Annotated in this window: 47 protein-coding genes and 1 pseudogene (1 of these 48 cut by a window edge); 29 read left to right on the plus strand and 19 right to left on the minus strand. The window is 65.5% G+C overall.

The annotated features are described in order from the left end of the window. Positions 1 to 1,119, minus strand: partial view of a molybdopterin molybdotransferase MoeA gene (locus DKK67_RS01710; protein WP_111493788.1) — the 5' portion only. Its footprint begins 96 nt before the window's first position; 1,119 of the gene's 1,215 nt are visible here — the first part of the coding sequence; it begins with the start codon at positions 1,117 to 1,119; the stop codon falls past the left edge of the window. After that, entirely contained in the window at positions 1,106 to 1,681 is a 576-nt protein-coding gene (gene moaB, locus DKK67_RS01715; protein ID WP_111493790.1) for a molybdenum cofactor biosynthesis protein B, read from the minus strand. The genes DKK67_RS01710 and moaB overlap by 14 nt, the downstream gene beginning before the upstream one ends. A 309-nt stretch (positions 1,682 to 1,990) precedes the next feature. Here moaB and rho point away from each other — a divergent pair, with 309 nt between their 5' ends. The 3 genes from rho (at position 1,991) to DKK67_RS01730 (ending at position 5,835) form a co-directional block, all read left to right on the plus strand. Beyond that, positions 1,991 to 3,253, plus strand: a complete 1,263-nt coding sequence (gene rho / locus DKK67_RS01720) for a transcription termination factor Rho (protein WP_111493792.1) — start codon at positions 1,991 to 1,993, stop codon at positions 3,251 to 3,253. Between the two features lie 103 nt (positions 3,254 to 3,356). Continuing rightward, positions 3,357 to 4,835, plus strand: coding sequence for a 4-hydroxy-3-polyprenylbenzoate decarboxylase (ubiD, locus tag DKK67_RS01725; protein ID WP_111493794.1), 1,479 nt, complete (start codon positions 3,357 to 3,359; stop codon positions 4,833 to 4,835). Then, positions 4,792 to 5,835: a 2Fe-2S iron-sulfur cluster-binding protein gene (locus tag DKK67_RS01730; RefSeq protein WP_228160485.1), complete on the plus strand. Its 1,044-nt coding sequence runs from the start codon at positions 4,792 to 4,794 to the stop codon at positions 5,833 to 5,835. The genes ubiD and DKK67_RS01730 overlap by 44 nt, the downstream gene beginning before the upstream one ends. A 666-nt stretch (positions 5,836 to 6,501) precedes the next feature. Here DKK67_RS01730 and DKK67_RS01735 read toward each other — a convergent pair. The 6 genes from DKK67_RS01735 to DKK67_RS01760 all read right to left on the minus strand — a co-directional run bounded on the left by DKK67_RS01735 (position 6,502) and on the right by DKK67_RS01760 (position 12,541). Beyond that, positions 6,502 to 7,737 carry a heme biosynthesis HemY N-terminal domain-containing protein gene (locus tag DKK67_RS01735; protein WP_111493798.1) on the minus strand — a complete coding sequence of 412 codons (1,236 nt, stop codon included), beginning with the start codon at positions 7,735 to 7,737 and terminating at the stop codon, positions 6,502 to 6,504. Beyond that, on the minus strand, positions 7,734 to 8,855 hold the full coding sequence (locus DKK67_RS01740; RefSeq protein ID WP_111493800.1) for a uroporphyrinogen-III C-methyltransferase: 1,122 nt from the start codon (positions 8,853 to 8,855) through the stop codon (positions 7,734 to 7,736). The genes DKK67_RS01735 and DKK67_RS01740 overlap by 4 nt, the downstream gene beginning before the upstream one ends. Positions 8,856 to 8,904: 49 nt before the next feature. After that, positions 8,905 to 9,681, minus strand: a complete 777-nt coding sequence (locus DKK67_RS01745; RefSeq protein WP_111493802.1) for a uroporphyrinogen-III synthase — start codon at positions 9,679 to 9,681, stop codon at positions 8,905 to 8,907. Beyond that, positions 9,662 to 10,615, minus strand: coding sequence for a hydroxymethylbilane synthase (hemC, locus tag DKK67_RS01750; protein WP_111493804.1), 954 nt, complete (start codon positions 10,613 to 10,615; stop codon positions 9,662 to 9,664). The genes DKK67_RS01745 and hemC overlap by 20 nt, the downstream gene beginning before the upstream one ends. Positions 10,616 to 10,699: 84 nt before the next feature. Further along, positions 10,700 to 11,434 (minus strand): LytR/AlgR family response regulator transcription factor, encoded by a 735-nt coding sequence (locus DKK67_RS01755; protein WP_111493806.1) that lies wholly within the window; start codon positions 11,432 to 11,434, stop codon positions 10,700 to 10,702. A gap of 21 nt (positions 11,435 to 11,455) precedes the next feature. Further along, positions 11,456 to 12,541: a sensor histidine kinase gene (locus DKK67_RS01760; protein WP_204355706.1), complete on the minus strand. Its 1,086-nt coding sequence runs from the start codon at positions 12,539 to 12,541 to the stop codon at positions 11,456 to 11,458. Between the two features lie 162 nt (positions 12,542 to 12,703). Here DKK67_RS01760 and argH point away from each other — a divergent pair, with 162 nt between their 5' ends. Then, entirely contained in the window at positions 12,704 to 14,101 is a 1,398-nt protein-coding gene (gene argH / locus DKK67_RS01765) for an argininosuccinate lyase (RefSeq protein ID WP_111493808.1), read from the plus strand. Between the two features lie 78 nt (positions 14,102 to 14,179). Here the strand turns inward: argH and DKK67_RS01770 are convergent, their stop codons facing one another. Beyond that, positions 14,180 to 16,624 (minus strand): EAL domain-containing protein, encoded by a 2,445-nt coding sequence (locus DKK67_RS01770; RefSeq protein ID WP_111493810.1) that lies wholly within the window; start codon positions 16,622 to 16,624, stop codon positions 14,180 to 14,182. Between the two features lie 178 nt (positions 16,625 to 16,802). Between DKK67_RS01770 and DKK67_RS01775 the strand changes: the two genes are divergently transcribed. The 7 genes and pseudogenes from DKK67_RS01775 (at position 16,803) to DKK67_RS01805 (ending at position 25,729) form a co-directional block, all read left to right on the plus strand. Beyond that, entirely contained in the window at positions 16,803 to 19,691 is a 2,889-nt protein-coding gene (locus tag DKK67_RS01775; protein ID WP_228160486.1) for a class I adenylate cyclase, read from the plus strand. A 52-nt stretch (positions 19,692 to 19,743) separates the two neighbouring features. After that, positions 19,744 to 19,839: pseudogene (lptM, locus tag DKK67_RS21920) on the plus strand (LPS translocon maturation chaperone LptM); the annotation flags it as partial. A 163-nt stretch (positions 19,840 to 20,002) separates the two neighbouring features. Beyond that, positions 20,003 to 21,259 carry a diaminopimelate decarboxylase gene (gene lysA / locus DKK67_RS01785; RefSeq protein WP_111493816.1) on the plus strand — a complete coding sequence of 419 codons (1,257 nt, stop codon included), beginning with the start codon at positions 20,003 to 20,005 and terminating at the stop codon, positions 21,257 to 21,259. Further along, complete coding sequence (gene dapF / locus DKK67_RS01790; RefSeq protein WP_111493818.1) at positions 21,259 to 22,179, plus strand: diaminopimelate epimerase; 921 nt, start codon at positions 21,259 to 21,261, stop codon at positions 22,177 to 22,179. Before lysA ends, dapF begins: the two co-directional genes overlap by 1 nt. Positions 22,180 to 22,257: 78 nt before the next feature. Then, positions 22,258 to 23,016: a DUF484 family protein gene (locus DKK67_RS01795; protein ID WP_111493820.1), complete on the plus strand. Its 759-nt coding sequence runs from the start codon at positions 22,258 to 22,260 to the stop codon at positions 23,014 to 23,016. A gap of 21 nt (positions 23,017 to 23,037) precedes the next feature. Further along, positions 23,038 to 23,964: a tyrosine recombinase XerC gene (gene xerC, locus DKK67_RS01800; protein WP_111493822.1), complete on the plus strand. Its 927-nt coding sequence runs from the start codon at positions 23,038 to 23,040 to the stop codon at positions 23,962 to 23,964. 166 nt (positions 23,965 to 24,130) lie between these two features. Continuing rightward, positions 24,131 to 25,729, plus strand: a complete 1,599-nt coding sequence (locus DKK67_RS01805; RefSeq protein WP_111493824.1) for a GGDEF domain-containing protein — start codon at positions 24,131 to 24,133, stop codon at positions 25,727 to 25,729. On the opposite strand, the gene DKK67_RS01810 is transcribed toward DKK67_RS01805, so the two are convergent. Then, positions 25,723 to 25,956: a DUF2789 domain-containing protein gene (locus DKK67_RS01810; RefSeq protein ID WP_111493826.1), complete on the minus strand. Its 234-nt coding sequence runs from the start codon at positions 25,954 to 25,956 to the stop codon at positions 25,723 to 25,725. The two genes, DKK67_RS01805 and DKK67_RS01810, sit on opposite strands and share 7 nt — an antisense overlap. 115 nt (positions 25,957 to 26,071) lie before the next feature. Between DKK67_RS01810 and DKK67_RS01815 the strand changes: the two genes are divergently transcribed. Then, positions 26,072 to 29,281: a transporter substrate-binding domain-containing protein gene (locus DKK67_RS01815; protein WP_322873899.1), complete on the plus strand. Its 3,210-nt coding sequence runs from the start codon at positions 26,072 to 26,074 to the stop codon at positions 29,279 to 29,281. Between the two features lie 42 nt (positions 29,282 to 29,323). Here the strand turns inward: DKK67_RS01815 and DKK67_RS01820 are convergent, their stop codons facing one another. Together DKK67_RS01820 and DKK67_RS01825 are read right to left on the minus strand one after the other, a co-directional pair. Beyond that, positions 29,324 to 29,707: a hypothetical protein gene (locus tag DKK67_RS01820; protein WP_228160487.1), complete on the minus strand. Its 384-nt coding sequence runs from the start codon at positions 29,705 to 29,707 to the stop codon at positions 29,324 to 29,326. A 110-nt stretch (positions 29,708 to 29,817) separates the two neighbouring features. Beyond that, positions 29,818 to 30,579, minus strand: coding sequence for a hypothetical protein (locus tag DKK67_RS01825; protein ID WP_111493828.1), 762 nt, complete (start codon positions 30,577 to 30,579; stop codon positions 29,818 to 29,820). 187 nt (positions 30,580 to 30,766) lie between these two features. Between DKK67_RS01825 and DKK67_RS01830 the strand changes: the two genes are divergently transcribed. Then, positions 30,767 to 31,402: a hypothetical protein gene (locus DKK67_RS01830; protein ID WP_111493830.1), complete on the plus strand. Its 636-nt coding sequence runs from the start codon at positions 30,767 to 30,769 to the stop codon at positions 31,400 to 31,402. A 101-nt stretch (positions 31,403 to 31,503) separates the two neighbouring features. Further along, positions 31,504 to 33,729: a patatin-like phospholipase family protein gene (locus DKK67_RS01835; RefSeq protein WP_228160488.1), complete on the plus strand. Its 2,226-nt coding sequence runs from the start codon at positions 31,504 to 31,506 to the stop codon at positions 33,727 to 33,729. A gap of 21 nt (positions 33,730 to 33,750) precedes the next feature. Here DKK67_RS01835 and DKK67_RS01840 read toward each other — a convergent pair whose 3' ends face one another. From DKK67_RS01840 to DKK67_RS01855, 4 genes are all read right to left on the minus strand, one after another. After that, positions 33,751 to 34,176 (minus strand): hypothetical protein, encoded by a 426-nt coding sequence (locus DKK67_RS01840; protein ID WP_111493832.1) that lies wholly within the window; start codon positions 34,174 to 34,176, stop codon positions 33,751 to 33,753. Beyond that, positions 34,163 to 34,849, minus strand: coding sequence for a GntR family transcriptional regulator (locus tag DKK67_RS01845; RefSeq protein WP_111493834.1), 687 nt, complete (start codon positions 34,847 to 34,849; stop codon positions 34,163 to 34,165). Before DKK67_RS01845 ends, DKK67_RS01840 begins: the two co-directional genes overlap by 14 nt. A 128-nt stretch (positions 34,850 to 34,977) precedes the next feature. Continuing rightward, a complete protein-coding gene (gene cls / locus DKK67_RS01850; RefSeq protein ID WP_111493836.1) occupies positions 34,978 to 36,408 on the minus strand; it encodes a cardiolipin synthase in 1,431 nt (476 codons plus the stop codon). 263 nt (positions 36,409 to 36,671) lie between these two features. Further along, positions 36,672 to 37,715 (minus strand): AraC family transcriptional regulator, encoded by a 1,044-nt coding sequence (locus tag DKK67_RS01855; RefSeq protein ID WP_111493838.1) that lies wholly within the window; start codon positions 37,713 to 37,715, stop codon positions 36,672 to 36,674. 686 nt (positions 37,716 to 38,401) lie between these two features. Between DKK67_RS01855 and DKK67_RS01860 the strand changes: the two genes are divergently transcribed. The 11 genes from DKK67_RS01860 to DKK67_RS01910 all read left to right on the plus strand — a co-directional run bounded on the left by DKK67_RS01860 (position 38,402) and on the right by DKK67_RS01910 (position 49,207). After that, a complete protein-coding gene (locus DKK67_RS01860; RefSeq protein WP_162628829.1) occupies positions 38,402 to 38,905 on the plus strand; it encodes a GspH/FimT family pseudopilin in 504 nt (167 codons plus the stop codon). Beyond that, positions 38,902 to 39,357, plus strand: coding sequence for a type IV pilus modification protein PilV (gene pilV, locus DKK67_RS01865; RefSeq protein WP_111493842.1), 456 nt, complete (start codon positions 38,902 to 38,904; stop codon positions 39,355 to 39,357). Before DKK67_RS01860 ends, pilV begins: the two co-directional genes overlap by 4 nt. 1 nt (position 39,358) lies before the next feature. Further along, entirely contained in the window at positions 39,359 to 40,405 is a 1,047-nt protein-coding gene (locus DKK67_RS01870) for a prepilin-type N-terminal cleavage/methylation domain-containing protein (protein ID WP_162628716.1), read from the plus strand. Further along, entirely contained in the window at positions 40,402 to 41,004 is a 603-nt protein-coding gene (locus DKK67_RS01875; protein WP_111493846.1) for a pilus assembly PilX family protein, read from the plus strand. The genes DKK67_RS01870 and DKK67_RS01875 overlap by 4 nt, the downstream gene beginning before the upstream one ends. Before the next feature lie 34 nt (positions 41,005 to 41,038). Continuing rightward, on the plus strand, positions 41,039 to 44,380 hold the full coding sequence (locus tag DKK67_RS01880; RefSeq protein WP_162628717.1) for a pilus assembly protein: 3,342 nt from the start codon (positions 41,039 to 41,041) through the stop codon (positions 44,378 to 44,380). Then, positions 44,377 to 44,799 (plus strand): type IV pilin protein, encoded by a 423-nt coding sequence (locus tag DKK67_RS01885; RefSeq protein WP_111493850.1) that lies wholly within the window; start codon positions 44,377 to 44,379, stop codon positions 44,797 to 44,799. Before DKK67_RS01880 ends, DKK67_RS01885 begins: the two co-directional genes overlap by 4 nt. A 141-nt stretch (positions 44,800 to 44,940) precedes the next feature. Then, positions 44,941 to 45,624: a DUF1722 domain-containing protein gene (locus tag DKK67_RS01890; protein ID WP_162628718.1), complete on the plus strand. Its 684-nt coding sequence runs from the start codon at positions 44,941 to 44,943 to the stop codon at positions 45,622 to 45,624. Between the two features lie 10 nt (positions 45,625 to 45,634). Continuing rightward, positions 45,635 to 46,420, plus strand: coding sequence for an alpha/beta fold hydrolase (locus DKK67_RS01895; RefSeq protein ID WP_111493854.1), 786 nt, complete (start codon positions 45,635 to 45,637; stop codon positions 46,418 to 46,420). 118 nt (positions 46,421 to 46,538) lie between these two features. Next, positions 46,539 to 47,615, plus strand: a complete 1,077-nt coding sequence (locus tag DKK67_RS01900) for an SMP-30/gluconolactonase/LRE family protein (RefSeq protein WP_111493856.1) — start codon at positions 46,539 to 46,541, stop codon at positions 47,613 to 47,615. A gap of 14 nt (positions 47,616 to 47,629) precedes the next feature. Next, positions 47,630 to 48,103: an acyl-CoA thioesterase gene (locus DKK67_RS01905; RefSeq protein ID WP_204355707.1), complete on the plus strand. Its 474-nt coding sequence runs from the start codon at positions 47,630 to 47,632 to the stop codon at positions 48,101 to 48,103. Positions 48,104 to 48,253: 150 nt separating this feature from the next. Further along, positions 48,254 to 49,207 carry an NADP-dependent oxidoreductase gene (locus DKK67_RS01910; RefSeq protein ID WP_111493858.1) on the plus strand — a complete coding sequence of 318 codons (954 nt, stop codon included), beginning with the start codon at positions 48,254 to 48,256 and terminating at the stop codon, positions 49,205 to 49,207. Here DKK67_RS01910 and DKK67_RS01915 read toward each other — a convergent pair. The 3 genes from DKK67_RS01915 to DKK67_RS01925 all read right to left on the minus strand — a co-directional run bounded on the left by DKK67_RS01915 (position 49,195) and on the right by DKK67_RS01925 (position 52,500). Continuing rightward, positions 49,195 to 51,060, minus strand: a complete 1,866-nt coding sequence (locus DKK67_RS01915; protein ID WP_111493860.1) for a cation:proton antiporter — start codon at positions 51,058 to 51,060, stop codon at positions 49,195 to 49,197. The two genes, DKK67_RS01910 and DKK67_RS01915, sit on opposite strands and share 13 nt — an antisense overlap. A gap of 89 nt (positions 51,061 to 51,149) precedes the next feature. After that, a complete protein-coding gene (tcdA, locus tag DKK67_RS01920) occupies positions 51,150 to 51,950 on the minus strand; it encodes a tRNA cyclic N6-threonylcarbamoyladenosine(37) synthase TcdA (RefSeq protein ID WP_111493863.1) in 801 nt (266 codons plus the stop codon). A 118-nt stretch (positions 51,951 to 52,068) separates the two neighbouring features. After that, positions 52,069 to 52,500, minus strand: coding sequence for an RrF2 family transcriptional regulator (locus DKK67_RS01925; protein ID WP_111493865.1), 432 nt, complete (start codon positions 52,498 to 52,500; stop codon positions 52,069 to 52,071). 145 nt (positions 52,501 to 52,645) lie between these two features. Between DKK67_RS01925 and hmpA the strand changes: the two genes are divergently transcribed. From hmpA to DKK67_RS01945, 4 genes are all read left to right on the plus strand, one after another. Then, positions 52,646 to 53,866, plus strand: coding sequence for an NO-inducible flavohemoprotein (hmpA, locus tag DKK67_RS01930; protein WP_111493867.1), 1,221 nt, complete (start codon positions 52,646 to 52,648; stop codon positions 53,864 to 53,866). Between the two features lie 287 nt (positions 53,867 to 54,153). Continuing rightward, entirely contained in the window at positions 54,154 to 55,179 is a 1,026-nt protein-coding gene (locus DKK67_RS01935) for a branched-chain amino acid aminotransferase (protein WP_111493869.1), read from the plus strand. Between the two features lie 316 nt (positions 55,180 to 55,495). Then, positions 55,496 to 56,080, plus strand: coding sequence for a DUF6436 domain-containing protein (locus DKK67_RS01940; RefSeq protein WP_111493871.1), 585 nt, complete (start codon positions 55,496 to 55,498; stop codon positions 56,078 to 56,080). Between the two features lie 24 nt (positions 56,081 to 56,104). Continuing rightward, complete coding sequence (locus DKK67_RS01945) at positions 56,105 to 57,670, plus strand: methyl-accepting chemotaxis protein (RefSeq protein WP_111493873.1); 1,566 nt, start codon at positions 56,105 to 56,107, stop codon at positions 57,668 to 57,670. The last annotated feature ends 1 nt before the right edge of the window (position 57,671 follow it).

A 57,671-nucleotide genomic window follows, 5' to 3' on the forward strand; every position in this document is an offset into this window, starting at 1 on the left:
GGCTGAGCTTAGCATGCCCGAACTCTGGTTGGGGTAGGCTTCGATCCGGGTTTGGCCGTCCCGCTCCACGCGCCGGGCCCGCACGAACTCGCGCCGGGGCGATGCCCTGTCGACGCTGAAGCCGGCAGGCAGCGCGAGGGCGGCGGCCGGGGTGTCGGATCGGCCCTGCAAGCGGCGGATAAACGGAGCGGCGATGATCAGGAAGGTCACCAGCACCGCAGCCGGGTTGCCGGGCAGTCCCAGCATGGGCGTGGTGCCGATCCGTCCGAAGGCCAGGGGCTTGCCGGGTTTCACGGCCAGGCGCCACAGGCTGACGTCGCCCAGGGCTTCCATCGCGCCGCGCACGTGATCTTCTTCCCCCACCGAGACGCCGCCGCTGGACAGGATCAGGTCGGACTGGGTCGCGGCCTGTTCCAGCGCGGTCCGGGTCGCCTCGCGGGTGTCGGCCACGTCGCCCAGATCGACGACCTCGCAATGCAGGGATTCCAAGAGGGCACGCAGCGCAAACCGGTTGGTGTTATAGATCTTGCCGGGTGGTAGTGGCTGCCCCGGCGGCACCAGTTCGTCGCCGGTGGTGAGGATGGCCACGCGCACTGGGCGCCGCACCGAAATTTCGGCGATGCCCAGCGAGGCCAGCAGGCCCAATTCCTGGGGCCGCAGCCTGGTGCCGGCGGCCAGGGCCATGCTGCCGGCACGCAGATCCTGGCCCCGGGGGCGGATGTTCTGCCCCGGCGACAGTGCGTGATCGGTCCGCAATCCGGCATCGTCGACGCTGGCGTGTTCCTGCATCAGCACCGCCTCGGCCCCATCCGGCACCGAGGCGCCGGTAAAAATCCGGGCTACAGTGCCGGGTTCGAGCGGCTGCGGCGCCACCCCGGCGGGAATCCGCTGGCTGACCGGCAGCGGCTGGTTGGCCAGGTCGGCGAGCCGGATGGCGTAGCCGTCCACCGCGCTGTTGTCCGCCGGTGGTACGTCGGCCGGCACGGAGATGTCGTTGGCCAGGATCTGACCTCCGGCGTCTTCCAGGCGTCGCACCTGCTTTTCGGCGACCGCATGAGCTTGGGGCAGCAGGTGCGCCAGGGCGTCGTCCAGGCGGGTCAGGCCGTCAGTCGGTCCCATGGTTGCTCCCGGTGTCGAGGGCGTCGTCGAGCCGGTGCAGCGGGCGTTCCGGTTTGCGGTTGACCAGCGCCGAGAAATTGCACGGCCGGTGGCGGCTGTCGAGCTGCTGCCTGAGGATGCCTTCCCAGCCCAGGGTGCAGGCGCCGGTGGAGCCGGGCAGGCAGAACACGACGGTGTGGTTGGACAGGCCGCCCAGTGCCCGGGACTGGATGGTAGAGGAGCCGATGTCGTCGGCGGAGAGGCGCCGGAATTCTTCACCGAATCCGTCGATGAGCTTATCGAACAGGGGCGCAACCGCTTCCGGCGTGCTGTCCCGCTCGTGGAATCCTGTGCCACCGGTGATCAGCACCACGTGGATGCGGCTGTCGGCCACCCAGCGTGCGACCAGGGCCCGGATCAGGTAGATGTCGTCCGGCAGCAGGCGACGTTCGACCACGTGGTGGCCGGCGGCGTTGGCCTGGTCGGTGAGGTACTGGCCGGAAGTGTCCTCAGCGGGGCCACGGCTGTCGGAGATGGTCAGCACGGCGATGTTCAGAGGCACGAAGGTGTCGGAGTTTGCCATAGGTCAAGGATTTCCACTTCGATTGCAGGGATGGAAGGAATGACTTGCTACTGTTTGAAAAACGCGCTATACCCTTAAGTCGTGCCAATCAGTATCCTGTTGTCACCGCAAATTTGGAAGGGGTGGTAATGGCCTGACTTGTTGCTATAATGGCCGGCACGTTTACTCGCTTCCAAAGAAAAAGCCGTTCAGGCGCCCGCCTCACGGTTTCTGTCCCGATACTTAAAAGCATCACGTTACGCTCAGGGGAATTCCCCCCCTGTCTTCGCAAACCTGATTGATATTCCATTCCAAGTCGTCAAATAAAATATGAACCTTACTGATCTGAAGCAGAAACCCGTTCCCGAGCTGCTGGATATTGCCCAGGAAATGGGACTGGATAACCTGGCCCGTTCTCGTAAGCAGGACGTCATTTTCTCGATCCTGAAGAAGCACGCCAAAAGCGGCGAGGACATCTACGGGGACGGCGTGCTGGAGATTCTCCAGGACGGTTTCGGCTTCCTCCGTTCCGCCGATGCGTCTTACCTCGCCGGCCCGGACGACATCTACGTGTCGCCGAGCCAGATCCGGCGCTTTAACCTGCGCACCGGCGACACCATTGCCGGCAAGATCCGGCCGCCGAAAGATGGCGAGCGTTACTTTGCGCTGTTGAAGGTCAACGAGATCAACTTCGACAAGCCGGACAACGCCCGCAACAAGATTCTGTTCGAGAACCTCACGCCGCTGTTCCCGGACGAGCGCCTGATGCTGGAAGCCGGTAACGGCAGCACCGAGGACCTCTCATCCCGGGTCCTGGACCTGGTGGCTCCGATCGGTAAAGGCCAGCGTGGCCTGATCGTATCCCCGCCGAAAGCGGGTAAGACGCTGTTGATGCAGGGCATCGCCCAGTCCATCACCCGGAACAACCCGGAATGCCACGTGATGGTTCTGCTCATCGACGAGCGTCCTGAGGAAGTCACCGAAATGCAGCGCACTGTGCGCGGCGAAGTGATTGCCTCCACCTTCGACGAGCCGCCGGCACGTCACGTGCAGGTCGCCGAGATGGTGATCGAAAAGGCCAAGCGTCTGGTCGAGCACAAGAAGGACGTAGTGATCCTGCTCGACTCCATCACCCGTCTGGCGCGTGCCTACAACACCGTGATCCCGTCCTCCGGCAAGGTGCTGACCGGTGGTGTCGACGCCCACGCCCTGGAGAAGCCCAAGCGTTTCTTCGGTGCCGCGCGGAACGTCGAGGAAGGCGGCAGCCTGACCATCCTGGCCACCGCGCTGGTCAACACCGGTTCCAAGATGGACGAGGTCATCTACGAAGAGTTCAAGGGTACCGGCAACATGGAAGTCCACCTGGACCGCCGCATTGCCGAGAAGCGTACCTACCCGGCCATCAACATCCGCAGCTCCGGCACCCGCCGCGAGGATCTGCTGATGAGCGAGGCCGACATCCAGCGGATCTGGATCCTGCGCAAGCTGCTGCACTCCATGGACGACGACACCGCGTCCCTCGAGTTCCTGCTCGACAAGCTGCGCGATACCAAGACCAACGACGAATTCTTCCAGTCCATGAAGAAGCGCTGATCGCGCCCGGCCCACCCGCAACCTTCGGTCGCGGGTGGGCCATCCATCCTGCTTTCCCGTACACTGCTCCATCCCTTTGGACGTTCAGGCTCAGGACAGCGTCATGAAATACGACGATCTGCGCGATTTCATTCGCCAACTGGAAGCGATTGGCGAGCTCAAGCGCATCAAGACCGAAGTCGATCCCTACCTGGAGATGACCGAAATCTGCGACCGCACCCTGCGTGCGGGCGGCCCGGCACTGTTGTTCGAGAACCCCAAGGGCTCGGACATTCCCGTGCTGGCCAACCTGTTCGGCACCCCCAAACGGGTCGCCCTGGGCATGGGCCAGGAGGACGTGGCCAGCCTGCGTGAAGTGGGCAAGCTGCTGGCGTTCCTCAAGGAGCCGGATCCGCCCAAGGGCTTCAAGGACGCCTGGGAAAAGCTGCCGATCTTCAAGCAGGTCATGCAGATGGGGCCAAAAGTGCGCCGCTCTGCGCCCTGCCAGGACGTGGTGATCGACAAAGACCACGTCGACCTCTACAAACTGCCCATCCAGCATTGCTGGCCGGAGGACGCCGGGCCCCTGGTAACCTGGCCGCTGGTCATTACCCGCGGGCCGCATAAAGAACGTCAGAACCTGGGGATTTATCGGCAGCAACTGATCGGTCGCAACCGGCTGATCATGCGCTGGCTCAGCCATCGCGGCGGAGCACTGGATTTCCAGGAGTGGCAAAAGGCGCACCCCGGCGAGCCGTTCCCGGTCGCGGTGGCGCTGGGCGCGGACCCCGCCACCATCCTCGGGGCCGTGACGCCGGTGCCGGACAGTCTGTCCGAGTATGCCTTCGCCGGTCTGTTGCGGGGCAGTCGCACCGAACTGGTCCAGGCGGGGCTGTCGGAGCTGCAGGTGCCGGCCAGCGCCGAGATCGTGCTCGAGGGCTACATTTACCCGGACGACATGGCTCCGGAAGGGCCGTTTGGCGATCACACCGGCTACTACAACGAGGTGGAGCATTTCCCGGTGTTTACCGTGGAGCGCATCACCCACCGCAAGGATCCGATCTACCACAGCACCTACACCGGGCGTCCGCCCGACGAACCGGCGGTGTTGGGGCTGGCGCTGAACGAAGTGTTCGTGCCCATCCTGCAGAAGCAGTTCCCGGAAATCGTGGATTTCTACCTGCCGCCGGAAGGCTGTTCCTACCGCATGGCGGTGGTGACCATGCGCAAGCAGTATGCCGGCCATGCCAAACGTGTGATGATGGGCGTATGGTCGTTCCTGCGGCAGTTCATGTACACCAAGTTCGTGATCGTCACCGACGACGACGTCAACGCCCGGGACTGGAACGACGTCATCTGGGCGATTACCACCCGAATGGACCCGGCGCGGGACACCACCCTGGTGGAAAACACACCGATCGACTACCTGGATTTCGCCTCGCCGGTGGCCGGCCTGGGCTCCAAGATGGGGCTGGATGCCACCAGCAAGTGGCCGGGCGAAACCGACCGGGAATGGGGCCGGGCCATCGCCATGGACGCCGCCGTCAAGGAGCGGGTGGATGCCATCTGGTCCGAGCTGGGCATTGATGAGTCCGCATCGTGATGACCCCGTGCGGGTCAGGATTGACCCCGCCGGACTCGAATTCACCGCGTCGCCCAGGGACGATCTGCTGACCGCGGCCCGCCGGGCAGGCATTGCCATTCGCTGGTCCTGCCGCAACGGAGTCTGCGAACTCTGTGAAGCCCGGCTCAAGGCGGGACGGGTGCTCAACACCCGGACCGATCAAGAGATAGAACCGCCCGCGACCCTGATGCTGTGTCGAAGCCAGCCGCGCGGGCCGGTGGAATTGGAGATTGAGGAGGTTATGGCCGCAGGTTCCCAAACGCCGCAGCAGATGCAGGCAACGGTCTCGGACATCAAGACGCTCAGCCACGACGTATACCGCGTGACGCTGACCTTACCCCGTCGGCGTGAGCTGGCATTTCATGCGGGCCAGTACCTGTCCGTGCGCCTGCCGGATGCGTCGCCGTCCTACTTCTCCATTGCCAGCAGCCCGTCCCGTGGCGACATCGAGCTGCACGTCCAGGCCGCGACGGACTGGGCTTCCGCCCAGCGCGTCATGGACACGTTCCACACCGATGGTCAGGTGACGCTGGAGCTGCCCCACGGCAAGGCGTGCCTGGCGTCGGCCCCGCAACAGCCGCTGGTGCTGGTGGCGGCCGGTACCGGCTTTGCGCAGATGAAAAGCATCGTCGACTACCTGCGGGAAACCGGCCTCCAGCAGCCAGTGCATCTGTACTGGGGTGTGCGGCGCCACGAGGACATGTACCTGCGTTCGCTGGCCTATCAATGGGCGGAGGACTGGGCGCCGTTCTCCTTCTTCCCGGTGGTGGGCGACGACGCCGACAACGACTGGAGCGGCCACCACGACCAACTGGTGCGGGCGGTCCTGGCCGGTGGCTATGACTGGTCCGGCGTGAGTGTCCTGGCCAGTGGGTCGCCGCCGATGGTCTACACGCTGATGGACGCGCTGGTCGAGGCGGGACTACCGGAATCGGCGTTCCTGTCGGACGTGCTGGAATACGCGCCGCGGGGACAATAGGGCGGACGCCTGCGGGACATTACCAGCTGGCAAAACCAATGCAGCGGGCGCTTCTGAACCGGAGGAACTGGCAGCCTCCTGGGCTATCTGCAAGCCAGGCGAGATACCGGCTGTCCTTCGGCCAGCTCCGAAACTGAAGTTTCGGCTACACGGGCGGGGGGCTTCGGGCCTTGGCATGAGGCTGATAGGCGGCACGGGCAATGTGGCCGGCGCGTCTGAACCGGAGGAGCTGGTGGCCTCCTGGGCTATCTGCAAACCCGGCGAGATACCGGCTGTCCTCCGGCCAGCTCCGAAACTGAAGTTTCGGCTACACGGGCGGGGGCTTCGGGCCTTGGCGTGAGGCTGATAGGCGGCACGGGCAATGTGGCCGGCGCTTCTGAACCGGAGGAACTGGTGGCCTCCTGGGCTACCTACAAACCCGGCGAGATACCGGCTGTCCTCCGGCCAGCTCCGAAACAGAAGTTTCGGCTACACGGGCGAGGGGCTTCGGGCCTTGGCGTGAGGCTGAGGGGCGGGCACACGCAATGTAGCCGGCGCTTTAGCGTCGGAGGAGCCGACAGGCTCCTCATGTGCGACCTACCGATTCCAGTATCTGCGCCGACGGCCCTTCGCCCTTCTTCAGAAGATAAACTTCAGCTGTACTTCGGACACGAACCTGAGGTCGTCTCAGGCCTTCGGCATGGGCAGTTCCGGCAGACCGTTGTCCCTCAACAGGCTCTGCATCAGCATCTGACTGCTTTCCGCTTCGTGACCCATGTGGGCATTCAATCGGGCCAGTTCGGCCAGGGTTTCCGGGCTGCGCTTCAGGCGCAGGCTGGTTTCGAAGTACTCCCGCGCTTTCCCCCACAGCTCATTACGCAGGCTCAACCGACCCAGTGCCAACAGCAGTTCGGGATTGTTGGGGCGGTCCTGCAGCCAGCGCTCGGCAACGAGTAGCTGTTCGTCCGGTTTTTCGCCGGCGATGCGGCCGTAGAGGTTGGCCAGGTCGTCGCTCCAGTGGTTGCGCAGCACCTTGCGCAACAGGGTTTCCGCCTGGGGCTCGTCGCCCAGCTCGGCCAGGTGGCGGGCGTACTCGTGGATGGTGTACGAATCCCGGCGCATGGAGCCGGGCAGTTCGTCCCACAGGGCAACCAGAGGCGTCAGGTCACGCTCTGCGAACGCCTGCCGGCGAATGTCATCCGCGGCCTGTTGCAGCAGGTTGTGCCAGGTGGTCCGTTCCAGTTCCTGCAGTTCGTCCTTGTCCACCAGATCGCGCTTGCGCAGCTCGGGAATCAGGCGGGCCAGTTCGCGCCAGTCTTCCAGGCCTTCGTAGACCCGCCGCATCAGTTTGAGGATGAACGGATGATGCGGGGCCTGCTTGCGCAGACGCACCAGCGTCGCCAGCCCCTGCTCCAGGCGGTTGCCCGCCAGCTGCAGTTGCGCCTGGGTGATGCCCACCGCCAGGTCGGACCCCGGGGTGCTTTCAAAGGCCTTGCGCAGCAGGTCTTCCACCGCTTCGTGATCGCCGCACTCGAAGGCGCACTGGGCGGCGGCCAGGTAGTTGATCAGCGGCGTGTCAGCACGGTCCGCCGAGCTTTCCAGCAGCTTGCGCCCGCGCGGCCAGTTGCCCTCGGCCAGGGCCAGCAGACCCTGGGTGGTGCGGCGGCGTGCGCGGCGTTCGCTGCTGCGGGTGAGCCAGCCGCTGACCACGCCCTTGCCGCTGTGCAGGCGCCGGAAGAACGCCAGCACCAGTTGCAGGGCGACGGTCACCAGCAGGATCAGCAGGACGCCCACCCAGAAATTGGTTTCGATCAGGTAGTTGCCCAGGCTGATGCGGATGTAGCCGCTGTCGTACTGCAGCCCCAGGCTCAGGCCGGCGCCGATCAACAGCGCCAGCAGGAACAGGAGAAAGAGTTTCCTCATGACGCGTCGCCTGCCTTATCCCCGTCCGGGGCGTTGTCGTCGGCGGGCGGTGCGTCGCCGCTGAGGCGACCTTCCAGGCGGGCCTTGAGCAGGCGCAGGGACTGGCTGATGTCCGGCAGTTCCGGGTTGATGTCGCGCGATGCCAGCTCGGCCAGGTTGTCGCGCAGGGCGCGTACCGGGCCGTGACTGCCGTCGTACCAGGTGTTGAGCCAGTCGGCGGACTTGCCCAGGGACTTTTCGTACAGGGCCTGGTTGCCGCGCAGGACAGCCAGTTGTGCCTCTTCCAGCATCAGGCGCATGTTGAGTCGGGCGTAGACGCTCTGGTCGGGGGAGAGCAGGGGCTTGACCGGCTCGTCCAGCCGGCGCACGGAAATCGCCTCGCTCAGGGTGGCGCGGATGGCCGACCAGCCCTTGGCGAAGACATCCTGGTCGCCGCCGGATTCGGGGGCGGCTGCGGCGTTGGCGTTGTACTGTTCGACGGCATCCTGGGCCAGTGCGCGGTCGGTCAGGTTGCCGATGCTGTCGATGGCCGCTTCCAGCTGCAGGTAAAGGCCGGTGCGGTCCACCTTCTCGATGCCCTGCAGGGCCAGGATTTCCCGCGCCACCTGCTTGCGCACCGGGTAGCTGCCGGGATCGTCGGTCTGTTCCAGCACGTCGTCCGCGGCTTTCAGTGCGGACATGGCACCTTCAAAGTCTTTCTCGATCTGCAGACGCTGGTTGGCAATGCGCAGCAGGTACTCGGCTTCCGCCAGCAGCCAGTCGGTGCGGGTGCGATTGCCGGCTTCGAGCAGGGCCTGGGCGTTGTGGTCGATCTGGCGCTGCATCTCGCGGGTCAGGTCTCCCTGCTCGCCGAGTTCGGACTGCAGGGACTGGATGCGCTCGCGCAGTTGGCCGCCGCTCTGGCTGTAGTCGCGGTCGAGGCGTTCGGTGGTGCTGTCCAGGTAGTCGATGGACTGGTTCAGGGCCTGTTGCTGTTGCCACAGGTGCCAGCTCCAGAGCCCCAGGGCAATGACCGCCAGCAACGCGATGACGGCGACCACCCACAAGGGCCAGAGGCGCCGCGGAGGCTGTTGCGGAGACGCGACGGGCGCAGGCAGGTTGTTGGTTGTCTCAGTCACAGGCGTCCTTACTCGTTGATTGGAATTCCCGTTGTTCCGGGCCGCGGGATCAGTCCAGCCGCCCCAGGCAGTGGATCAGGCCTTCGGCGGTCAGCTGCTCCGGAACGTGCACGCGCTCAAAACCCTGTTCCCGCGCGGTGTCCGCCACCCGGGCCACGGGGACAAGCAGGTTGCGACGCATCAGGTTGTCATCGTTATTCTTACCCAGCGCGATCAGATTGTTCAATGTTTCTCCGGACAGGACCACGATGGCATCCGGATCAAAGGTCTGCAGCGCCTCGCGCAGGGTCTCGCTGTCGTAGTCGGGGCAGACCCGCTCATAGAGCACCATGTTGTCGACCCGGGCGCCGCGCTCGCGGAGCGTCTCGCCCAGCAGTTCGCGTCCGCCGCGTCCCTTGGCGATCAGTACTTTGTCGCCAGCCGGTCGCGCCAGGTTGGCCAGGGCCAGCAGGTGCTCGCTGCTGTAGCCGGTGGCGGGGATGCGTACCCGCAAACCGGCGGCCCGCAACACATCGGCCGTCCCCTGACCCACTCCATACCAGTTTAGTCCGACTGGCCACTGTGGCCACCAGTCCTCGGCGTAGCGCAGGAATTCGCGGGCCGCGCCGGGGCTGACGGCGATCACGTGCTGGTACAGGTCGAGCGACTGGATCAGGGTGCGGCGTTCCGGCGTGTCCGGCAGGGCGCGGCGCTCCAGCAGCGGCAGGCAATAGGTTCGGGCGCCCGCCGCCTGAAGTTCTCGCGCCAGTCGTTCGCCTTCTGGCTCGGGGCGGCCGATCAGGATGCGGCGACCGGCCAGCGGCGCGTCACTCGACCCGGTAGCCATAGATCTCGGCCAGGATCTTGTCGGCGCCCTTGGCCAGCAGCTCCTCGCCCAGCTCGCGGCCCAGGCGTTCGCCTTCGGCGCGCGGGGCACGACCTTCCACCCGGTGGATGGTCTGGCCGTCGACGGAGCCCACCAGTCCGCGTAACCACAGGGTGTCGTCGCCTTCCAGCAGGGCGTAGGCGGCGATAGGCACCTGACAGCCGCCCTCCAGGCGCCGGTTGAGGGCGCGTTCGGCGCGCACCCGGTCGGCGGAATCGGCGTGGTTGAGCGGTTGCAGCAGGTCGATCAGTTCCTGGTCGTCGGTGCGGCATTCGATGCCCAGCGCGCCCTGGCCCACGGCGGGCAGGGAAATCGTGTCCGGCAGGCAGTAGCGGATGCGGTCGTGAAAGCCCAGACGCTTGAGACCCGAGCTGGCCAGCACGATGGCGTCGTAGTCGCCGTTATCCAGCTTGGACAGCCGGGTGTTGACGTTGCCGCGCAGGGTGCGGACTTTCAGGTCCGGCCGGTAGGCGCGCAGCTGGGATTCCCGGCGCATGCTGGCGGTGCCCACCAGGGCGCCCTCGGGCAGGGCATCGACGTTGTCGTAGTGGTTGCTGACGAAGGCGTCGGTGGGATCGTCCCGCTCGCAGATGGCAACCAGTCCCAGGCCGTCCGGGAAGGTCATGGGCACGTCCTTCATGGAGTGCACGGCCAGGTCGGCGCGGCCATCGAGCATGGCTTCTTCCAGCTCCTTCACGAACAGGCCCTTGCCACCGATCTTGGCCAGGGGCACGTCCAGGATCTTGTCGCCCTGGGTCTTGATGCCCAACAGCTCAACGGTGATGTGGGCATGCAGTCGCTCCAGTTCCGCCTTGATGAACTCGGCCTGCCAGAGGGCCAGGGCACTGTTGCGTGTGGCGATGCGAAGGGTGCGCGGTGTTGTGGATCGAGTCATGAATGCTGCTTTCGGCTGTTCGGTCAGTGGAGCCGTTAGCCTACCGTTTATGACGTCAAATGTCCCGGCCCCGATGGCGTGGTATCACTTGCCCAGCAGGGCCTCGCGAACGGAACTGGCGTGCCGGCGGCTGACCGGCAGGCGCTGCTCGGAGTCGTTGAGCTGGATCAGGTGCTGGCCGTCCGGGGTGCGTTTCATGGCGGCGATGTGGCGTCGCCCCACTAGGGTGTTGCGATGGATGCGCAGCAGGCTGTCGGGGTAGGTCTGTTCCAGCTCTTTCAAGGTGTAGTCGGTCACGGTCTCGCCGCGGCCATGGTGCAGGGTGACGCATTTCTGGTCGGCCTGGCAGTAGCGGATGCCGCCAATGTCGATCAGCTCGGTGCCGCGGTGGGTGCGCACGGCGAGTTGTCCCGGGTGTTGCTCGGCGGTGGCCTGCAGTGCCTGGAGCTGGACCCGGTTGACCCGTCCCGCCCGGGCCAGCGCGTCGGCCAGGTTCTCGCGGCGTACCGGTTTGAGCAGGTAGGCCACCGCCTGCACCTCGAAGGCGTTGATGGCGTACTGGTCGTAGGCGGTGCAGAAGATGATGGCCGGCGGGCTGGCCAGGGCATTGACCTGCTCGGCCACGGCCAGGCCGTCGAGCCCCGGCATGCGGATGTCGAGCAGCAGGATATCCGGTTCGCACTCGGCGATCCGCGCCAGTACCTCGTCACCGTCGCTGGCTTCGCCACACACGGCATAGGTGGGCAGTTCTTTGACAAGCCGCTGCAGCCGTTCCCGGGCCAGCGGCTCATCGTCGGCAATGAGTACGTGTTGCGTCATGACCGGTTCGTCGTCCCTTGATTACTGCGAGTTATCGCCATCCGTGGCTATGGTACGCCAGGGCAGGCGCAGGGTCACCGTGTAGCGCCCGGCATGGACGCTGTGCTTGAGCAGGGCCTCGCCGTCGAACACCGTTTCCAGCCGTGCGCGGATGTTGGCCAGCGCCACCCGGTTGCCGCGATGCCCCGCCTGGTCGGCGTTGTAGGGGCGCTCTGGATTATGCACCTCGACGTAGACAAAGTGCCGCTTGCGATAGGTGTGGATGCGGATCTCGCCGCCTTCCGGGCGCGGCTGGATGCCATGGTAGATGGCGTTCTCCACCAGCGGCTGCAGGGTCAGCGGCGGGATCGCCTGGCTGGCCAGATCGCCATCGAGATCCCAGTCGACGCTGAGTCGCTCGCCCAGGCGCAACTGCTCGATGGCGAGGTAGCGCTGGCACAGGGTCAGCTCCTCGCCCAGGGTGATCAGCCGGTCCTGGGTGCGCAGGCTGGCGCGGAACAGTTCCGACAGGTCCAGCACGGCGTCCTCGGCCTGGGTCGGGCGGCTGGCGATCAGGCTGGCGATGGTGTTCATGCTGTTGAACAGGAAGTGGGGGTGGATGCGGGCCTGCAGGGCGGTCATGCGCGACTGCATCTCCGCCTGCTTCTGCTGGCGCCACTGGTGCTGCAGGTAGAAGTAACGCAGCACCATCAGCGTGATGATCAGCGCCGCCAGCAGATTGCGGGCGATCAGGTGGGCCGGCAGGGCCTGGGCCTCGACCAGCAGGATACGATCGGCGATCAGGGTGAAGGTGAGGACGTCGAGCATCACCACGGCGGTAATGATGATCACCACCTTTGCCGTGGAGAACCGTTTCAGCCAGCCGCGCAGGCTGCATACCAGGGCGGCGCTGGTGAGCACGGTCCACTGTACGAACAGGGACACCAGGCCGAAATAGTGCCAGTCGATCAGGCCGCTGCGGGCGTGCAGGATCGACAGCAGCAGGACGATCAGCTCACTGGTCAGCAGCAACAGGAAAACCGCCCGCACCCGGCACAGGTCGGGCACAAAGAAATCCGCGTTGGGCAGCGTGGGGTTGCCCTCGATTCTGGGTCTGGCGGGGAGCATTCTGGTCCTGTCTTATGGGTTGACCACCGGGCCCTGGCGGTCGGTTATGGTGCTCGTTTGTACAGAGGCGCCATCGGGAGTGGTACAATCCCCGGCCTGTTCCGAGGCCGCGGTGGCTACCCCGACCTCGCCGCGATATCCAGCTAGCAGGAAAGATAGACCATGACTGACCAGAACACGTCCTCCGAAAAGCCCTGGGGCGGTCGCTTCAGTGAGCCCACCGATGCCTTCGTGGAGCGCTTTACCGCCTCCGTGGCGTTCGATCAGCGCCTCTATCATCATGATATTACGGGGTCCATTGCCCACGCCACCATGCTGGCGAAAGTGGGGGTGCTGACCGACGACGAGCGCGACCAGATCATCGACGGGCTCAAGGCGGTCAAGGCCGAGATCGAGGCGGGCGAGTTCCAGTGGTCGGTGAGTCTGGAAGACGTGCACATGAACGTCGAGAAGGCCCTGACCGATCGGATCGGCATCACCGGCAAGAAACTCCACACCGGCCGCAGCCGCAACGACCAGGTGGCCACCGACATCCGCCTCTACCTGCGCGACGAGATCGATGTGATCCACGAAGAGCTGGTGCGCCTGCGTCAGGGCCTGCTGGACCTGGCCGAGCGTGAGGCCGATACCATCATGCCGGGCTTCACCCACCTGCAGACCGCCCAGCCGGTCACCTTCGGCCATCACCTGCTGGCCTGGTACGAAATGCTGGCGCGGGACACCGAGCGTCTGCTGGACTGCCGCAAGCGCGTCAACATCATGCCCCTGGGCGCCGCGGCCCTGGCCGGAACGACCTATCCGATCGACCGGGCCTATACGGCCGAACTGCTGGGCTTCGAGCGGCCGACCGAGAACTCCCTGGACTCGGTCAGCGACCGCGACTTCGCCATCGAGTTCGGCAGCTTCGCCGCGCTGCTGATGACGCACCTGTCCCGCTTCAGCGAGGAGCTGGTGCTGTGGACCTCCGCCCAGTTCGATTTCATCGACCTGCCGGACCGTTTCTGCACCGGCTCGTCGATCATGCCGCAGAAGAAGAACCCGGACGTGCCCGAGCTGGTGCGCGGCAAGACCGGCCGGGTCAACGGTCACCTGATCAGCCTGCTGACCCTGATGAAAGGTCAGCCGCTGGCCTACAACAAGGACAACCAGGAAGACAAGGAGCCGCTGTTCGATACGGTCGACACGGTCAAGGGCTGCCTCAAGGCCTACGCGGACATGGTTCCGGCCATTGAAGCCAAGGCCGACAACATGCGCGTTGCCGCCAAGCGCGGTTTCTCCACCGCCACCGATCTGGCCGATTACCTGGTCAAGAAGGGCGTGGCCTTCCGCGATGCCCACGAGATCGTTGGCAAGGCCGTGGCGTTCGGCATCGCCGAGGAACGCGACCTGTCGGACATGACCCTGGAGGAGCTGGCCCAGTTCTCCGACGTGATCGGCCAGGACGTGTTCGATGTGCTGACCCTGGAAGGCTCGGTCCAGGCCCGCGATCACCTGGGCGGCACCGCGCCGAAGCAGGTGCGTGCGGCCGTGGCGCGTGCGCGCAAGGCGATGGGTATATAGCCCAGGCCGTCGCTGCAGGCGGAACACCTTGGCTGCCCTAGCGGCTGATGCGTCTGCCATACGGGCCGGGTTCGTCTGCTAGTTTGCCCCGATCGTGCCGGTGCTCAGCTCCACTGGCACCGGCGCCAGTTCGGCCAGCGGCTGCGGTCCCGAAAGGCGGAAGCCCTGTCCGAAATGGATGCCCAGGCGCCGTACCTGGCGCAGGGTGTCGTCGTCCTCGATGAACGGAGCGACGGTTTTCTTGCCGGCGGTTTCCGCGATCCGGTGCAGGGCTTCCACCATCACCTGCTGCACCGGGTCCGCCGCCAGTTCCCGCATCAACCCGTGATCGAGCTTGATCAGGTCCACCGGTAGCCGCGCCGCGAGGCTGAAGCTTTCCACCGACGCGCCGGCACCGTCCAAAGCCACCTGACAGCCCAGCTTGTGCAGGGTGTCGCAGAAGACCGCGGCTTCGTCGGGGTACTGGGTGGCGTCGCCTTCCCGGATCTCGAAACAGAAGCGCCCGGGCGGCAGGTTCAGGCGTGACAGCTCATCCTCCAGGAAGGTGGCAAATTCCTCGTCCAGCAGGCTCGCCAGCGACAGGTTGAAGCTGCACAGCTTCAGGCGCGGCTCCAGCAACGGGTGCCGGCGCAGCCAGTCGAGCGTCTTGTGAATCACCCGCCGGTCGATGTCGCGCACCAGGTCGAAGCGCTCCGCCACCGGCAGGAAATCGTTGGGCAGCCAGAATCCCTGTTCGTCGCCGAGTTCCAGCCGGGCCAGGATTTCCACGTGGTCGCCCCAGGTGACCTGGCTGACCGGCCGCATCCGTTGGAACATCAGGGCAATGCGATCCTCCCGCACGCAGCGTTTGAGATCCTCCAGCCGCGCCTGGGCCTCGCTCTCCAGCAGTGCGTGGCCCGGATCGCGGTACACGTGGATGCGGTCCCGGCCGGCGTCCTTGGCGGTCTGGCACAGGTCGGCGGCCAGCGCCAGCAGCGTTTCCGCCTGATCCGGGCCGTAGCCGCCGCCAAAGGGGACCAACCCGCCGCTGGCGGTGGTCTGCAGACGCTCGCCTTCCCAGTCGAACACGAACGCGCCGATGTGGCCGGTGAGGGTATTGGCCACCCGGCGCGCCTCGGCTTCCGGGCAACGGTCCAGCAGCAGGGCGAACTTGTCGGCGGAGACCCGCGCCAGGGCGTCGCGCTGGCGAACGCGGGAGCCCAGCATGGTGGCCAGTTCCCGCAGGTAACGGTCGCAGGCGCCGGCCCCGGCGCGATCGTTGAAGCGCGTGACGTGGTCCAGGTCGAGGAAAAACAGGGCGTGGCCGCCGCTGGCGCCGTCCTGGTCGATGGCCCGCTGCAGCCGGCGCAGCAGTTCGCGGCGGTTGAGCAGGCCGGTCATGGGATCGTGCTGGCTCAGGTAGTTGAGGTGGTCGCGGGTGCGCAGCCGGTGGCTGATGTCCCGGGCGATCTGCACCGCGCCCAGCACCTGGCCGCGAGTATCCAGCAGGCGTCGGAAGCGGATCTCGTAGACCGGCAGGTCACGTTCCTGCTGGGCCAGCGGCATCTCCACCGTAAAGGTCTTGCGTTGCAGCGCTTTCTCCCAGAGGCGCTGGTTCAGGCGGCGTTCGTTGGGGTGGGCCGCCAGAACCTCGCACAGGCTGTCGCCCACCTGGGGGCGATCGCCGAAGGTTCGTTCGAACTGGTCCAGCCAAGGGCGGTTGCAGGCGAGGATGTTCAGCGTCGGTCCCAGCGCCAGGACGAGGTCATCGGTGGCGTCCATCATGCCATGGAGGATCTGTTCCACCTCGGTACGCGCAGCGCGCTGGTGCAGGCGCTCGGACAGGTCCACCAGGGTGCCGGCCACGGCCGTAACCCGGTCGCCGGTCAGGATGGGCCGCCCACTGAGGCGGACCGGCCGCAGACGTTGGTTGGCCGTGAGGAGGGTCAGCTCAAGGCTGAAAGGGCGGGCGTGACGCAGGCAGCGGCGAAACAGGGCCTGTACGCGGGGCTGGAACTGCTGGCAATAGAACAGGGCGTGTTCGATCGAAATATCGCAACCCGGACGCAGTTCCAGCAGGCGGTAGAGGCCGTCGGACCAGTGCACGGCGTCGCTGGCGGCGTCCAGGTACCACAGGCCCAGTTGCCCCGTTTCTTCGGTGACCTGGACCAGATGGGGATCCAGCGGCGCGGTTCCCCAGGGCTGGACGCGGGCGCTGCTGACCGCGGGCGTGACCGGGCCCTTTGGACGGAGGGCGATGCGGGCGGTGAAGAAATAGCCGTCGCCATGGCGCAGGGTCACCGGCGTCGACTCGGCGCGCCGGAGGCGGTCGCGGTGAGCGGGGGCCAGCGGGTTGTCCTCGCGGGACGCGGCCAGCCGGGCCAGGGGGGTGTTGCGCAGTTGCCGGGCCGAATAGCCGAGCACGGCTTCCGCCTGGCCGTCGGCCTGCACGATCAGGCCGTCGTCATTCACCTGCAATCGGGTCTGCTGCGTCGGGCACGCCGTCCCATCCCGGCGCAGCCGACTGACGAGAAAATCCTTCACAGTGCGGTCCGGTATGTCGTCGGACTGGTCACTCGTTTGTAACCAGTCATAGTATTTGGATTATTTTTGGTTAGTGTGGTTTGAAAGGCGACATAGATCCTTTCGATAATACGAAGTTGAGACCCAGTCCACAGAAATGGACTTTTCTGTCACAACCGTACGAGGAACGCCCGACCCCGTGAGCCTTGCTAACGCCATCCAGCTGGATTTCGACGACGGCATCGACCGCAAGACGCTCAAACGGCTGTGTGAACGTTTCCTCCGGATCAACGCCGCCCGGCGGTTGCGGGCGCGGGAGGCGCTGGCATCGAGGCAGCAGGTGGTGCTCGACCTCCTGCCGCTGATCTTCCATCTCAACCATCCATCCCTGCCCGGTTACCTGGACCAGCACTGCCCCTTCGGCCTGGCCCATTACGCGCCCGGCGACGACGAACTCGCGGCCGCCCAGCGGCTCGCGCGCACCTTCCGCATGCGTTCGGCGGGCCGGCGGCGGCCGGATATCCAGGCCCTGTTCGTGATGGGCAGCCCCGGCACCCTGGGTCATTCGGTGGCCAGCGACCTGGACGTGTGGCTGTGCCACCGCCCGGACCTCGACGCGGCCGGCATCCGCAGCCTGGAACAGAAAGCCGAAGCGGTCTCGCGCTGGGCGGACAGCCTGGGACTGGAATTGCACGTGTTCGTGTTCGCCGCCGAGGATTTCCGCCAGGGCCGCCAGCGGGTTGAGGTCAACGGCGAAAACTGCGGCAGTGCCCAGCACTATCTGCTGTTGGACGAGTTCTACCGCACCGGCATCCACCTGGGAGGCTGCTACCCGCTGTGGTGGCTGATTCCGGCCGAGCGGGAGGCGGACTACGACCGGCTGGCGGACCAGTTGCGTGACTTCCGCTTCATCCGTGCCGATCAGTACATCGACTTCGGCGCGGTGCCGGAGGTACCGGAGGCCGAATTCCTGGGGGCCGGCGTGTGGCAGTTGTACAAGGGCATCGATTCACCCTGGAAGTCCCTGCTCAAACTGCTGCTGATCGAATGTTACGCCCGGGACCGGGACGGGGGGCTGCTGTCACTGGCGTTCAAGGCGCAGGTCTACGCCGGCACCACGGACCCGGACGCGCTCGATCCCTATCTGATGCTGTACCAGCGCCTGGACCGCTGGCTGATCGGGCTGGAGGCGCCGGAGCGGCTGCGCCTGGTGCGCCAGAGCCTCTACCTCAAGACCGGCGTGCCCCTGTCGCGCCTGGAGCAGCGCAGCGCGACCTGGCAGTCGGCGCTGTTACAGACGCTGGTGGAACAGTGGGGCTGGGATCGCAAACAGGTGCGCAACCTGGACGATCGCCAGCTGTGGCGCGCCGGGGATGTGCAGGTGCTGCGTCGCCAGATCGTCTCCGAACTGACCCACAGCTACCGTTTCCTGTCGCGGCTGGCGCGCACCCACGCGGTGAAGGCGGCGATTCGCCCGCAGGATATGGGGCTGCTGGGGCGCAAACTCTACGCCGCGTTCCAGCGCAAGGCGGGCAAGGTGGAGCTGATCAATCCCAACCTGGCGCCGAGCCTGGCGGAAGAGAATCTGTCCTTCCATCACCAGTCGACCCAGGTCGAGGGGCGCGCGCCGGGGCAGGGCTGGCTGCTCTACCGCGATCTGGAAAACCCGTTGGATGCGGTCTGGCAACCGGTGATCCGGCGTGCCTCCAGCCTGGTGGAGCTGCTGGTCTGGAGTCACTGCAACGGTCTGCTGACCCGCGCCACCCGCCTGAATCTGCGTGCCGGCGACAGTGCCCTGGATCTGGGCGGGCTGCGCGGCATGATCGAGGATCTGCAGGCGAACCTGCCGGTGCCCGACGCGCCGGCTACGCGCGAAGCCCTGCTGCAGGACAGCCGGCCGCTCAGCATCCTGCTGTTCGTCAATGTCGCGGTGGACCCGCAGGCGCCGTTGACCGAGCGTGGCTTGCACAAGTTGAGCGGGCGTCACGACTCCCTCGGCTTCAGCGGCGGCCGCGAAAACCTGGTGCTCACCCTGGATCAGGTGATGCTCAACAGCTGGCACGAAGTCAGCGTGCACCGTTACGAGGTGGGCGACACCCTGATCCAGTGCCTGAAGAACATCCTGGCGGCGCGGGTGGCGGCACCCGGTCAGCCGCCGCAACTGACCGTCTGCTGTCACGATGCCGGCCACGGGCCTTCCATCCAGCGGCGCCTGCAGACCCTGTTCGAAGACGTCCAGCAGACCTTCTTCGCCGGCCGGCGCGGCCCCCACCCGCTGCGCTACGTGATCGAGATCGAGCGGCGCTACTTCGTGCTGCAGTTCCACAACGGCGAGCCCGGATTCGTGGCGCTGGCGTCCCGCGCCGAGCTGTTGAGTCATCTGCAGCGGCCCCAGTCGGCGTATTTGCCGATCCTGGTGGACCGTCACGCGCTGGAGGACGACCCGGCCCTGGCGCTGGTGTGCCGGGCCAGCCAGCCGGACAACATCCAGGTGTTCTTCCAGGTGGGCGAGGAACGCGCCTGGGTCTGGGTGGTGGACGAACACGGTTCCCTGAGCCACTGGCAGCAGCCGTTCACCAGCCGGCGCCACCTGTTGGCCCCGGTGATGCGGTTCCTGTCCAACGTGTCGGAGCGGCGCCAGCTGCGGCGAGCCCTGGCCGATGCCGCCGGCGATCTGGAAGTGACCTGCTCCGAGGTGCTGCAACGGGCCGGGCAGTGGGTGCTCGAACGCCGTTTCGGCGCCACCGACGAGCTGCCGCTGGACGGCTTCGAGTTGCATGCTGTGGGTGTCCAGGAAGGCGACCAGCCGGTGCGTTTCGATATTTTCTGCGAGGAGCAGGAGTTCAGCGTGCTGGAGTACGGCGACCAACTGATTCCCGCGGTGGCCCATTACGTCCGATCCCGGCGCCGCGACGGCAGCGATTACCCGATCTACCTGACCGACCTGAACCTGCCCCACGACCTGGATCCGCAGATGTACCAGCACGATCTGCAGACCAGTCAGTACCTGGAATACCGCATGGCGCTGGAGCGTGACCTGAACCGGGCGCTGGGCCAGGGCATGCGGCGCGCGCTGATCTCGCGATAGACCGGTGCAGCCGTTATACTGGCCCGATCACTTCAAGCGGAGCGAATGCAAGATGATCGGGCGCCTTCTCCCCATCGCCATCCTGGCTCTTTTGTTGTCCGGTTGCGGACAGAAAGGCCCCCTGTACCTGCCTGCGGAGCCCGAGACGGCCCCGGCCGCGGTTGGCACCGACACACCGGCCGACAACCGGCAGGACGAGAACGCCCCGTTCGAGCCGACGGACGCCGAATAGCTCCCGCCACCGGTGCCGGCCCGCATCGACCGCGGGCCACGCGCCGGGATCGCGATCAGACACTGACACAGGACAGCGCATGGATTATTTCAACTACCGCGACGGCACCTTGTACGCCGAGGATGTTCCGGTATCCCGCATCGCCGAGCAGTTCGGCACGCCGGCCTACGTGTATTCCCGGGCCACGCTGGAGCGCCACTTCCGCGCCTACGACGACGCCCTGGCGGGCCGGCCGCACCTGATCTGCTATGCGGTGAAGGCCAACAGCAACCTGGCGGTGCTCAACGTGCTGGCCCGTCTCGGCGCCGGTTTCGACATCGTGTCGGTCGGTGAGCTGGAGCGGGTGCTGCGCGCCGGCGGCGATCCCGGCAAGGTGGTGTTTTCCGGCGTCGGCAAACAGCCGGCTGAAATGCGCCGGGCGCTGGAAGTGGGCGTGCGCTGTTTCAACGTCGAGTCCGAGACCGAGCTGGACCGTCTGAACGCCGTTGCGGCGGAACTGGGCAAAGTCGCGCCGGTGTCCCTGCGCGTGAACCCGGACGTGGACGCGGGCACGCATCCGTACATTTCCACCGGCCTGAAAGAGAACAAGTTCGGCATCGACATCGCCGAGGCGCGCCGCATCTACGGTCAGGCGGCGGCCCTGTCCAACCTGGATGTGGTGGGCGTGGATTGCCACATCGGCTCCCAGTTGACCACGGTCGAGCCGTTCATGGACGCCCTGGACCGGGTGCTGGCGTTGATCGATCAGTTGGCGGAAGACGGCATCACCATCCGGCACCTGGACATGGGCGGCGGTCTGGGCGTGACCTACGAGGACGAGACTCCGCCGTCGCCGAGCGAGTATATGGAACACGTGCAGCAGCGCCTGGGCGATCGGACGCTGGAAATCGTGCTGGAACCGGGTCGTTCCATCGCCGCCAACGCCGGCATCCTGCTGACGCGGGTCGAGTTCCTCAAGTGCACCGATCATCGCAATTTCGCCATCATCGACGCCGCCATGAACGACCTGATCCGGCCGGCCCTGTACAGCGCCTGGCAGGCGATCATCCCGGTCACCCCGCGTGAGGATGTGGCCGAACAGGCCTGGGACCTGGTGGGCCCGGTGTGTGAAACCGGCGACTTCCTGGGCAAGGAGCGCTCCCTGGCGCTGACCGCCGGCGATCTGCTGGCGGTGCGGTCGGCGGGCGCCTACGGTTTCGTGATGAGTTCCAACTACAACTCGCGCAACCGCCCGCCGGAGTTGATGGTGGACGGTGATCAGGTCCATGTGATCCGCCAGCGGGAAACCCTGGAAGACCAGATGCGTCTCGAATCCTGCCTGCCCGAGCCAACGTGATGACGGACTCACGACGCCGCAGCGCGACCCTTCAGTTCACCAAGATGCACGGTCTGGGCAACGACTTCATGGTGGTCGATGCCATCAGTCAGCCGTTCCGCCTGCGTCCGGAAGCGATCAGCAAGCTGGCCGATCGCAACTTCGGGGTGGGGTTTGACCAGCTTCTGCTGGTGGAACCGCCCGGACTGCCGGACGTGGATTTCCGCTACCGCATCTTCAACGCCGACGGCTCCGAGGTGGAACAGTGCGGCAACGGCGCCCGCTGCTTCGCCCGCTTCGTGCGCGACCAGCGCCTGACCAACAAAAAGGTCATCCGCGTGCAGACCGCCGGCGGCGTGATCGAACTGCGCACCGGCAAGGACGGCTGGGTCACCGTCAACATGGGCGTGCCGGAGCTGGACCCGCCGCAGGTGCCGTTCGAGGCACCCGAGCGGGCCGACACCTACACCCTGGATGTGGACGGCGAGACCGTGGAGCTGAGCGTGGTGTCCATGGGCAATCCCCACGCCGTGCTGCTGGTGGACGATGTGGACACCGCGCCGGTGGAGCGCCTGGGGCCGTTGCTGGAGTCCCACCCGGCGTTTCCGCGCAAGGCCAACATCGGCTTCCTGCAGGTCGTCGATCGGCGCAACGCCCGGCTGCGTGTATTCGAGCGCGGTTCCGGCGAGACGCTGGCCTGCGGCAGCGGTGCCTGTGCCGCCATGGTGGCCGGTCGGCTGCGCGGTCTGCTGGACGAGAAAGTCCGCATGGAGCTGCGCGGCGGCCCGCTCAGCCTCGAATGGCAGGGCGAAGGGGCCCCTGTTATGATGGAGGGACCGACCGCCCGCGTCTTTGAAGGCCAGGTGAGAGTGCCCGGCGAGGCGCCCCGCCGTTCCCGTTCCGGACGTTCGTCCGGGCGCAGTCGCCAGAAAAAGCGCTAGTGCCGGTGCCCGTCTGGAGCGGGCATCGATAAAAAGAATCGCCCGTATCAGAGGCGATCGTGACAGGAGGTTTCCGGGATGACAGATGAGGCTGCGAGCAAGCCGGCCCAGACAGTGACCGAGCAGGACGTCGTCGCGTACCTGCAGGCCAATCCAGATTTCTTTATCCACCAGGACGAACTGCTGCGCAGCCTGAAACTGCCCCACGACAGCGGCCGTGCGATTTCCCTGGTGGAGCGTCAGGTTCACCTGTTCCGCGAACAGCGTGACATGCTGCGCCACGAGCTGGGCGAGCTGATCGAGATCGCCCGCCAGAACGACCGCCTGTTCGAGAAGAGCAAGCGCCTGCTGACCCAGGTGATCGAGGCGCGTTCACTCAACGAGATGGCGTCGGTGATCGACGACAGCATCCGCGGCGACTTCGCCCTGGACGCGGCGTCGCTGATCCTGTTCGACGACCGCGACCAGACCCAGGCCGACGGTGCCGACGGCGCGCTGATCCGTGTGACGCGGGCGGCGGCCGACGCCCAACTGGGCTCCCTGCTGGACGGGCAGCGTGCGGTGTGCGGTCAGTTCCGTATCGAGCAGCGGGCGTTCCTGTTCCCCCAGCGGGATAATCCCATCGCCTCTGTTGCCCTGGTGCCTTTGCGTCACGGCGAGCTGCTCGGTCTGTTCGCCATTGGCAGCCAGCAGGTGGGCTATTTCGACGAAAGCATGGGCTCGCTGTTCCTGACCTACATCAGCGACACCCTCAGCCGGCTGCTGCCGCCATTGATGGCCCGGCACAGCGCCAAACCGGCCCTCGCCGACGCGGAGAAAGTGGTCGGGTCCCGCTGACGCGGCACCCGATCCCGGATCATGCTGTCTGAAGCCCTGGCGCCGTCGCTGGCGCGATTCCTCGAGCACCTGCGTTCCGAACGACGCCAGTCGCCCCACACCTTCAGCAATTACCAGCGTGACCTGGAGCGCCTGGGCCTGCGGCTGCAGGAGCAGGGCATGAGCCACTGGCGTGACCTGGATGTCCACGGGCTGCGCCGCCACGTGGCCCAGTTGAGTCGCGAAGGGCTGGGCGGGCGCAGCATCGCCCGTCACCTGTCCGCCACCCGCCGTTTCTACGAATTCCTTCTGCGCGAGCGTGAAGTGAGCGACAACCCGGCGCTGGACGTGCGCGCGCCCAAGGCCGGTCGCAAGCTGCCACGCGTGGCCGACGTGGACCAGCTTGGCCACCTGCTCGACGCCGATCCCGACGACCCGCTGGAAGTCCGCGATCGCGCCATGTTCGAGCTGATTTATTCCTCCGGCCTGCGACTGGCGGAGCTGGTGGGGCTGGACCTGGCCAGCCTGGACCGGGCTGCCGGCGAAGTGCGGGTCCTGGGCAAGGGCGGCAAGACACGGTTGCTGCCGGTGGGGCGCCAGGCCCTGGCGGCGGTCGACGCCTGGCTGGCGGTGCGTGCCGGCCTGGCCCCGGACGGCGAGACGGCCCTGTTCCTGAGCCGACAGGGCAAACGCCTCAGCGCACGCAGCGTGCAGTCCCGGCTCAATCGCTGGGGGCAGCACAAAGGGGCCGACCAGCGCCTGCACCCGCACCTGTTGCGCCACTCGTTCGCCAGCCACCTGCTGGAGTCCAGCGGCGACCTGCGCGCTGTGCAGGAACTGCTGGGCCACGCCGATATCGCCACCACCCAGGTCTACACCCATCTGGATTTCCAGCACCTGGCGCGGGTCTATGATCGCAGTCATCCCCGGGCGCGCCGGCGCAAGGCGGGCGATACCGAACCGTCGTAGTTCCCAGGGGCTATCACGTTCCCGGGGTACTATCGCGCATACCGGTGCTAACCTTTAGGTTTCCAAAGTACTAGAAGCATGCCATGCCTGCGACTACGCTATAGGGCATTGGGAAAGGACGTTCGCACACGATGAGCCATCAGCCCCCGTTTCCGGGACAGCAATCATGACGATGTCGGAAATTCGCCCCAAGGATTGGCAGGAGGAGCGCTTCACCCTTCAGCGGCTCCTGGTCCGCACCAGCCTGTTCGCGTCGGGGCAGGACGCCGCGGCGGACGAACTGCTGGAGGAACTGCGCCGCATCCTCAAACACGAGACCTGCGACCTGGCGACCCTGCGACAGCTGCAGAGCCGCTTTGACCAGGCCCTCGAAGCCCTCGACGAGCGGCGTTTCCGTTCCGAACGCAACCTGAGACTGGCGCTGGAGCGCATCCTGGAGGCCCTTGGCGAGCTGGAGCGGAACAGCCGCAAAGGGCTGCGCACGCTGGAGAAACAGGTCGACGACCTGGCCGATCGCGGCGATGAACTGGTGCAATGGCTGACGACCCTGGCGGATCTGCTGGAGCAAAGCCAGGGGCAGCCGGAGCGCCCGCCGACTCGTGGCTGGCGCCGCTGGTTCGGTTTGCACGAGCGTGAGCCGGCGAGCGAAGCTGAGGCGCCGCCCGCGGCGGAGATCGCGATACCCACAACGACACCCGATGACAGTGGAGACGCGCGGCTCAACATCGCCCGTCGGGTGGGCGATCTGCTGGGGCACGTCCTCAACCAGGTGAGTCTGGATGCGCCGGCCCACGCCCGCGCCATGCACCTGAGACAGCGCCTGGAGATGGGCAGCGACTGGGATGAGCTGCGCGACGTCCTCAACGAGATCGTGGACCTGATCATCGCCGCGGTGAGTCGCGGTCGGCTGGAGTTCGAGAGTTTCCTGCGCCGGCTGGACGAGCGCCTGGCGGCCCTCAAGCTGAATTGCAAGGCCCAGGTCGACGCCCGGCTCGACCAGCGCAACGCTGCCGAAGCCCTGGACAGCGAAGTGAGTCAGCAGCTGCAGGACATCGAGCAGGCCATCGGCACTGCCCACAGCCTGGACGAGCTGAAGGCGTCCGTGTCGGCCAACATCCAGGCGCTATCCACCTCGTTCCGCACCTATCGGGAAGACGAATGCCGCCGTGAGGCCATGCTGGAGAAAGAGCTGGCGGCCATGCAGGAAAAGGTGGCGGGACTGGAAGCCTATTCCGAGCAGGTGCAGGAGAAACTGCGCGCCGAGCGTGCCCGTTCCCTGACCGACATGCTGACCCAGTTGCCCAACCGGGAGGCCTGGCAGGAACGGCTGCAGTTCGAGTTCGACCGCTGGCAGCGCTATCACCAGCCGGTGGTGATGGCGGTGCTGGACATCGACCTGTTCAAGCGCGTCAATGACTCCTATGGCCACAAGGCGGGCGACCGGGTCATCCAGCTGGTCGCCAAGACCCTGTGCGACCGGTTGCGCTCCACCGACTTCGTGGCCCGTTACGGCGGCGAGGAATTTGTAATCCTGTTACCCGAAACGACTATGGAAGCGGCGTTCAAGGTGATCGATAATCTGCGCGAGCATGTGGCGCAGTTGCCGTTCCATTTCCAGGATCAGCCGGTGACCATCACCGTCTCGGCGGGGCTGGTGGCGTTCGGCGACGCGGCCACGGCGGACGATCTGTTCGACACCGCGGACAAAGCGCTCTATCAGGCCAAGCGGGACGGTCGTAACCGGGTCGCCCACCTGGGTCAGTGACGCAGCAGGGCGTCGAGCTCGTCGATCACTTCCGCCCAGTCGGAATCCTCGTCAATGCCTTCATGCAGAAAGCTGGCCTGGGACGCGTTCCAGCACGGAGCTTCGGCCAGGACCATGTCCGGCGGCAGTGGTGCGTGCCGGCTGATGAAGGCCTCGATGCTGGCGGCATCGGCCGGCAGGCCCAGTTGTTCGAACAGCGTCGACAGGGAGTGCTGACTGGTATCCATGATGCTAAAGTCCTCGAGGCAGGAGTCCTCTGCGTTGAGGCCGCTCGGTCAACTTGAGAACCCGTTTGAATCACGTCCTGTCAATCAATCTAGCCAAACACCCGAGGATAGCCAAGTGAAGCGCGGTCTGGCTCTAGCCACCCTGTTTGTCCTGTTCCAGCTGATCGCGTTGCCGCTGGCCGCCGAGCCGCGTATGCCATCACCGCGTCCGATGCTGGGGGCGGACGACCTGGCCTGGGTGGCGCAGCAGGGTAACCTGCGTATCGGCATTGCCGGGCAGCGCAAACCCCTGGCGTACCTGGCCCAGGACGGGGAAATGGTGGGCACCCATCCCGGCTTTGCGCGGCTGGTGGGCGAGAAACTGGGCGTGGACGTCACCCTGGTGCCCGGCAACGCCGTCACCCTTGAATCGCGCCTGCGCGAGGGCGAGCTGGATGCGGTGATCATGACCGTGCAGCATCCGGCCAGTGCCCCCAACCTGCGTTTCACGGACAGCTTCATGTCGCTCAATTATGGCCTGTTCGCCAACGCCGATGACGCTTCGGTGCAACGCCTGTCCGATCTGGAGCACAAGCGGGTGGCGCTGATCGCCGGTGATTCCCATCAATACTCCCTGCTGGATCCGGTGCAGTCGTTCCAGCCGATCCCGGTGCGTTCGGTGAGCGAGGCGGTCAACAGCATCCTGGCGGGCGAGGCCGATGCCTTCTTCGCGCCCATGCCGGTGATTTCCGACTACCTGCGCGCCGGGCTGATCGACCAGCTTTCGCTGGTCACCGTGCTCAACAATCAGCCGGCGGAAGTGGCCTTTGCCGTGGCCTCGGACAACCCACGGTTGCAGCGCATCCTCGATGCCGGCGTGGAATCCATCAGTGGCAACGAGAGCCGTGCGGTGCAGGGCAAGTGGATCGCCTTCGAGCTGCCCGGCGTGGACGCCGAGAATCAGGTCACCGTCACGCCGCAGGAACAGGCCTGGCTCAAGCGCCATCCTGACCTGCGCGTGGCCTACCGCACCGACTGGCCGCCGTTCGAATTCGCCGAGGACGGCCGCCCCACCGGCCTGGTGCCGGATCTGGTGGGCCAGCTGGCCGACGGTCTCGACGTGCGCTTCGCCACACGCACCCTGGACGACTGGTCGAAGGCCGAGGCGATGCTGGAAGATGGCGAGATCGACATCCTGCCGGCCCTGCCACGCACGCCCCGGCGCGAGAAACTGTTCCTGTTCACCCGCGCCTACCTGAGCCTGCCCATCGCCATGGTCATCCGCGACGACGGCCGCTTCATCGGTGACCTGCGTGAGCTGCGTGACGAGCGGGTGGGCGTGGTGCGCCAGCAGGCCAGCCACGAATACCTGCTGATCAACCATCCCGAGCTCAACCTGTACCCGGTGGATAACCTGGAGGAAGGCCTGCTGGCGCTGTCCAACGGCGACCTGGACGTCATGGTCACGCACATCCCCGGGGTCAGCTACACGGTGGCGCACCTGGGCCTGTCCAACCTGCGCATCACCAGCATCACGCCTTACCAGTACGAACTGCGCCTGGCGGTACGGCGCGACGAACCGGAACTGTTGCGCATCCTCAACAAGGGCCTGGGGGCGATCGAGAAGAAAGACTACGACACCATCTACAACCGCTGGATCCACCTGGATATCGAGCAGGACATCGACTACACGGTGGTGCGCCGGGTGGTGCTGATTGCCGTGGTGGTGGTGCTGATCTTCCTCTACTGGAACCGCAAACTGTCGCGCGAGGTGGACGAGCGGATTCGCTCTGAGGACGCCCTGCGCCGCAGCGAGGACGAGCTGCGCGCCGCCAAACTGGAAGCCGAGCAGCTGGCGCGGGAAGCGGAGTCGGCCAACCGCGCCAAGAGCGAGTTCCTGGCCAACATGTCCCACGAGATTCGCACGCCGATGAACGCGGTGATGGGCTACTCGGAGCTGCTGGAAAGCGGCGTCACCGATCCCCGCCAGCGTGGCTACATCGAATCGATCAAGGCCGGCAGTCGCAGCCTGCTGACGCTGATCAACGACATCCTCGACCTGTCGCGGATCGAGGCCGGCAAGATGCGGCTGGAATTCGGGCCGCTGGACCTCAAGCGGTTGCTGGAGGACGTGCGGCGCATCTTCGAGATGCGCGCCAAGGCCCGCGGCCTGACCCTGAGCGTGACCCTGGCCGAGGACATGCCGCGCGCCATGGTGCTGGACGAGACCCGCCTGCGCCAGGTGTTGTTCAATCTGGTGGGCAACGCCATCAAGTTCACCCACGAGGGCGAGGTCAGCCTCCGGGCCCATACTGAGCGTTGCCACAGCGACGATTCCGGCGACGAGTGCCAATTGGTGATCGAGGTGAGTGACACCGGTATTGGTATCCCCGAGGACCAGCAGAAGCGGATCTTCGATGCCTTCGAGCAGCAGGAAGGGCAGAGTAACCGCCAGTACGGCGGCACCGGCCTGGGCCTGGCGATCAGCCGCAAACTGGCGCGCATGATGGGCGGGGACCTGACCGTCACCAGCACTCTGGACGAGGGCTCCTGTTTCCGCCTGGTGCTGCACGATGTGGAAACGTCCACCACCGGCCCGGACACCCGCGACGAAGGGGCGCCGAATCTGCTGTTCCAGAATGGCCTGGTGCTGGTGGTGGACGACAACCGCATGAACCGCCAACTGGTGCGCGACATGCTCGAACCCGTCGGCCTCAAGGTGATCGAGGCGGAGGACGGCGGCCAGGCGCTGAGCGTGTCCCGCGAGTGCCAGCCGGGTGTGGTGCTGATGGACATCCGCATGCCGGTGATGGACGGTTTCACCTGCCGCCGCACCATGCACGAGGACGAGAACCTGGCGCACATCCCGGTGATTGCCCTGACCGCCTCGGTGATGCCAGGCGACGCCTACCGCATTGAGGAAGCGGGTTTCGATGGCTTCCTGCAGAAGCCGGTCAGCCGGCAGGTGCTGATGGAGGAACTGGCGCGCTTCCTGGATCACGAGCGCCGCGCGCCGGAACAGGGCGAAGGCGACGAACCGGAAGACGACATGGTGCTCAATGATGTCACCAATCGCTATCTGCGCCGGCGTCTCAAGGCGGACTTGCAGCGCACCTTTACCGAGGAGTGGGAAGGCCTGCGCGGCGGCGGCGATCCCGAACAGTTGAGTGCGTTCGCCCAGCGCCTGCAGGAGTGGGGCAAGCGTTACCGGGTCAAGGAAGTGGTGGAGTACGGCCGTGACCTGCAGGCGGACGTGGACGCGTTCGAGCTGGACAGTCTGGATGATCGCCTGGAAGCCTTCCCCGACCTCCTCTCCGAGGACGCCACGGCGGACAGCGACCGCTAGTCAGAGCCGGGCCGATCCGGAGAAACGGGTCGTTAGCCGCGGTCAGAGACAGTCGTACTGGGAGCGGCGATCGAAGGCGACCGACACCATGTCGTAGCCCTGGCGGGTGAGGCGCTGCATCAGGTCGCGATCGCGGATCATCGCCATGCAGATGGTGTGGATGCTGGTCTGGAGGTGGTCGTCGGACTGCGCCGAATCGAAGCGGAAATCGACGATCAGGTATTTGCGGGCGTAGTTGGCGGTTGCGGGAATCTCGTCGCGGCTGACGCTGGTATAACCGATGTAGCTTGGGCCCCGGGCATCGAACAGGCCGCTCATCAACAGATCGATGTTTTCCGCCCGGGCGGATTGCGCACAGGCCAGCCCCAGCAGCAGCCCCAGGCTGCCCAGCATTCGTGGCAGTTGCATGTTGCGCAGCGTTTTCATCGTCAGACTCGCAGTGTAACCGAATGTAATGGCTTGTTACGTTGCATTATGGCAAACGGACGCAGGTTTGCTCATCCTTCCGACGACCTTTTTTCAATTGTTTGCAAGCGTCAGCGGGCTCTCTGCCAGGCCAGCCAGCCGAATGACCAGAGCGTGGCCAGCGCCAGAGCCAGCGCTGTGCCGACGAAAACGCCGACCACCGGGTAAAGCAGCGCCACCGCCACCGTGTGGGTGATCAGCGAGCCCAGGCCGGCCGGATAGTGCTTGACCAGCGTCTGCGCCGGCGCCGGCCCGTGCTGCCAGAAAATGATCGCCAGCAGCGGAAAGAAGGTGATGGGGAAAGCCGCCAGGACGCCGCTGAGAGTGGCCGTTCCCCAGTGACCGGCGGACGTGATGGCCACCACGATCAGGCCCGAGATCACGCCGCGCAGGATGTGTTCCGGCCAACCCGGCCGCTTGTCGAGGGTGATGCCGGTGTCTGCGAAGTGGCGCATCAGGCGGTGCGCCACCACCGTGAACAGCACGCTGGCCAGCAGCGCCCAGGGCAGCGTCAGATCCAGCAGTGACAGCGGCAGCGCCACCACCAGAAACGCCAGTACCGACAGGGTCAACGCACGCAGGCGTTTCTCGCTGGCGGTCGCGGCGAACGCCAGCGCCAGGGTCTGGCCCGCGATAAAGCCCAGCAGGGTGCCACGGGCGGCATCGGCGGCGAAGGCCGGTCCCTGCTCGTAGCCGAGAAAGAACAGCGCCACGCCGGTGCCCAGCGGAAAGCCCGCCAGGATGCCGGCCACCCGGGTGCTGACGCGCTCCGCCAGCCAGGCCAGGGCCAGGACGGTGGCCAGGGTGGCCACCACCTTGATGATCAGAAGCATGGGTACGGTTTCCTGCTTGTTGTTATACGCCGCAACGGATTGCTGCCGGCCGTCTCCGGAAGAGGGGCATGCTACGGCATTGGCGCATCGCAGGGAATGCCGGCGGGCACTTTGGCCGGCCGGGGGGATACGCTAGGATAGAGGCATTCCCCGGGTAACCGGGCCCTGTTTTCGCGGAGACGATGTCATGTATCAGTTGGTATTCAAGGGAGAGTGTGCGCCCGGCACCGACGAGCCGACCGCGCGTGCCAACGCGCGGGCCCTGTTCAAGGCGAGCGTCGACCAGGTCGAGCGGATGTTCAGCGGCCGGCGGGTGGTGATCCGCAACAAGCTGGAGCAGGAGCAGGCAGAGAAGTATCTGGCGGTCCTGCGCAAGCACGGCATGATTGCCCACGCTGAGCCCATGGCCGGCGCGGCCGAGCCCCCACCGTCGTCGCCTGCGGAACCGACCGAGCGCCCGGCGGCGTCCCGTCCGGTGCCGCCTCCGGCGCCGGAGCCCGAGCCGCAGGCGTCGAATGCGCCGGCCGCTGCGGGTGACGCGGAGGGGTCTTCCGGCGGCGTGCCGGTGGAGCCCGGCGAACGACCCAATGTGGCGGGCGAAAAGGTGGATGCAATCCTGGCGCACTCCAGCCTGCGCGTCGGTGCGGCTCACGACCGCCTGAGCGAGGCCCATGAGGTGGAAGCGCCGATGTTCGAGCACCTCGACGACTGGAGCGTCGCGCCGGTAGGCGTGACCCTGGTGGAGAACGAAGAGCCCATTCCGCCGGTGGTCCCGGACATTTCCCATTTGTCACTGGTCGAGGACGAGGACAAGAACCAATAATACCCGCCGCGCCGTCCCCTCCCGGGGCGGCGTTTTCGTTTTGTGAATCCTGAATCGCCTGAAACACCCGGACCGCCACGGGTCCGGCAAGGGAGTGTCGCGTGCCGAGATTGATCGTCCTGCTACTGCTGTCGCTGATGGCTGCGCCTGCCCTGGCGCAGGCCGAGGACACGGCCAGGAAGAAGCGCCCGGTGGTTGCCCTGGTGCTCAGCGGTGGTGGCGCTAAGGGCATGGCGCACGTGGGGGTGTTGCGGGCCCTTGAGGAAATGCACGTTCCCGTGGATATCGTGGTTGGCACCAGCGCCGGCTCGGCGGTCGCGGCCCTCTACGCCCTGGGCATGGACGTCAACGAGATCGAGGACCGGTTCATCGAGATGGACTGGCTCTCCAGCTTCCAGGACAGCCCCGGCCGTGCCTATAAACCGGTGCGCCGCAAGGTGGATGACTGGCGCTACCCGGTGGATCCCGGTATCGGCGTCAGTAGCGATGGTTTTGTGCTGGGGCGCGGTCTGGTGGCCGGCCAGAACCTCGGCTTTATCCTCAACGAGCTGACCCGCAACGCGGCCCTGGCGCGTGATTTCGATAACCTGCCGCTGCGCTTCCGGGCGGTCGCCACGGATCTGGAAACCGGCGAGCAGGTGGTCATTCGCAACGGTTCCCTGGCCGAGGCCATCCGCGCCAGCATGAGTATTCCCGGTGTCTACGCTCCCACCGAGAGGGACGGCCGCCTGCTGGTGGACGGCGGCATTGCCAACAACCTGCCGGTCAGTGTGGCCCAGTCGATGGGTGCCGATGTGGTCATCGCCGTGGATATCAGCGACGCCCTGCAGGAGAGCGAGAAGCTGACCGGGGCGTTCTCCGTGGTGGGGCAGCTCACCACGCTGATGACCCGTCGCAACGTGGACGACCAACTGGCCCTGATGGACGAGCAGGACGTGCTGATCCGGCCCAGTCTGGAGGGGCTTTCCTCGGCGGATTTCTACGACGCCACCCAGATCATCGAGTCCGGCGCCACGGCGACCCGGAACAAGGCGGTCAGCCTCAACCGGCTGCGAGTGGGCGACGTGGCCTGGGCCGAGTACCAGCAACACCGGACCAGTGCCCGTTTCGCACCGGACCGGATTGCCGACGTGCGCATCGATCACGACTCCCGCCTGTCCCGCGAGTTCCTGCGTTCGCGCATCCATCAGCAACCGGGGGAGCCCCTCGACGTGGAGCGGCTTGAAGATGACCTGCGGCGCATCTACGGCCTGGGGTACTACGAGACCGTGAGTTACTCGCTGGTGCCGTCGGACGATCCGGAGGCCGGGGCGATCCTGGTGATCGAGGCGAAGGAAAAAAGCTGGGGGCCGAACTACCTCAAGTTTGGCCTGAGCTACGAGGACAACTTCGAGAGTGACACCCGCTTCAACGTTGGCGGCACCCTGCAGATGACTGAGCTGAACGCCCTGGGCGCCGAGTGGAACACCGGCCTGCAGCTGGGCACCGAGCCGTACCTGCGCACGGAATGGTTCCAGCCGCTGGATTTTGGTTATCGTCGCTTTGCCCTGGCCGGTGTCGATTACGAACGGGACAGCTACTCGGTGTTCAACGAGTCGGGTGACCGCGTCGGCGAAGTCGAGGTCGAGGAACAGGGCTTCGATGTCAGTCTGGGCCTGGAGCTGGGCGCCGAGGGGGAGATCCGTGCGGGCTACCGCCGCGGTACCGCCTCGGTGGACGACGTGCTGGGGGATTCCAATCTCTCCGAGAGCCGCATCGACAAGGGCGCCTGGACGCTTCAGGGCACCTACGACTCCCTCAACGATCCCTTCCTGCCCAGCAGCGGCGCCTTCTTCGGCCTGGAGGGCCGATTCGAACGACCCGGATTGGGTTCGGACCGAAACTACGATCGCGCCACCCTGCTGGCAGCCAAGGCGGCGGAGTGGGGACGTCAGGTGGTGGTTGGCCAGGCCTTCGCCAGCTCGGTGACCAAGGGCGAGGCCGGGGTGGAGGACTACGTGTCCCTGGGCGGTTTCCACCGGCTGTCGGCCTATGCCCGCGGTGAGGTCACCGGCCAGGACGCCGCCCTGCTGTCTCTCTACACCTATCGACGGTTCGGCGGCCCCATCGTGCCCTTCTTCGCCGGTGTCAGTTACGAGGGGGGCAACGGCTGGCAGGACATTGGCAACGCAAAATGGACCGACGTGATCCACTCCTACGGCGTGTTCGCCGGCATCAACACCTTTCTGGGGCCGGTGCAGGTGTCGTCCGCCTGGGCCGACGACGAACACTGGACCCTGTTCCTGACCGTCGGCTACTCCCTGGAAAGCCTGTTTATCAACTACTGACCTCTGGATAGAGGGCCGGTTTCACTGGGCCGCTGGCAGCAGCGGTGCGACCAGGATCAGGCGCTCCTGGTCACATGGGCCGTTCAGCGGCCGCTCCAGGATGGCGCGGAATTCGGCGCCTTGACCGGCGTCACCGGGCACCTCGTGAAACACGACGTCGTCGCCGGGAAAGAACTGCCAGGTGCCCCGGTCCTGTTCCTGTGCCAGCAGTTTGGCCACGCCCCTGGTCTTGCTCCAGGCGCACAGGCGCGGCGCCGGGGCACTCCGGTCCGGAGCCGGTTCGCGATCCGCGGCGTCGGGCGCCGGTTCGGCACCGGACTCGTCGGGCTGGGCCGGAGGCAGCGGTGTCGGCACGTCGGTCTGCGGTGAGGACGCGCAGCCGCCCAGTAACAGCAGCAGGCCGGCAAGGAGGAATGCGCCGGACCTGTTAGGTTCATCCGGCCGCATGGTCGGACGCCTGCTGCTCATCGAGGCAGGCCAGGACCTGCTGGCACTGCTGGCGGGCATACTGGCGCAGAATATCGTCCAGCCGCGCTTCGTCCCGGGCCTGGATGGCGTCGATGGAATCGCGCATGTGGGCCAGGTTGTCGTGGATGACCTGGTGGCTGGCGTGCCGGAAGGCGAGGAAGGCACAGCGCCGTGCCGACGGCCACAGGTCCTGGATGGCCTGCAGGATGAAGTAGTTGTCGGCGTAGACCAGCGAGGCCTGGGTGTATTCGATGCCCAGGTCCAGGAACGCGAGCATGTCTTGCCGGCGCGAGCATTCCAGCATGCGCTCATACAGGGACTCCAGTTTCTCCATGTCCTCCGTTTGCCACTGGCGCACCAGTTTGCGCCCCGTGTGGCACAGGTACAGTTCCAGCACCTCGTACAGGCTGCGCACGAAGTAGGTGTCCAGCTCGGTAACAAAAGCGCCCTTGCGCGGTACGTTGCGCACCAGGTGGCGCTTTTCCAGCAACAGCAGCCCCTCGCGCACCGAGCCGTGACTGACGTCCAGCTGCCGGGCCATGGCCCCTTCGTAGATGCGTTCCCCGGAATGCAGCTGACCGAAGGCGATCAGGTCCTCGATGTGTCGCGCGACCTGCTCGGTCAGGGTTTCGCGGGGCTTGAACGGCTTCATCGGCGATCCACGGTCTTTGGCGTTCGGTTATGGGTGAGGTGGCGGCGGGTTGCCGTCCGATATGCTCTCACACTGTTGCAGAACTGCAAGTCGCCCCGGGCGGCGAGCAAGCGGCCCCGGGACGTGCCTCACAGCACGGGCGCCAGCAGGCGAGCCGCCCGGCAGGCCAGACGGAAGGGAAGTGAGCGTTGGCTGTAGTCGTCAGCGGTCATGGGCCGGCACTGGGCCAGATCGTCTTCCAGCATGGCTTCCACATCGTCCACGAAGGCCTGGTCGGTCACCAGCGCGCCCACTTCGAAATTGAGGCGCATGGACCGGTTGTCGAGGTTGGCCGTGCCGACGGCGGCGTAACGGTGATCCACCAGTACCACTTTCTGGTGCATGAATCCCGGCTGGTAGCGGTAGATGCCGATGCCCGCCTTGGTGGACTGGACCAGATAGGAATAGGCGGCCAGCCGCACCAGCATGTGGTCCGGGTTTTCCGGGATCAGGATACGCACGTCGACTCCGCGCAGGGCGGCCAGCAGCAGGGCGTTGACCACCTGGATGTCGGGCACGAAATAGGGCGAGGTGATCCAGATCCGCTCGTGGGCGTTGTTGATGCAGTTGAGGAAGAACAGGGTGCCGGTGTCGAAGCGGTCCGCGGGGCCCGTGGGGAAGACCAGCACTTCCTGGTCCGAGTGCGGGTCCACCTGCGGTGTCCAGTTCAGTCGCGGCAGGTCGTTGGCGGCCCAGTACCAGTCCTCGACGAAAGCCAGTTGCAGGCCCAGCACGGCCGGTCCGGTGATGCCGCAATGGGTATCGCGCCAGCCCAGATGGTTGGTCAGCGTGCCCAGGTACTCGTCCCCCAGGTTGATGCCGCCGACGAAGCCGACGCGGCCGTCGCAGATCAGCAGTTTGCGGTGGTTGCGGAAGTTGATCTGGAAGCGCCGCCGGCGCACGTTGCCGTCGCCAAAGGCCGCCACCCGCGCTCCGGCGGTGGTCAGTTCCTTGAGATAATTGCGCGGCAGCCAGACGCTGCCGATATCGTCGTAGATGAAGTACACCCGCACTCCTTCCGCCAGCTTGCGCTTGAGGATCGCCTTGATGCGCTGGCCCACCTTGTCGGAGCGCACGATGTAGAACTCCAGCAGGATGTAGTCGCGGGCGTTCTCCATGGCCTCGAACAGGGCCTCGAAGGTGGCCTTGCCGTCGCGCAGCAGGGTGCAGGCGTTGCCCCGGCTGAACGGCTGGTTCACCAGTTTGGTCAGCACGCGCAGTTCCGGGCTGGGATCCTTGGCGTCGGGAATGCGGGTCAGCCGCTCTTCGTTCTCGAACACCGACAGCAGCTGGTTGAGGGCTTCGTCGCCCGAGCGCCGGGCGCGGACATAGCCGGCGAACCGGTTGCGGCCGAACAGCACAAACAGCGGCAGGGTGATGTAGGGAAACGCCATCAGCGCCACGATCCAGGCGATGGCGCCCTGGGCGGTGCGGTAATTGAGCAGGATGCGGAACACGCAGAACAGCGCCAGGCTATAGACGCCCAGCAGCAGGAAGGGGAGAAACGACAGATCCCACATTCGCGAAGATAACTCCCTGGTGTCCCGTCTGGTTAATGCGCTAATCGACTGAGCCCCTGAGAGACCGGGCAGCAAGGCGTGGGGACGCCGGTTTGGTGGCTCCAAAGTCAAGTCACTGCAACGCAGCCGTGCGGTCTCTCAGGGGCTCCCGAAGGGCGAGTGGCTGAAGGTTCGTGATATGGAACCACCATGCCGGCGAACGGGCGCCTTGTCCAGAACCTCCAGCGACGCGCAGTCAATTAGCGCATTAACCAGACGGGACACTAGAGGTGGCGGGCCCGGTACTGGGCGGGGGATTCCCCGGTCCAACGCTTGAACGCGCGGCTGAAGGCGCTCAATTCGGAAAAGCCCAGAAGAAAGGCGATCTCGCCGAGGGCGTAACGGTCCGACGCCACGTAGCGCAGTGCCTTGTCCTTGCGTACGTGCTCGACCAGTTCCTGGAAGCTCATGCCTTCCTTTTTGAGACGACGGTACAGGGTCTGGCGGCTCATGTGGAGCTGGTTCGCCAGGCTGTCGGCGTCGATGCGCTCGCTGGCCATCTGCTTCGAGATCAGGCGCCGCACCTTGCGGCTGAAACGGCGCCGTGTCTGCAGGCGTGCGAGCAGGGTGTTGACCTGCTTGAGCATGGCCGAGTGCACGTAGGGATTGCGGTGGGGGATGGGCCGGGTCAGGTAGCGGTCGCTGAACGCCAGGGCCATGGCGGGCGCGCCGAAATGCACCGGGCAGTCGAGGATGCGCCGATACTCGTCGTCGTAGCCGGGAGCCTCATGGGCCACCTGCACCCAGGCGATGTCCAGTTGCGGGTGGATGAAGTAGCGTGCGCGGTTGACGGTGGCGGACAGGGTCCGGTCCATGTCCTGGCGACAGTAATGGGCCGGGTCTTGCGCTTGCCAGGTGAGGATTGCCAATTCGTCGCGGCAGGTGAAGCTCAGGTGCACGGTTTCGTTGATCAGCTGGTGCAGGCGCACGTACTGGGTAATGGCATCGCCCAGGGTGTCGCAATTGAAGAACACATGGGCCAGCAGCCCCATCCGATCCGGGTCGACGATCTCTCCCATGTGCAGACCGATGGCCGGGTCGCCGGTCGCCTGCTCGGCCAGTGTCCAGAGTGCGTAGTGGGTGCAGGCGGGCAACCGCAGGTCGGGGCTGGCCAGCTCCGTCAGCGACAGGCCCAGCAGGGTTTCCACGGCGGGCTGATCCAGCGCCTCGTGGGTGTTCAGGTAGTGCACCAGACCGAGCGCCGTGGAAGCCGCGACTCGCGGTTCCTGGCGGGGGGTGTCGGGCTTCGTCCGGGCGGTGTGGGGCATGACTCCGGGATCGCATCTTGTCGTTATGGTGTTACCAAATGTCAAACAGTTGGGACGGAGTGTCAACGCCGACCCACGCGTTGCGAGCTACTCTGTTATTGAATTCATGGGTTGACCGACATGGTCTGGAGGTGATTGAGATGGATCTGGAAATCTTTGTACCTCATACGGAGCTGGAGCGTCGCAACTGCGAGGCGCTCAAGGACTATCTCAATAGCATCTTTTATTGCTGATCCCTTCGCACATGGGCCGCCGCAAGGCGGCCATTTTTTTGCCCGCTGACTTCCCCACATCTGCCAATACAACGCCCGACCCGGTCAGTCGGCCGATTCGCCCGGCATGACGCCCCGTGACCTGCATCACAGCCTGGCCTTGCGCCTGCGTTTCTTTACAGAAACTTTTCATTATCCGAAGACAACTTAACGCAGGCCGGTGGCACCATCGATCCGGTACCGAATTGTTATGAGTCAGGGTCAGGGCGGGTTGCCGTCGGACCGAAGTCTGGTCTTGTTGTTGTCGTTCGGCCGCTCTCTGCCCCTTTCAGAGCTGTCTCCCGCTTCCTGGTCCCCTCATGGCACAGCCACTGATTTCACGTCCTGATCCCTATCCTGAAGCGGGACGTGCTTGCCGTGTCCACAGACGCAACGGCTGTGGACCCGCAGGCGAGCAGAGCGAGATTGATCGACATGAACCGGAACCCCGGGTACACCACGCACGAGCGCGGATTCACCCTGATCGAATTGCTGGTGGCCATGGCGGTGTTTGCCATCCTCGCCTCGGTAGCGGTGCCCGCCTTCAGCGCGTTTTTCGAGAACAGCCGTGGCCGGACCGCCACGTTGGGGCTGGTCAATGCCCTGGCGCTGGCCCGGGACCAGGCCATGAAAGGCCGTACCCGAACCACCCTGTGCCCGGTCGATGCGGCCGAGAGCGGCTGCGCGGCGGCGTCCGCCGACTGGAGCGGTGGCTGGATCGTGGGGGCCGGCAACGGCGCCATCACCAGCGCGTCGGAAGTCTGGTCCGCACCGGGCAACGACCTGAGCATCACCGCCAGTGCCGCCAACCTGACATTCTCCGCCACCGGTGAAGCCTCGACCACCGGCACCTTCGAAGTGACCTCCGGCGATTACCAGCGCTGCGTCACCTACACCCTGGTGGGGCAGGCCCATATCGATGAAGGAGGCTGCGGATGAAGACGATGCGCAGGAGCCGTGGCAGCAGTCTGATCGAGGTGCTGGTCGCCATGCTGATCGTGGCCATCGGCCTGCTGGGCGTGGCCAAGCTCAACCTGGAGACTCTGCACAGCAACCAGACCGCGATGCTGCGTAGTTCGGCGGTGATGCTGTCCTATTCCATTCTCGACCGCCTGCGCGCCAACCGCGATGTGGCGGTGGATGCCGGGTACGACATGACGCTAGCGGCCAGTGGCGAAACCTGCTCGGTGCCCGGCGGCGTGTCCGGTCTGGCCAAGACCGACCTGGCCAACTGGGTCGATGAAATCGACGATCTGCTGGGGGAAGGCGCCTGCGGCGGTATTGCGTGCGACGACGATGGCCGCTGTACGGTGCAGGTGCGCTGGGAGGACGTCTCCAGCCTCGAAGAAACGGACGACGCGACCACGGTGTCGCTGGTGGGGGCGATCTGAGATGAACCATTCGCGTTCCCTCCGTGCGGCGAGCCAGTATGGCTTTTCCCTCATCGAGCTGATGATCAGCCTGGTGATTGGCCTGATCATCATCGGCACGGTCACCGGGGCTTTTCTGATGAATTCCCAGGTCTACGAATCCAATCGCGCCATGGGGCGCATCCAGGAAAACGCCCGTTTCGCCTTCGAGCTGATGTCGCGGGATATCCGCCGGGCGGGGGAAATCCCCTGCGGCACCGACATCGATATCGCCAACGTGCTCAACAACAGCGCCGACAACACCGAAAGCGGCACCAGCAACGACTGGTGGGCCCGTTTCGGCGACGGGCTGGAAGGATTCGACGGCGAGGATGATTTCGACGGTGCCGGGTTTGGTGACAGCGAGGCGCAACGCCTGTCCGGCTCCGATGCCATCTGGATCACCACCACCGGCAGCCACCCGCTGAGCGTGGTGTCCCACGACACCGATGCGGCGACCCTGACCCTCAACAGCAGCGACCACCCGTTCGAGCAGGGCGACATCCTGCTGGCGTGCGATTTCGACCAGGCCAGCATTTTCCAGATGTCGGGGCCGGCCAGTACCGGCACGACGGTTCAGCATCTGGCCTCCAGCGGCCTGACGCCGGGCAACTGCACCCAGGGCCTGGGCGTGTCCGTGGCCTGCGGCGGGAGCGGCACCACCAAGAGCTACGACGAGAACAGCCTGCTCGCCCGCTTCGATTCCACCGCCTGGTACCTGGGCTGCAACGGCCGCGACGACGACTGCTCGACGCCGGAAGGCCGTTCCCTCTACCGCGTGGCGCTGGAGAACGGCAGCGAAGTGACCCGGGAGGTGGTGGATTCGGTCAGTGCACTCGGCATCCAGTATCTGGAGGACGGCGATACCGACTACGAGGATGCCGCGGAGGTGGGCGACTGGGGCGATGTCTTGGCGGTCAAACTGGGATTGACCCTGGCGCGCTCAGACGCCGGTGTCGGTACGAACGGCACCGACGACATCTCCCGCACTTATACCCACGTGGTCACACTCAGGAACCGATTGCCATGACACGCCGCCCCCTCACACCGCCGTCGCAACAGAACGGCGCGGCCCTGCTGATCGCCCTGATCCTGCTGGCGGTCATCCTGATCATCGGTCTGGCCGGTGCCCAGATGACCAAGAACGAAGAGCAGATGTCCGGCAACTTCTACGACCGGGATCTGGCTTTCCAGGCCGCCGAATCCGCGCTGCGCGCCGGTCAGGCGGTGGTGGAGGACTTCGACTACGACGGTGCCGGCGACAGCGGCAGCGTCTACGACTGTGAGGACAACTTCTGCGAAGCGATCCCCGCCAACGAGCTGGGCGACGCCGACGATGGCCGCGCCAGCGATTCGCCGGGCTGGGTCAGCGTCGACGACAGCGATGCGGTCAGCGATCTGGCGCTGACGCCCCAGTACGTCATCGACCGGGTGGCGACCGTCGCCGACGACACGTCCAGTGAGAGCGCCTCGCGCAACGCCACCAGCAACCAGTACGGCAGCTCCACCAGCGACAGCAGCACCGCATACGTCTACCGGATTACCGCGCGCAGCGCCGACCCGGACAGCGACGAGACCGAGGGGCGTGCCTATGTGGTGCTCCAGGCCTACGTCAAACGCACGCTCTAGGCAGAACCGAGACACCACCCGTAGGGAGTCCACCGTGAACACAGCAGCGATCCTGCACAAACTGGGCTATGGCGTGGGTATGGCGCTGGCCGTGCTGGCCGTCAGCGCCCGCGCCGATATCACCATTGACGACCAACCGGTGCTGGTGACCGATCCGCTGGCGCCGAACATCGTCTTTATCCTGGACGATTCCGGCTCCATGCTTGAGGACGCCATGCCCGAGGACACCAGTTGCAGTTCCGCCTACAGCGATGGTTCCAAGGTGATCAATCCCGGTACCGGGCTGCTTAATTCCAACGTCTCGGCGGGCTGCCAGTCACCGGATTACAACGTGCTCTATTACAATCCGGACTCGACTTACACCGCGCCGGTGGACGCAGACGGTAACAGCCTGGGGGATGCGGACTTCAACGCGGCCCTGATCGACGGCTATTACGCCTATGAGGATTCCGGCGGCAGTGCCTCCACCTCTACCGACGCGGATGACTCCACCGTGGATCTGAGCGAATGGACGTCCGAGTCCGAGTGTGAGTCGTCTGGTGGCGGCTGGGGCGGCGGTCGCGGTGGCGGCCGGGGGGGCAGTAGCAGCTCCTGTACGACGACCACCTATCCGTTTTCCTATTACGTGTGGGATTCGAGCAACAGCGGTTGTAATGGCTATCACTCGGATGACGACTGCTACGACCAGGTTTTCGTGGATACCGACGACGAAGACGAGATGCAGAACGTCGCCAACTGGTACACCTACTACCGCAGCCGCCTGATGACCGCCAAGGCGGGGATTAGCATCGCCTTCCAGAACATGGAAGACGATTACCGTCTGGGCTATGGCCGCATCAATGACGACGACACCATCAGCAGCGGTGTGGAGGCTTTCTCCGCCAGCAAGGCCGACTTCTACGACTGGCTGTTCGCCCAGACCTCCGGCTACAGCTACGGCACGCCGCTGCGTCGGGCCCTGGGGGCCGCCGGGGAATATTTCACCACCAGCGAGCCCTACTTTGACGATCCCGGCGATACGTCCAGCGAGATCCTGTCCTGTCGCCAGAACTTCACCATCCTGACCACCGATGGCTACTGGAACGGCGACACCGCGACCAACTCCGCCGCGACCAGCGAGAACGACAACAACGGCGGACCCACCATCACCAGCGACGATGGTGACAGCTACACCTACGAAGCGGTCTCGCCGTTCCGGTTCAGCGCCAGCGACAACCTGGCGGACATCGCCATGTACTACTGGAAGTACGACCTGATGACGTCCCTGGCCAACGACGTGCCGACCTCCGACGACGATCCCGCCTTCTGGCAGCACATGGTGACACTGGGCATTGGTCTGGGCGTGGAGGGCAACGTCGACTCCGAGGAGGCGTTCGACGCCATCGAAACGGGTGCCGACATCGACTGGACATCCACCAGCTCCAACGCCGGCAAGATCGATGACCTGCTGCACGCGAGCGTGAACAGTCGTGGCGGCTTCTATTCGGCGCAGAGCCCGACGGAGTTTGCCGAGGGGCTGAAATCGGCGCTGGCGGACATCCAGTCCCACACCGGCTCGGGCACGGCGCTGTCCGAAAACAGCTCGACGCTGACCGAGGACACCCGCATCTACAAGGCCAGCTACAAGTCCGGCGACTGGAGCGGTTACCTGAGCGCCTGGACCCTGGACGACGACGGCAACACCGACACCAGGGCCTGGTCCGCCACCGTGCCGGACGCCGCCGACCGGCAGCTGTTCACCGCCGTCGACAGCGGTGACGGCCTGGCCGGTGCCGAGCTGGTCTGGGACAGCCTGGACAGCGACCTGCAGGCGGCCCTGGGCGATGAGGACACCCTTGCCTACCTGCGTGGCGACGCCAGCAATGAAGTGGTCAACGGCGGCAGCTATCGCACCCGCTCCAATACCGTGATCGGCGACATCGTCCATTCCTCCCCGCTGTATGTGGGACCGCCGGACGAAGACAAGTATGAGGACACCGGCTGGGACGAGGCGGATACCCACGTCAGCTTCGCCCAGACCTACGCCGACCGCACGCCGGTGGTGTATATCGGCGCCAACGATGGTCTGGTGCACGCCTTCGACGCCGACAGCGGCGAGGAACTCTTCGCCTACATGCCCCGCAGCGCGGCCCTCAAGGGCGTCAGCAGCCTGGCGGATACCGATTACGACCACCAGTACTTCATGGATGGCACGCTGGTGTCGGCGGACGTGTATTTCGACGATGCCTGGCACACGGTGCTGGTCGGTTCCACCGGGCGCGGCGGCCAGTCGCTGTTCGCGCTCGACGTCACCGATCCGGACAACTTCAGTGCCGACGACGTCCTCTGGGAAGTCGACGACAACGCGTCCCTGGGCAACGCCATCGGCGCGCCGGTCATCGCCAAGCTGCAGGACGGCGACTGGGTGATCGTCGCCGGCAACGGCTACAACAGCACCGACGCCACCGCCCAACTGCTGCTGTTCGCCGTCGCCGACGGCACGGTGACCGCCATCGACACCGGCGAGGGCAGCGACACGGCCCCCAACGGCCTGGCCGGCCCGCTGGTGTGGGACAGCGACGACACCGCCGATTCCCTGTCCGACGTGGCCTACGCCGGCGACTACCTGGGCAACGTCTGGCAGTTTGACCTGACCGACACCAGCGCCGCTCCGGAGCTGATTTTCAGCGCTGTCGACGACAGCGGCAACGCCCAGCCCATTACCGCCGACATGACCGGCGCCTACAGCGACGATGAAGAACTCTGGCTATTCTTCGGTACCGGCAAGTATCTGTCCAGCGAGGACATCACCAGCACCGAGAACGACAAGATCCAGAGCTGGTATGGCCTGATGCCGGAAGACGGCGCCATCGGCTCCCGCGACGAGCTGACCGAGCGCACCATCGACACCGAAACCACCACCGACTCGTATACCGTGCGCAGCGTGTCCGAAGCCAGCGACGGCGACATGGACGGCCAGCGCGGCTGGTACATGGATCTCGCGGTCAATGGCGTTGCCGAAGGCGAGCGTATGGTGTTGGCGAACACCGTACAGAGCGGCGTGCTGATCGGCACCACGCTGATTCCCGAAGCGGACAGCTGCAACCCGGCCGGGGACGGTTTTGTCATGTCGGTCGATCCCTACACCGGCGCCTCGCTGACCGAGTCCTACTACGACATCAACGGCGACGGCGTGATCGATGAGAACGATCTGGTCAACGGGCTGGTGGTGTCGGGACTGTCCACCGGCAGCACCCCCAGCACGCCGACCTTCATTGACGACACCATGAAGTGGCAGGACGAATCCACGTCCGACAACAGCATCGGCGTGGCCCAGTCCTCCTCGGGTGACGCCGGCACCGAACGTATTTCCTGGGGCGAGGTGATTGAAGAATGAGAGTGATGCAGAAACAGGCCGGCTTTACCCTGATGTCGCTGCTGATTGCCGTGGCCATCATCGGCATCCTGTCGGCGATCGCCTGGCCCAACTACCAGCAGTACGTGCAGAAATCCCGGCGTACCCAGGCCGAGTCCTGCCTGGTGGAGTTCAGCCAGTACATGGAGCGCTTCCGCTCCACCCAGATGCGCTACGACCAGGCCGGTGACGGCACGGCCAACACCTTGCCCGGTCTGGGCTGCACCACCGAAAGCGGCCTCGACAGCTTCTACGACTTCGCGTTCGTGGACGGCTCCCTGAGCCAGCGCGCCTATACCCTGTCGGCTACGCCCAAGGCCGGTCAGGCGGACGATGAGTGCGGTACGCTCACACTGACCCAGGCCAGCGTGCGGGGTGCCGATTCCGACGACTGCTGGTAGGCGCGCGCCGCGAGCTGTCTCGCATTGATTTTTCCCTTCAGATTGTTTTTGACGCCCCACTTGGTGTAAGTAATAGGCGCCGCCGGCCTGCGGCGGCGTCTCTTTTTTTCTTTTTACCCAACCTTCAGGGAGCTGCTCCTCTTGTCTATCGCCAATCGCGTATTGAACCTCGATCCCGGTTTTCTGGACGATGACCTGCTGTCGGAACAGACCCGCCTGCTGGTTGGACTGGTGGGGGACAGTCGGGGGCACGGTGCTGACGAGCGCGTACCGGAGGAGTGGCGCGGGCACGAGGATGCCCTGGTCCTGCGCTTGAACCAGTTGATGGTGGAGATGAGCCTGCGCGGGCAGGCGGTGCCCGGCGTGGTAAAGGTCTCCGGTGAGGCGATTATCTGGCCGCCGCTGCAGGCGCCGGCGCTGGCCGAGGAAATCCTGTTTATCCAGACCCGCGGCGAACTCGGGCGCAAGGGACGCATCCGGCTGCCGCGCAACGACCACGAGCTCTGGGCCAGCTACAAGTACAGCCTGCTGGCGCGTAATCGCCAGGCCTATCACAGCTTTGGACGCCAGGTGGCGGCGCGCAGTGCGCCCATGGAGCGGCTCTGGCTGGCACTGGTCAATGCGGCCCGCATTGCGCCGCCGGAAGGCGGCATCCGCAACGCCTTGCAGCATATGTGGGGCTACGTGTCGGATTACTCGAACCTGAGCCCGCAGATGGATGACCTGGATGCCCTGGCCGGAGACGTCCAGCAACTGGCGATGCAACATGAGGTATCCTACCTCCTCAATTCGACGGCGCTGGGAGAACTCCGCGCCTGGCTATAAGGAGACATTCGTGAGCCTGGATTTGCACCACCGTGTGGTGGGTGAGGGCGACCCCCTGATCGTACTGCACGGTCTGTTCGGCTCCCTGGAAAACCTGGGCGGCATCACCCAGCGCCTGTCCGACCGCTGGCAGATCCACGCGCTGGATTTGCGCAATCACGGACGCTCGCCGCACACCGACGCCATGGGCTACCCGGCCATGGCCGACGACGTCAAACGCTACATGGACAGCGCTGGCCTGGCGACCGCCTCGGTCCTGGGCCACTCCATGGGCGGCAAGACCGCGATGGAACTGGCGCTGGCCCATCCCGACCGGATCGACCGGCTGATCGTCGCCGACATCGCGCCGGTGGACTACCCGCCGCACCACGATGCCATCATCGACGGTCTGAGCGGGCTCGACCTGACCGCCATCGCCTCCCGCGGTGCCGCCGACAAGGCCCTGGCCGAAGCCGTGCCCGAGGCGCCGGTCCGCCAGTTCCTGCTGAAGAACCTGGTGCGCGATGCTGACGGTGGCTTCACCTGGCGCCTCAATCTGGACGTGATCGAACGCCACTACGACCAGATCGCCGCCGGCCCCTCCGCCGAAGGGCCTTTCGAGGGACCCACCCTGTTCATCAAGGGCGGCGATTCGGGCTATATCCAGACCCAGCACCAGGACATCGTGGCGCGCCTGTTCCCGCAAGCCAGCCTGCGCATCATTCCCGGCACCGGCCACTGGCTGCACGCGGAGAAGCCCGACCTGTTCGCCAATCTCTGCAGCCGTTTCCTGGACGGGGAATTCGACGCCCGTTGATCATGGCGCCCGACGGACGGCGGCGCTGACGCGTCGAGCCCGTGGCGGGATTTTGCTAGGGTAAAAAAGGGCGGCCCGGGCGGCCGCCTTTTCCCTGGGCGCATTGGAAGGAGACGGCATGCGGTGGATCTACGCGTTGTGTGTGGTGGTGTTCCTGGTGATCGGCGGTTTCCTGCTGACGCCTTCACCGGTCGACAGTCATGCCTGGACACCGCCTCCGGCGCCTGGCCTGAACGGTGCCGCCGCACCCAACCAGATCCTGCGTCTGTCCGAACTGCTGGGCGTGGGCCAGGTGGAGGGCCCGGAAGACGTCGACGTGGACTCCGCCGGCCGGGTCTACGGCGGCACCCAGGACGGTCGCATCGTCCGGGTATGGCCCGACGGCCGGGTGGAGACCTGGGCCCGCACCGGTGGCCGGCCGCTGGGCATGGAATTCGACCGCAACGGCAATCTGATCGTCGCTGATGCCTACAAGGGGTTGTTGTCCATCGATCCGCCTTCCGGCAACATCCGCACGCTATCGACGGAGGCGGAGGGGCTCCCGTTCCGTTTCACCGATGATGTGGACATCGGCCCGGACGGCATGATCTATTTCACCGACGCCAGCTCCCGCTTCAACCAGTCCCAGTACCGGCTCGACCTGCTGGAAATGCAGCCCCACGGCCGCCTGCTGCGCTATAACCCGGCCACCCGCAAGACGGATGTACTGCTGCGCAACCTCCATTTTGCCAATGGCGTGGCGGTGTCGAAGGACGGTAGTTTCCTGCTGGTCAATGAAACCTGGAAATACCGGGTGCTGAGATACTGGCTGACCGGCCGCAACGCCGGCACCGCCGAGGTGTTCATCGATAACCTGCCGGGCTTTCCGGACGGCGTGTCGGCGGACAGTCAGGGACGTTTCTGGCTGGCGCTGCCGTCGCCGCGCAACCGTTTTATCGACTGGATCAATCCCTATCCCTGGCTCAAGGAGCAGGTGGCCAAGCTACCGGACAGCCTGCAACCACCGGTCGAACGCTACGGCCTGGTGCTGGCCCTGGATGAAGACGGCAAGATCCTGACCAGCCTGCAAGATCCGGGCGGGCGCTATCTGACCGAGATCACCTCGGTGGAGCCGCACCTGGACAGGCTGTATTTCGGGACCCTGCACAATAACCGCATTGGACGGCTGCCCATGGAAGCCATCCCCGCCCTGTAAGAGGAGAAACAAGAGTGATCGACGTGCCCGACCTGATCGACTGGGATCTGCCTGATCCGTTCATCCTGCCGATCACGGTGCAGCCCGAGGATGTGGACCGTCTGGGCCACGCCAACAACGTGGTCTACGTGCGCTGGCTGGAGGAGGTCAGCTGGGCCCACATCGAAAGCCTGGGCATGACCTGGGAGCGTCACGAGGCCACTGGCAAGGCCATGGCCATCACTCGCACGGAGATTGACTACCTGGCCGCCGCCAACGAAGGCGAGCACCTGCTGCTGGGCACCTGGCTGGTGGATTTTGACGGTCGTTTCCGCTCCGCCCGTCGCTTCCAGCTGATGCGGGTGTCCGACGGCAAGTGCCTGGTGCGCGCCCTGTCTACACACGCCTGCGTCGATCTCAAGACCCAGCGGCCGGCGCGGGTGCCCAAGGAATACGGCGAGTTGCTCGGTCACGCTGTTGTGCGCGTGGATGAGCCGGTTGACGAATAGCAAGCCGCGGCAGGGCGCGTTCCGTGGCGATTCTGCTAAGCTTGCTGGAAACCGGCTCCCGGACCCCGAGACGACCCTGAAACGTTGTCGATCCTGAACCCGATCCAGAGAACCGGTGCCGCCACTGTGCAGCCCAGGGAGAATGTCACCATGCGTCGCATCGTCTATGAGCGTTTTGGGGAGGCTGATGAGCTGAAGCTGGCGGAGGCGGAACATCCGGTTCCGGCGGCCGGTGAAGTCTGCATCCGGGTGGCCGGAGCCGGTCTCAATCCCATCGACTGGAAAACCCGCAAGGGGCTGGGCTTCGCCGCCCAGCAGATCAAGGATGCGCTGCCCTGGACGCCGGGCTACGACGTGGCCGGTACGGTCACCGATGTGGGCGAGGGCGTCCACACCCTGGCGGCCGGCGACCGGGTGATGGGCATGATTGGCTTCCCGACCCAGGGCGGCGGTTACGCCGAGTACGCCCTGGCCAGGGCGGACGAGCTGATCCTGGTGCCCGAGGAGCTGCCGTTGATCGACGCTGGCGCCTTACCGCTGGCGGCCCTGACCGCCTGGCAGGGACTGTTCGAGATGGGCCAGCTCAAGGCCGATGACAAGGTGCTGATCCACGCCGGGGCCGGAGGCGTCGGTCACCTGGCCGTGCAGTTCGCCCGCGCCCGCGGCGCCCACGTCATTGCCACGGCGTCGGGGGCCAATGCCGATTTCCTCGCCACCCTGGGGGCGGACGAGGTGATCGACTACACCTCGGACGATTTCGTCGACGCCTGCTACGGGCTCGATCTGGTGCTGGACCTGGTGGGGGGCGATACCGGCAAGCGCTCCCTGCACACCCTGGCGGAACAGGGCGTGCTGGTGACCATTCCCACCGTTACCGCCGATCCCATCATCACCGAAGCGGAAAACATGGGGCTCAAGGCCCATGGCATGACCGTGCGGCCGGACATCTTCCACCTGGAGGAAATCGCCGAGCTGATTGAGGACGGCGACGTGCGCCTGCACATTGACGAGGCCTTCCCCCTGGCCGAGGCCGCTGCCGCCCACCGCCGGCTGGAAACCGGCCACGTGCGCGGCAAGCTGGTGCTGGACTGTCAGGCCCGCTGAGGCTCCGGCGCTGCCTGACCGACCGGCTCCGGTCCGGATTCCTTCTCCTTGCGCTCCTTCGGCGGCTGGGGCGGCACCAGGCTGACCAGGACCCAACCCTTGTCCACCTTGATATTGGTCTGGTTGGTCACCGCCTGGATGCGGTCACGCGGGTCGATAATGAACAGCAGCAGCGCCTGCTGCTCGTACTGGGCCTTGTAGTCGTCGAAGGTGAAGGCCTCCGACAGCTGGGTGGTTTTCACCGTATAGCCCTTGCTCACCATACTGGCCAGTTTGGCGTAGCTGACATCGCCGAACAGGCCGCGGGTCTGCTGGATCTTTTCCGCGGTCTGGTGCCGCGCCTTCTGGTCCTGATCGCCTTCCGACAGGCTGTAGACACTGCCGCCGCCGAACCAGTCCAGGAAATGGTAGGTGGCCAGTGAGTTGAGCTGCTTGTAGGGCGAGATCACCAGCAGGTTGCCGATGCCGGTGAGGTCCAGGTGCGTGGAGGCATGCTCCGACACCGGATTGCCGAAATAGACGTTGAGGTTGTCCATGCGCGCCTGGCGCACGTTCTCCCAGTTGGTGTCGGTCAGCACCACCGGCACGTCCATCTTCTGCAGGGCGCGGCCGATCTGCCGGGCCACGCCGTTGGCACCGAGGATCAGGAAGCCGTAATCCGCCGGCTGGGCGACCTTCAGCAGGGTGGCGATGGGCCGTGCGGTCAGGCTCTGCAGGGTCACGGTGGCGATGATGACGATGAACACCAGCGGCACCAGCACGCCGGCACTCTCGTACCCCACCCGCTGCAGCTGGAAGGCAAACAGCGCGGATACGGCGGCGGCAACAATCCCGCGGGGTGCCACCCAGCTCAGGAACAGCTTCTCCCGCCAGTTCAGAGACGTGCCGATGGCGGACAGGAACACGCTGATCGGCCGGGCCACGAACATCAGCACCGCGAGTACGGCCACCAGGCTCCAGCCCAGCTCGGCGATGGCGCTGAACTCGACCCGCGCCGCCAGGATGATGAACAGCGCCGAGATCAGCAGCACGCTGAGGGATTCCTTGAACTCCAGGATGCTCTCGATCGGCACCTGCTTCATGTTGGCCATCCAGATACCCATCACAGTGACCGTCAACAGCCCGGACTCATGGGCCATCTCGTTCGACAGGGCATAGACCCCGAGCATGAAGGTCAGGGTGCCGGCGTTGTGCAGGTATTGGGGCACCAGGTGCTTGCGCAGGGCGATGCCGGTCAGCCAGCCGGACAGGGCGCCCAGGGCGATGCCGATGAACAGCGTCTTGGCGAAGATATACAGCGAATGGCCGAACACGTTGCCCTGGCCCCAGGAGACGATCCCCTCGAACACCAGGACCGCCAGCAGGGCGCCCACCGGGTCAATGATGATGCCCTCCCAGCGCAGGATGTTGGCCAGCTTGGCGGCAGGCTTGACCGAGCGCAGCAGCGGGGCGACCACCGTCGGCCCGGTCACCACCACGATGGCGCCGAACAGCAGGGCGATTTCCCAGTCGATATCCAGCGCCCAGTGCGCCGCCAGGGTGCCGATGGTACAGGTGACGATCGAGCCCACAGGCACCAGGTTACGCACCATGCGGCCGTGACCTTTGATATCGGAGAAGCGCAGGGTCAGGCTGCCTTCGAACAGGATGACCGCCACCGCCAGGGAGATCAGCGGGAACAGCAGGTCACCGAACAGCGCCTGGGGGTTGAGCCAGTCCAGCAAGGGGCCAGCCGCAATCCCGCCGGCCAGCAGAAAAAGGATGGCCGGCATGCGCACGCGCCAGGCCAGCCATTGGCAGAACAGCGATATGACGCCAATGCTCGCGAGCAGGAGAACGATGTTCGCAGACATAGAAAAGGGTGATCCATTCCAGTGGGTCGACGGGAAGTCCCGGCCTACAGTGTAGTCACAGTCATGTCGTTACACTTCTGTAGCCATACTCAGGCGCTGGCCTCCCGGGATTTTCGTGCCAGGCGGTTCAGCAGCCGCGACGCCGCGACGAAACCGAAGGTCGCCGTGACCGGGCTGGCCGCTCCGAAGCCGGAGGCGCAGTCCAGTCTGACCGGACCGCGGGTGTCCGGTTTCTGCAGGCAGACTTCGCCATCACCGGACGGATAGGTCAACTGCTCCAGCGAATAGACGGCTTCGATGCCAAAGCGGCGCTTGGGATTGCGGGAAAAGTTGTACTCCCGACGCAGGAGATTACGCACCTTGGCCAGTAATGGATCCTGGGTGGTGCGGGACAGGTCGCTGACCTGGATCTGGGTCGGGTCCATCTGGCCGCCCGCGCCGCCGGCGCAGACCAGCGGGATCTTGCGGCGTTTGCAGTGGGCGATCAGCGACGCTTTGGCCTTGACGCTGTCGATGGCGTCGATCACCCCGTCCAGGTCGTCGCCCACCAGCTCCGCCACGTTGCGGGGGGTGAGAAAGCCGAAGTGCACCACCACGTCGAGCTGCGGGTTGATGGCCTTCAGCCGCTCCGCCATGACGTCGGTCTTGGTCTGGCCGTACTGGCCGGCCAGGGCATGCAGCTGGCGGTTGGTGTTGGACACACAGACGTCGTCCATATCGATCAGCGTGATGCGCCCGATGCCGCTGCGGGCCAGCGCCTCCGCCGCCCAGGAGCCGACGCCGCCCAGGCCCACCACGGCCATGTGGCCGCCCCGGAATGCCTGCAGTGCGGTGCGCCCGTAGAGCCGTTCGATACCACCGAAGCGGAAGCTGTAATCGTCTGTGCTCATGACCCGTCTCTGGCTGCGTTCAAATCAGAGCGCGATTGTACCTGACCGATTCGTCCGGGACACCGGGGGGAGGTCAGGGAAAACCCGAATCGTGGGGATAGGCTGACTGTATGGCGATTCAGCGGCGGCCCAGCAGTTGGCGCAGCTCCTGGCGATTGTCCACGAGATCCGCCAGCACATAACGGTCAAGCACGTCGATGAAGGCCTGCAACGCTTCCCCGAGCACGCCTTTGAGGGTACAGCCGGGTTCGATGGGGCAGGTGGAGTCCGGGCCAAAACATTCCAGCAGGCGCAGGTTTTCGGTCTGGCGTACCACCGCGCCAATGTTGATCTCAGCCGGCTTCCGCGTCAGTTCCAGTCCACCGCCGCGGCCGCGATGGCTTTTCAGGTAGTCCAACTGCACCAGGGTGCGTGCCACCTTGGCGACATGGTGGGCGGAAATGCCGTAGTGCAGGGCCACATCCTGCACCGTGGCCGGCTCGTCGTCCCGCTTCACGGCCATGAAGATGAGCAGGCGTAGGGAGTAATCAGTATGCGCGGTGAGCTGCATGCCTATTGACCTTGATTAATTTGGTAAATAATATGCCTATTTAAAGTGGTAAGTAAAATACCGCTTTAAGCAAGGCTCCGGCCCCGATGGCGATCAGCGTACTGACGCCCGGCCTGCGCCGCCTTATGACACAAGGAGTCCAGACATGCTCAGCCAGTCCACCGTCGATGTCGTCAAGCAAACCATTCCCGTCCTGCAGGAACACGGCGAAACCCTGACCCGCCACTTCTATCAGCGCATGTTCGAGCACAACCCGGAAGTGAAGGCCTTCTTCAATCCGGCGCACCAGCAGGCGGGCACCCAGCAGCGCGCGCTGGCCGGTGCCATCTGCGCCTACGCCCAGCATATCGATAACCCGTCGGCCCTGGCCGGGGCGGTGGAGCTGATCGCACAGAAGCACGTGTCCCTGGGCATCAAGCCGGAGCATTATCCGATCGTGGGCGAGAACCTGCTGGCGTCGATCCGCGAGGTGCTGGGTGAGGCGGCGACCGACGACATCATCAACGCCTGGGGGGAAGCCTATGGCGTACTGGCGGATCTGTTCATCCAGCGCGAGGGGCAGATCTTCGAGCAACAGGAAGTCACCTACGGCTGGCAGGGCTTCAAGCGCTTCCTGGTGGAGAAACGTGAGCGCTGCAGCGACAACATCGAGTCCTTCTACCTGTGCCCGGCGGACGGCAGCGTGCTGGCGCCCCACCTGCCGGGACAATACCTGACCGTACGTATTCCCACGGCGGACGGCGGCACCACCCTGCGTAACTACAGCCTGTCCAACCGGCCCGGCGAACCCTGGTTCCGTATCAGCGTCAAGCGCGAAGCCGGGCAGGGCGACGTGCCGGCCGGCGTGGTGTCCAACTACCTGCACGACCACATCAACGTGGGCGACAGCCTCGAAGTCGCGCCGCCGGCCGGCGAGTTCACCCTGACGCTGCCCGAACCGGCGGACAAGCCGCTGGTCTTCATCGCCGGCGGCGTAGGGATCACGCCGCTGATGTCCATGCTGACGGTGGCGCTGGAGACGTCCCCGGCGGCGCGCCCGGTGGTGTTCATCCAGGCGGCGTTGAACCGCGCGGTCCAGCCGTTTGCCGGAGAGCTGGCCGAGCTGGCGCAGCGTTACGATAACCTGCGGCTGCATGCCCGGTTCAGTGACCCGCTGGATGGCGATCTGCAAGCCGGTCGCTGCCAGAGCACGGGCTTCATCGATGCCCCGCTGCTGGACGAACTGGTGGGCGATGCCGACGCCGCCTGGTATTTCTGCGGGCCCGCGCCGATGCTGCAGCAGGTGCGGCAGCTGCTGAAGGCGCGCGCAGTGCCCGAGGCCGACCAGCACTACGAGTTCTTCGGTCCGGCCCAGGCGCTGGCCTGAGGGCGACGAGTCGTCGGCTTGAGCGCCATCCGGGCGGCCTGCAACGGGCTGCCCGGATGAGGGGATACCGGGAGTCGCGCTCGGCGATGGTCGACGGGGCGTCGACGCCTCATTGCAGAACGGTTGGTTAATCCTTGATCCGGGCAACCGGAGCGGCGAAAATTGCGGACATTGCCACTGTCCGGCAAGCGTTGATAATGGTAGGTTGCTATCAAGGAGCTGAATAGAGGCTCCGTGACCCCCTCCCAGGTCAATTCCGTTACTCCCGCAGCATTGAGGACCATTTCATGACAGAGGTTGCTTCCGATACCGCTTCCCAGACCGCCGCGGCGCCCGCGCCCTTCGGTACCCAGTTCGCCGAGAAGATGACGCTCGCGCGTTACGCCGACGGACAATGGCAGGGAGTGGAAACGGTACCGGTGGGTCCGTTGCCTCTGCATCCCGCGTCCCATGTGCTGCACTACGGCAGCAGTTGTTTCGAGGGGCTCAAGGCCTACCGCATGCCGGACGGCGATGTGCGTATTTTCCGGCTCGAACGGCACGTGGCCCGCTTCCAGCGCAGCGCCGCCCTGCTGTGTCTGCCGCAGCCGCCGGCGGAGATGGTTGAGGCGATGATCCGCGAAGTGGTGGAACTGGCGCGGGATATTATTCCCGAGGCGCCCGGCGCGCTCTACCTGCGGCCCACACTGATCGGTACCGAAGCCAACATCGGTGCGGCCGGCGCGTCGTCGGCCGAAGCGCTGGTTTACATCCTGGCGTCGCCGGTGGGTGACTACTTCGCCGGCGGCAAGGGCCTGACGATCCTCATCGAGGACCAGGAAATGCGCAGCACGCCGGGCTTCGGCCAGGCCAAGACCGGTGGCAACTATGCTGCGGCCCTGCGCCACGTGAACCGCGCGCGGACCGAATACGACGCTGACCAGGTCCTGTTCTGCCCCGGCGGTGACGTGCAGGAGACCGGTGCCTCCAACTTTTTCCTGATCGACGACAACCGTCTGTTGACCAAGCCGCTGGATCCCTCCTTCCTGCACGGCGTCACCCGGGATTCGATCATCACCCTGGCCCGGGACCTGGGCTATGAGGTCGTCGAGCGGGACTTCACCGTCGACGAGGTGAAGGCATGGATCAAGACCGGCGAGGCGGCCCTGTCCGGCACCGCGGCGGTGCTGTCCGGCGTGGGCGCCTTCGTCCACGGCGATACCCGCTACCCGGTGGGCGACGGCGGCGTGGGCCCCAACACCCGCAAGCTGAGCGAGGCCCTGCGCGCGCTGCAATCCGGCCAGACTCCGGACCGTTTCGGCTGGCTGAGCTGATCCCCGTCTGCTTCTGAACCCGGTGCCCGTGCGGCGCCGGGTTTCACCTCTCCCGCCCTTATTCCTTACCGTCGCACGTCCGTTCTTCGACGCTCCGGCGGCCAGATCCAACCGGTGCACTGCAAGGCGCTTTTCGGCCGGCGTTAATGCCCGATGCGGCGGCTTTCTTTTCTTTCAAGAAAAATGAACACCGCATCATTCTTGTAACGTTTTCTATACAGACTTTCCCGCCGAGCCTGGCGCATCCTGCTACAGTCAATAGTTGGTTTTGCGACTTTTTCGGAGTTTCATGGACGGCTGGCGGCGATGGATCGGTATGGGGTTACTGCTGACCTGGCTGGGCGGCTCGGCGGTGGGTTACGGCTGGTATCAGTCTCAATACCTGCAGCCTTACCCCGGGGCGAATTCCTCGCAAACCGTCCTTCCGGAGGCATTGCGAAAGCAGTTGGAACGGGCCTGGAGCGCCGAGCCGACGGCGACCGGGGTCGAGCCGGGCGGCGTCACGCTGGTGCATTTCTCGCAGCCGGGTTGCCGCTGCGACGACGCCAGTCGCGACCACCTGAGGCGCTTGCGGGCGGAATACAGTCGGTCCGATCTTGCCGTGATCCAGGCGTTGCCGCCGACGGCCGACGCCGCGGTCCCGGACCTCGGTGAAGCGGTGGACCGACGCAAGCTGCCAGCGTTATGGCAGCTGGTTTCGGCGGTCCCGGCGGCGGCGCTGTTTGGACCTGGCGGTCAGCTGCTGTACTTCGGCCCCTATTCGAGCGGCCCCTCCTGTGGCAGCGGCATCAACTTCGTGGAAGACGAACTGAGTCGGCTCCGGAACCATGAATCCGTGACACCCTGGATCAATGAGGTGGCCCTGGGCTGCTTCTGTGCGATCCGGCACCGGAAGACCTGAGACCACGTACCAGGAGAATCTCGTATGGATACGATCCTGCGCCCGGATATCTCTACGTCCGCACCAGCGGCGGCCGCCGCTGAGCGTTCGTCGGACACGCTCTACAGTCTTGACCGCCAGCGTCGCCAGGCGGATCGCCTCATGGCCGGTGTCAGTGCGCTTCTGATGCTCTATGCCGTGGCACTGGCCGGGTGGCACGACACCTGGCTGGCGCTGTTCTGGTTCGGTGTGCCGGCGCTGGTGGTGCCAGTCGCCCTGGCGTGGCTCAGCCCGGGCAGTCGGCTGTCGCGGGTGGGATTCGGCGCCGGCTTCATGATTCTTTCGGCGCTGCATATCCACCAGGCCCACGGCATGATCGAGATGCACTTCGGGATCTTCATGCTGCTGGCGTTTCTGCTGTATTACCGGGACTGGCTGCCCATCGTCGCCGCTGCGGGCGTGATCGCGGTGCATCACCTGGTATTCAATTACCTGCAGGTGGCCGGCGTCTGGTCGGTCTACGTGTTCGAGGCCAATACCGGGTTGGAGATCGTGCTCTTGCACGCCGCCTATGTGGTGTTTGAGTCGATAATCCTGGTGGTGATGGCGATCAAGCTGCGGCGCGAGGCGGTGGAAACGGAAGAAGTCTATGCCACTGTGGGCAGCCTGTTGCAGGGGGGCGACCGCATCGACCTGAGGGGAACGGAGCGGCCGCCGGGCAGCCGCGTGGGCCATGCCTTGCAGGCGGTCATGAGCGAGACCCGGACGGTGCTGCGGGAGACACAGGATGTCACCGGGCAACTGGATGCCACCAGCTCGGAGATGGAGCGGCTGGCGGAAGGGCTGGCTTCCAATTTCCGCACCGAGGAGGCGGATACTGAGCAGGCGGCGTCGGCGGTCAGCGAAGCCACCGCGGCCGTCCAGCAGGTGGCCGAGAGTGCCCGAGACGCGGCCGAAGCGGCCGACAGCGTGGACGGTGCCGCCCGTGAGGCGACGATGTCCATCGACAGCAGCCGACCGGTCATCGACCGGCTGTCCTCCAGCATTGACCGCGGCGGCGACCGGGTGGATCAGCTGACCCGCGACAGCTACCGCATCGGTAGCGTTCTGGACGTGATCACCGGGGTTGCCGAGCAGACCAACCTGCTGGCTCTGAACGCGGCTATTGAGGCGGCGCGGGCCGGCGAACAGGGGCGCGGCTTTGCCGTAGTCGCCGACGAGGTTCGCTCGCTGGCCCAGAAAACTCAGCAGTCGGCGCTGGAAATCCAGTCCATGATCGACGAGCTGCAAACCGCCGCCAAGGCAGCGGATTCGGCCATGGCGGACAGTCGCGACGCCACCCGGGACACGGTGGAGGTCTTCGATGGCTTCGCCGAACGCCTGGCGACCATTGCCGACGGCGTGGAGCGCATCAACCTGGCCAATCGCCAGACCGCCGAGGCGGCGGCTCACCAGCGTGCGGTTATGGAAGCCGGTGACAACAGCGTCCTGGCGATTCGCCGGGATATCCTGGCCAGCCGCGGGGAGGTCCATCACCTGGCGGATGTGAGCGGTCGTCTGCGCCGGCTTGCCGAGCAACTCCTGCACCAGTCCACCCGATTCTCCCTGTAGA

The organism is Marinobacter bohaiensis, from assembly GCF_003258515.1.
In the GTDB taxonomy this organism is placed as follows: Bacteria; Pseudomonadota; Gammaproteobacteria; order Pseudomonadales; family Oleiphilaceae; genus Marinobacter_A; species Marinobacter_A bohaiensis.

Bases quoted from the DNA above. Each gene is read 5' to 3' on its own strand.
- moaB (WP_111493790.1), bottom strand. From the start codon at position 1,681: ATGGCAAACTCCGACACCTTCGTGCCTCTGAACATCGCCGTGCTGACC.
- rho (WP_111493792.1), top strand. From the start codon at position 1,991: ATGAACCTTACTGATCTGAAGCAGAAACCCGTTCCCGAGCTGCTGGAT.
- ubiD (WP_111493794.1), top strand. From the start codon at position 3,357: ATGAAATACGACGATCTGCGCGATTTCATTCGCCAACTGGAAGCGATT.
- DKK67_RS01730 (WP_228160485.1), top strand. From the start codon at position 4,792: ATGCCATCTGGTCCGAGCTGGGCATTGATGAGTCCGCATCGTGATGAC.
- DKK67_RS01735 (WP_111493798.1), bottom strand. From the start codon at position 7,737: ATGAGGAAACTCTTTCTCCTGTTCCTGCTGGCGCTGTTGATCGGCGCC.
- DKK67_RS01745 (WP_111493802.1), bottom strand. From the start codon at position 9,681: ATGGCTACCGGGTCGAGTGACGCGCCGCTGGCCGGTCGCCGCATCCTG.
- hemC (WP_111493804.1), bottom strand. From the start codon at position 10,615: ATGACTCGATCCACAACACCGCGCACCCTTCGCATCGCCACACGCAAC.
- DKK67_RS01755 (WP_111493806.1), bottom strand. From the start codon at position 11,434: ATGACGCAACACGTACTCATTGCCGACGATGAGCCGCTGGCCCGGGAA.
- DKK67_RS01760 (WP_204355706.1), bottom strand. From the start codon at position 12,541: ATGCTCCCCGCCAGACCCAGAATCGAGGGCAACCCCACGCTGCCCAAC.
- argH (WP_111493808.1), top strand. From the start codon at position 12,704: ATGACTGACCAGAACACGTCCTCCGAAAAGCCCTGGGGCGGTCGCTTC.
- lysA (WP_111493816.1), top strand. From the start codon at position 20,003: ATGGATTATTTCAACTACCGCGACGGCACCTTGTACGCCGAGGATGTT.
- dapF (WP_111493818.1), top strand. From the start codon at position 21,259: ATGACGGACTCACGACGCCGCAGCGCGACCCTTCAGTTCACCAAGATG.
- DKK67_RS01795 (WP_111493820.1), top strand. From the start codon at position 22,258: ATGACAGATGAGGCTGCGAGCAAGCCGGCCCAGACAGTGACCGAGCAG.
- xerC (WP_111493822.1), top strand. From the start codon at position 23,038: ATGCTGTCTGAAGCCCTGGCGCCGTCGCTGGCGCGATTCCTCGAGCAC.
- DKK67_RS01805 (WP_111493824.1), top strand. From the start codon at position 24,131: ATGACGATGTCGGAAATTCGCCCCAAGGATTGGCAGGAGGAGCGCTTC.
- DKK67_RS01810 (WP_111493826.1), bottom strand. From the start codon at position 25,956: ATGGATACCAGTCAGCACTCCCTGTCGACGCTGTTCGAACAACTGGGC.
- DKK67_RS01820 (WP_228160487.1), bottom strand. From the start codon at position 29,707: ATGAAAACGCTGCGCAACATGCAACTGCCACGAATGCTGGGCAGCCTG.
- DKK67_RS01825 (WP_111493828.1), bottom strand. From the start codon at position 30,579: ATGCTTCTGATCATCAAGGTGGTGGCCACCCTGGCCACCGTCCTGGCC.
- DKK67_RS01830 (WP_111493830.1), top strand. From the start codon at position 30,767: ATGTATCAGTTGGTATTCAAGGGAGAGTGTGCGCCCGGCACCGACGAG.
- DKK67_RS01840 (WP_111493832.1), bottom strand. From the start codon at position 34,176: ATGCGGCCGGATGAACCTAACAGGTCCGGCGCATTCCTCCTTGCCGGC.
- DKK67_RS01845 (WP_111493834.1), bottom strand. From the start codon at position 34,849: ATGAAGCCGTTCAAGCCCCGCGAAACCCTGACCGAGCAGGTCGCGCGA.
- cls (WP_111493836.1), bottom strand. From the start codon at position 36,408: ATGTGGGATCTGTCGTTTCTCCCCTTCCTGCTGCTGGGCGTCTATAGC.
- DKK67_RS01855 (WP_111493838.1), bottom strand. From the start codon at position 37,715: ATGCCCCACACCGCCCGGACGAAGCCCGACACCCCCCGCCAGGAACCG.
- DKK67_RS01860 (WP_162628829.1), top strand. From the start codon at position 38,402: ATGAACCGGAACCCCGGGTACACCACGCACGAGCGCGGATTCACCCTG.
- pilV (WP_111493842.1), top strand. From the start codon at position 38,902: ATGAAGACGATGCGCAGGAGCCGTGGCAGCAGTCTGATCGAGGTGCTG.
- DKK67_RS01870 (WP_162628716.1), top strand. From the start codon at position 39,359: ATGAACCATTCGCGTTCCCTCCGTGCGGCGAGCCAGTATGGCTTTTCC.
- DKK67_RS01875 (WP_111493846.1), top strand. From the start codon at position 40,402: ATGACACGCCGCCCCCTCACACCGCCGTCGCAACAGAACGGCGCGGCC.
- DKK67_RS01885 (WP_111493850.1), top strand. From the start codon at position 44,377: ATGAGAGTGATGCAGAAACAGGCCGGCTTTACCCTGATGTCGCTGCTG.
- DKK67_RS01900 (WP_111493856.1), top strand. From the start codon at position 46,539: ATGCGGTGGATCTACGCGTTGTGTGTGGTGGTGTTCCTGGTGATCGGC.
- DKK67_RS01910 (WP_111493858.1), top strand. From the start codon at position 48,254: ATGCGTCGCATCGTCTATGAGCGTTTTGGGGAGGCTGATGAGCTGAAG.
- DKK67_RS01915 (WP_111493860.1), bottom strand. From the start codon at position 51,060: ATGTCTGCGAACATCGTTCTCCTGCTCGCGAGCATTGGCGTCATATCG.
- tcdA (WP_111493863.1), bottom strand. From the start codon at position 51,950: ATGAGCACAGACGATTACAGCTTCCGCTTCGGTGGTATCGAACGGCTC.
- DKK67_RS01925 (WP_111493865.1), bottom strand. From the start codon at position 52,500: ATGCAGCTCACCGCGCATACTGATTACTCCCTACGCCTGCTCATCTTC.
- hmpA (WP_111493867.1), top strand. From the start codon at position 52,646: ATGCTCAGCCAGTCCACCGTCGATGTCGTCAAGCAAACCATTCCCGTC.
- DKK67_RS01935 (WP_111493869.1), top strand. From the start codon at position 54,154: ATGACAGAGGTTGCTTCCGATACCGCTTCCCAGACCGCCGCGGCGCCC.
- DKK67_RS01940 (WP_111493871.1), top strand. From the start codon at position 55,496: ATGGGGTTACTGCTGACCTGGCTGGGCGGCTCGGCGGTGGGTTACGGC.
- DKK67_RS01945 (WP_111493873.1), top strand. From the start codon at position 56,105: ATGGATACGATCCTGCGCCCGGATATCTCTACGTCCGCACCAGCGGCG.